We start from the raw sequence: 57,671 nt of genomic DNA, 5'->3' as shown, positions 1-57,671 counted from the left end.
TCGATCACAGTTATATTTCTGTAACCGATAAGACAAAATTTGCGATTCTGAAAGACGTCACGGTCGTCGAAAATCCAGACCGTTGCATGATCTTCTGCCGGACGAAAGAACATGTTGATTTCGTCGCCCAAGGACTGTCGGCAATGGATTATCCGGTCGAGAAGATTCACGGCGGGATGGAACAGGATGAGCGCCTTGCGGTCATGAAGGCATTCCGTGCAGGCGAATTCCGTTATTTGGTCGCGACAGATGTCGCAGCACGCGGAATTGACATCGAGAACATTACCCACGTCATCCAGTACGACATGCCGGTCGAAAAAGAAAGTTATGTGCACCGGACGGGTCGGACAGGACGTGCGGGCGCGATGGGAAAAGCAATCAGCCTCGTGACGGAAGCAGATATGCGCCGCTTGCGTGAAGTCGAACAATACCGTGGCGAAGCACTCGAAAAACGTCAAGCACCGACGGAACGGGAATTGATCCGGACGGCAGATGCATTCGAAGAGAAAATCACGACGACGGATGTGCGCACGTCAAAAACGGAACAACTGAATGCCGACATCATGAAGCTCTATTTCAATGGTGGGAAGAAAAAGAAACTTCGGGCCGTTGATTTCGTCGGAACGATTGCGAAAATCGAAGGGATGACTGCCCAAGACATCGGGATTATCACGATTCAAGATACGGTAACGTATGTCGAGATTCTGAACGGTAAAGGGCCACTCGTCTTACGCGCGATGAAGACGACGAAGGTCAAAGGGAAACAACTGAAAGTATATGAAGCGTTTAAAAAATAAGAACTGAATGAAAAACAGCCGTTTCGAGAGAAAGTTACTCTCCCGAAACGGCTGTTTTTTGCTGTAAGACTTGTCCGAGGTGGAGACCGCTCGCCGCTGCTTGCGAAAGCGAATGGGTCGCGCCGGAACAATCACCGATTGCATACAGTCCCGTGATGTCTGTTTCGAAGTCGCGGGAGGTCGCGAGGATCGGAGCATAAAACTTCCCGTCCATTCCGTAAAGCAGTGTATCATGTGAGAGCGGCGTTTCAAGCAAACGTTCGAGCCGCTCGAAAAATCCGAGTAACACGGTGATATCTGTGTGCGGGACCTCGTCGAGCAGGTTTCCTGGTGTTGCTTCGAGCGTCGGGACGACTTGATTGTGAGTGATTCCGGTTGCTGTAGAAGCTATGCCGGCAAGCAAGTCACCGAGACGTTGGACGACGATTCGGTCCGACCCTTGGTTAATTTGTCCGATGACTGAAGTCGCAAATTGATTCGCTTCGGCCAACGTATCGAAATAGCGTGGTAAAAATAGCGTGAAGTTCAAGTTTGCCGTCCCCGTCGTTTGTTCGCGGAAGTTTTGTCCGTCCGGCATGAAGAGACCTTCTTGATATTTGCGGATGATCCGACCAGTCGGATTCATGCAGTAAGTGACGGCCGTTCCAGCGTCAGATGTGTATGCCAGTTTCGTTTCGAACGTATCCTGTAATACACTCCGAAAAGGCGTTTCATCCATTTCAATCCGAATCCCTAGGTCGAGTCGTGTTTTCGTTTGCACGAGACCGAGCTGCTTTAGCTGCTGGCGCATCCAGTCCGTTCCAGAACGTCCGGTCGCAAGCACGACTCGTCGGCTCGAGAACGTCTCTGACGCTGTTTTGAGTGTGAATGTAGTATCCGCTTGCTTCTGCATCTGTTCGACTTGCGTCGAAAAGCGGAACGTGACCGTCTTCATCAACATGTCCTCCAGTCGGGCGAGCACCTGTTTCGTAAGTGAAGTTCCGAGATGACGGACGGACGTCTCGAGTGTATGTAGACCAGCATCTTCAGCACGCGCTGCAAATGACGCATTATGAGTGGAATACAAAGGGACCTCCAGTGCTCCGTACTGACACAGGACGGCATCGACTTGTTGCATTAAGCGAAGTGTCGTTTCCGGACCTAACTTTTGTTCCAGTTCGCCCCCGAACGCTGTCGAATAATTGTATTTTCCTTCTGATTTACCGAGTCCGCCAAAGCCGAGGTAAGCGTCTGTCGTGGTTCTTTCGGCTAACGGTTTTCCGGCGTCAATCACCAAGACGGATTGTCCGTCTTGCACGAGTTCGTGTGCTAGAAAAATTCCGGCGACACCTGCGCCGATAATCGTGACGTCATACACCTGCATCCGCTCCTTTTTCGTTCAGTATACAAAAGGATTGAGTGGAACTGAACTGAAATGCAGGGGAGGGGCGGGAAATGCAGCAAAAAAAGCACCCCGTAAAACGGCATGCTCCAGGCTGTAGACAACGTGCTATCGGGAGATCAAGCGTCTTTTTTCGTTGCTTTCTCCGTAGGAGTCAACGAAAACGACACTTTTTAGGCAATAGCGCAGGAAAAGACAAGTCGTACAGCCGCTTTGAAGACGGGACAGGGAAGCGCAAACTTATCGCATCTCGATATAGATTTTGTGAGGTTCAGGGTAGTAAAAGTGAGCAACGCATGCCATGCTTTTCTTTCGCGTCCGCAAAGACACGTTCGATTGTCTCTTTTTGTACACCGTTCTAGAGATGGACAGGTTTTACAGATTTTTGGATTTGATATGTACTCACGTCTTCCTTCCCGTGTAGTTGTCCGATAGACAAGCGGCTGATGATATAACAGTCGTAATACTCGTCATAATGGGAAACCCTGGTTTGTGGTGTATTTCTTTATTTTATAATATGAAGTAAAGCTAAAAAAGCCTCGATTTCCGATCTAATCGCTTCCTAGTGGAAAGCAAACAGGAGCGACCCTGCAGCGAAGCGAAGCGGCGCGATGTTTGCCACAGGAAGACGATTAGGAAGGAAAGAGAGAGCAAAAAAAAGATGGAAAATCACATTTAAGTGACCTTCCATCTAGTTTGTCTAGAGAGCACCCCGTTAAAACGAGGTGCTCTCTTCATCGTGCGGATTGCTTACTTCCAATCTGTGATGTCGTTGATTGGAAGACGGACTGATGGATATCCTGCGTCAACGGCTTTCCCGATTGAAAGGAGCATGACAGGGAGGTAACGGTCTTTATCCATACCGAATGCCTCTGCGATTTGGTCTTTTTCGTAACCACCGATTGGGTTCGTATCGTAACCATGTGCCCGAGCGACGAGCATCAATTGCATCGAAACGAGACCAGAGTCGATCAGGATGCTGTCACGAAGTGTATCTGTATCTTCTGGGCGGTAGAATCCTTTGATAGCCGGAACTTGGCGATCGCGGACTTCTTGCGGCATCAACCCTTTTTCAACAGCCATATCGTAAATTGTGTCGATGCTATCGACTGCGTTCATGTCACCGAAGACCGCGATGACAGCAGATGATGTCTCGACTTGGACTTGGTTGAATTTCGCGAGTGGCGCAAGCGTTGCTTTTCCTTCTTCGCTGTCGATGACGAGGAAACGCCACGGTTGCATGTTGACGGAAGATGGAGCAAGTGTTGCTTCTTCCAGGATTTGTGTCATTTCTTCTTTTGAAATCTTGACGTTTGTGTCGTAGTTGCGGATTGAGCGGCGGCCCTTAACGATTTCCATAAAGTCAGTAGATGTTTGAGTTGTCATAGTATTCAATCTCCCTTGTTGTGTTCTCTATTTTTTGATGAAGCGAATCGGACTTATTTCCAGTCTGCGATGTCAGCAATCGGTAAACGGACTGATGGGTAGCCTGCGTCAACGGCTTTCCCGATTGAAAGTAACATGACTGGGACATAACGGTCTTTATCCATGCCGAATGCTTCTGCGATTTGATCTTTTTCGTAACCACCGATTGGGTTCGTATCATATCCGTGAGCACGGGCGACGAGCATCAATTGCATTGAAACGAGACCAGAATCAATCAAGATGCTGTCTTTCAGTGCGCTGGCAGGGACATTTTCATACATCCCTGTGATGGCAGGAACTTGGCGGTCGCGGACTTCTTGCGGCATGAGTCCTTGTGCGACAGCTGTATCATAAATGTTTTCGAGTTGATCAATCGCCTTCATGTCACCAAAGACAGCGATGACAGCAGATGATGTCTCGACTTGGACTTGATTGAACTTCGCGAGCGGTGCAAGTGTCGCTTTACCTTCTTCACTGTCGATGACGAGGAAACGCCATGGTTGCATGTTGACGGAAGACGGTGCGAGTGTCGCTTCTTCAAGAATTTGTGTCATTTCTTCTTTAGAGATTTTTACGTCCGTGTCGTAGTTGCGGATTGAGCGACGGCCTTTTACGATTTCCATAAAATCAGTAGATGTTTGAGTTGTCATGAGTAAGTGCTCCTTTTTAGCGTGTAGTCGTTTTAGGTAATGTTGACGCATTATTTTCGATGCGTTGAATCATCTGTGCGAGTGCTGCCTGTTCTTCACCTGTGAAATCCTCTAATAGATGTTCGAGGAAATCATCTTTTTGCTGGCGCAACTGAGTGATGCGTGTAGCTCCCTCATCTGTTAATGAGACGAGGATGACACGGTTATCGGTCGCTGACCGGACACGTTGAATCATCCCGTTCGTTTCGAGATGCTTTAAATGGCGTGTCACGGCAGCGTTGTCGACATTGACCCGTTGCTGTAATTCTTTTTGACTGATGGTCTTGCCGACCTCGAGTTGGGCTAATAAGTCCATTCGGGTCTGGCTAAAACCGTCCGTACATAAATCAAATTTTTGAGCAATCGTCTTATTGACGGAGACGAGTGCATAAATCAAGCGTCCTTTTTCTGTGCATGAAATACTCAAGTCATCACATCCTTCCCTTCGTTCCAAGAAACCTTTGACGTATCAAAGATTGATATGTAAACGAATATAACGTGTATTTTTTGCAGGTGCAACTAATCTGCTTCATCCACGAAAAAAAGATACCATTTCTTTCGAAACGATATCGAGTCAGGCGGTTTAGCTGATTTTTTGTTCGTTCTGTCGAATGACGCCGGCATCGATTGCGGCAATCATCCGTCGGAAATAAACTAACCAAAATTGAAGAAACGGTCCAATTAAGAAAATCGAGAGAATCGTCCCGAAAAAGACCGGACCACCGAGTAACCAACCGAGACCACATGCCGTTATCTCCATGATCGTCCGCATCATCCGGATCGAGGTTCCGAAACGCTCCGCTAACGTCAAGGTCAGACCGTCACGTGGACCAGCACCGTATCCGACGGCGACGTACAGCCCTGCCCCCATACCGATGATGAAGATACCGAAGATGAGCCATACAGCGTTTAGCCAAACAGCTGAGAACGACGGAAGTAAATGCGAGCCAAGTACGAGGTTCATGAAGACACCGACGAAGATTGCATTGACGAGTGTCCCGATTTGCGGTCGAATCCGGTCGAGTAAGTACTTGACGAAGACGAGCAGCAGACCGACGAGAAGAATGACCGTCCCGACCGATAAGGGTGTTTTGTTTTGGAGACCGAGATGCAGGACATCCCAAGTCGAGACACCGAGGTTAGCGGTGATCATGATGGAGGAACCGACGGCGAGCAAAAAGAGACCGCTTAAAAATAAGAACCATTTCAACGTTGCGCGCAGCAACCAGGACGTATGGAGACGTTTGAACATCGTTGTGTGTCACCTCGATTCAAAAGGATAGATATTCATTAACTGTATCACGTTCATGAACGAAAGCAGAAGTAACAAATTATTGAATGTCCAACTTGAGGAGGAGGGAGTCGCGTTCCGCGTCTCGTATAATGTAAAGAAAGAAGAGGAGGGACATCGATGCGATTCATTCGCCATCTCATCCGTTTTACATATCTTGAAGCTCTCTGTTGTGTCTTTCCGGTCGCGATTTTTGCTGCACTCGCAGTATCGCGTTATCTGCCGAATGAACCGATTGCCCGTTATGATGTCTTGCTGCTTTGGTGTCTGTTCGTTCAAGTCATGTTACTGTTGACCCGTTACGAGACGAAAGAAGAGTTCAAGTTGATTCTGATTTTTCACGCCATCGGATTGGGCCTTGAGCTGTTTAAGGTCCACGTCGGGTCCTGGAGTTATCCGGAAGACGCTGTTTCGAAAGTGTTCGGCGTTCCGCTCTACGCAGGTTTCATGTATGCCAGTGTCGCAAGTTATGTCTGCCAGGCATTTCGCCGATTCAATCTTCGGTTCACCTCGTTTCCGCGCCCCGGTCTCGCGCTTACGGTCGGAAGCTTAATTTACTTAAACTTTTTCACACACCACTGGATGCTCGATTTACGGTGGTTCCTGATGGGACTAGTCATCGTCGTCTTCTTTAAATCGTGGGTCTACTTCCGGCTAGAGGATACGGTTTATCGTCTCCCACTTGTCTTATCGTTCCTTTTGATTGCCTGGTTCATCTGGCTAGCTGAAAACATCGTCACTTTTTTCAAGGGTTGGGTCTATCCGCATCAACAAGAGGGCTGGGCGCTTGTTGATTTCGGCAAATTATCGTCCTGGTTCTTACTCGTCATCATTACCGTCTTGATTGTCGTCGTCGAAAAATACCGGAGAGGTGACCCGGCCGTTCACGTCAAACCGTAACCCTTAATAAAAAAATACCGGGTTATTTTTTTGTAATGGTGAAGCATCTTGACCTTGCTATAGTTGGAAAAAATAGCAAAGGGGTTTTTAACATGATGCATCACGTAATTGAACGAGCGAAGGAATTGGTGACAAGCAAACTGAACATCGTCGAAACAGCAGACGACTGGAATTTGTTACTCGATGAAATCAACGGAATCGATGAATGGGTCCAGCTGTCGCAGTACTATGCGCCACGTCAAACAACGACGGGGTTAACGAGCTTGGAGACGGATCCGGCAGAACGCCGGGTCGCACCAGCCAGTCCGCCTGCTACAGTCATCGAGGAAGAGAAGGTAGAAGTCGAACCAACTGTCGAACTACGATATTCCTATACGTTCGAACGGCAATTAAAGGGCGGATCGTTACGGGAGTGGCCGAACAGTCATATCTCGGAAACAGAAATCCGTGACTGGAACCTGGAGCACGGGATGGAAGTCCGTGTCCAAGTCCTGCATCAAGATGAGCGCCGGACGTCGCTTGAAATCTTAGCCGTCGTCGCGACGGATCAAGTAAAACCACTCGCAGAGCGGATTGTGTTTGAAAAGTGTATCGTCAAGAACCATGGCATCATCGAAGCGACGATTGATGGTCCACTGAAAGATGAGACAGGAAAACCGTTCTACTATACGACACCACTCGAAGACATGCGGTTCTTCCAGCTGAAAGCAGGTCAACTCGTCGATCTCGTCATGTGGAAAGGTCATCCGGAGACATTGACGATTGTCTGGAAACATGCATTTCATTACGAGGTACCAATCGTGACGGAGTTACCGCAGCGCGACGTATCGAGTGGTTCGCCCGAGTCCGCCGCGACATCCCTCGCGAACAAACAAACGAAAACGGGACGTTACGATAAGATGATGCAACGGAAACCGAAGGCGAAGAAAGTCAAAAAAGAGCGCCGCCTCCGAGAAAAGAAAGCCCATCAGCTCGAACGCCTCGATACGACGATGTTACCCGGTCAACCCATCGAATTTGTTGATAAAACGGCACTCGATTTTGCTTCCTACGACGGCATGCGTCTCGTCATCGTCGGTAATGAGCAACAGCGTGCCGTCTACCGCGACTTCTTTGCTGAGACGGGTATCGAATTAATCCATCTTGGTGGGGACGCCCAAGCCGCAAAAAAAATCGCTTGTCTCGCGAAAAAGACCGACGCGATCGTTGTCGTCAAAAGTCGTGTCTCTCACGCAGCAGCGGCACATGTCCTCGTGCAAGCAAAAAAACATGATATTCCGTTTGCGATTGAACGCCTCGATGGACGACGCTCTTTGTATACGGCGTGCCAGCAACAGCTTGAAAAAGCAGCAGTTCAGAAATTAAAAAAAGACAAGCGTTAAAAATGAAACCTCCTCAAAGATATACCGTAAAGAAGGATAGAACTTATTTTTGAGGAGGATCTTTAATGTCAAAACAATTAAAATTAGCAGCGCGCGAGTCGTTGCAGGGACGTTGGGGATTTATGGCATTAATGATGCTATTGTTTCTGATCATTCAAGGTGTTCCGAATGGAGCCGGATCATCAGGTAACGATTTCGAGTTCATCGACTTGATTGGCTTACTCTTGTCGATTGTCACGCTCCCAATTGCGATTGGTTGGTCATGGCTTGCACTATCTGTCGCCCGAGACGAAGAGACGAAAATCGCCGACTTGTTTGAGCCGTACAAAATGTTTCTGAAAGCCGTTGGTCTTGCAATCGTTCAAACGATTTTCTTAGGGCTATGGTTTTTACTGTTCATCATTCCAGGAATCATCAAGTCATTTTCGTACATGCTGACGTACTACATTTTGCGCGACGAACCGTCAATCGGCATCCTTGATGCGATTACGCGTTCACGTCAAATGATGGATGGACATAAAAAAGAGGCATTCTTCCTCGTCCTCTCGTTCATCGGTTGGTTCTTGCTCGGAATTGTTACGATCGGAATTGGTTTCCTTTGGATTGGACCATACTTCAGCGTCACGCTCGCGAAGTTCTACGATCGCGTGCGTGGGGAAGAAGTTTCAACGACTGATCGCCGGACAGTCATGATGGATGAAAATCATGGTGACTCCCCATTCGTCTCACCATAATGAGTTGATTTTGAATCTCACCATACAAAGCAGGGATTGCCATCTTAAACCGATGTGCAATTCCTGTTTTTAGCTTCTAGACAAAGAAGTATCAAGAAACAGAGTGATTTCCCAAAGATTTTTTAATTCCGATGGGAAAAGAAGGTTTAAAGGTTGCTTTACTCTGCTAAAAGATGTACGCTAATTTCAATCATTCTTATCACGAGAAGTCGAGGGACTGGCCCGACGACACTTCAGCAACCCCGCATGAGCGGAAGGTGCTACTTCCAAAAGGAATTCATTCCTTTGAAGATAAGAGCCGACAGTAGACATTCGTCGCTCTTTTCTAAACGAAAAGAGCGATTTTTTTATACAAAAAGGGGGCACGGGGGATGGAATATGGATTTTGGTTACCAATCTTCGGAGGTTGGTTACGGAACGTCGAGGATGAACAAATGCCGGCGACATTCGATTATGCGAAACAAGTCGCACAGACGGCAGAACGGATCGGGTTTTCGACGACACTGATTGCGGAACTGAACTTAAACGACATCAAAGGAATAGCCGAACCGAGTCTTGAGGCGTGGACGACAGCAGCAGCCATCGCGGCGACGACGGAACGGTTGGAAATCATGACAGCCGTCCGGCCCGGTTTTCATAATCCGGCGACGACAGCGAAGATGGCGGCGAACATCGATCAATTGAGTAATGGACGGTTCACGCTCAACGTCGTTTCGGCCTGGTGGGAGGAAGAAGCCCGTCAGTACAACGGAATTTTTACAGCCCATGACGAACGGTATGCCCGAACCGAAGAATTCGTGACGGTCATGAAAGGATTATGGGCGGACGCATCGCCATACAGTTTTGACGGGAGCTACTACCAGCTCGAACGGGCAGAGCTACACCCGAAACCCGTTCAGCGTCCCGGAATTAAGTTGTATGCCGGTGGTGAGAGCGAGACGGGGAAACAGACGATCGTCAATCACTGTGATGCCTATGTCATGCACGGAGGAACGGTCGATGAAGTCGCGACGAAGATTACGGATATGAAAACCCGCCGCGCGGCGACAGGGAAGCAGCCGCTTGCGAGTTTCGGACTGGCGGCCTATATCATCTGTCGCGAGACGGAAGCAGCAGCGCTCGAAGAATGGCGCCGCATTACGGACGTGAAGGAAGACGGTGCCGGATACGCCGGATATGACGACTTCGTCAGTAAATCGCAACTCGAACAACAGGTCAAACGAAATGACTATTCCGTCTCAAACCGGGGGCTACGTCCGAACTTGATTGGGACGCCGGATCAAATCGCAGAACGGATTCTTGAATTTGAAGCGGTTGGCGTGACATTGCTCTTGCTTCAATTTTCTCCACAACTCGAAGAAATGGAACGCTTTGCCCGCGAGGTCATGCCACGTGTCGAAGCGAAACGAAAGGTAGGTCAACTAAAATGACGAAAATTCATATCTTACACGAAAATCAGGAATGGACGGATCATTTAATCAAGCGACTCGAGGAACTCAACTTACCGTATGAACAGTGGCACCTCAACGAAGGCATCGTTCCACTTGATGAAACACCACCGGAGGGCGTTTTTTACAGCCGGATGAGTGCCTCGTCTCACACACGGGGGCATCGATATGCACCAGAATTGACGGAAGCGGTCCTCGCTTGGCTCGAAGAACATGATCGGACTGTTTTCAACGGAAGCCGTGCGTTACGACTCGAGGTCAGTAAGGTCAACCAGTACACCGCCTTACGCAAAGCAGGTATCCGTGTTCCGAAAACGACGGCAGCCGTCGGGCGGGATCAAATCGTCCAAGCTGCTCAAAATATCGGAGTATCGTCGTTCATCACGAAACACAATCGTGCCGGCAAAGGACTCGGCGTTCAGTTGTTCCACTCGATTGAAGCGCTTGAGACGTATCTTGACGGACCGACATTCGATGAGCCGGTCGACGGCATCACATTGATTCAAGAGTACATTCAAGCACCTGAACCGTACATTACGCGTTGTGAATTCGTCGGTGGTAAGTTCGTCTATGCGGTTCGTGTCGATACGTCGGAAGGATTTGAGCTCTGCCCTGCCGATGCATGTGTCATCGATGATTTGTTCTGCCCCGTCGGAGAAGAGGCGGCAGAGACACCGATGAAATTCCAAGTCGTTGACGGGTTCGATGACCCGATCATCGCTCAATACGAGGCATTTTTGAAGGCGAACCAAATCGCGGTCGCTGGGATTGAGTTCATCAAGGATGCAGACGGGACGATTTATACGTACGACGTCAATACGAATACGAATTACAATTCAGACGCTGAAGCGGCGGCTGGGAAGTTCGGGATGCTGGAACTCGCAACATTCCTCGGTCATGCGTTAGAACGTCAAACCGTGAAGTGAACCTCAAAAACCACTTAAAGTAAGAAAAATACCCGGATTGTGCCGTAGTCGAGCGTTAGAACGACGGACATCGGGGTATTTTTAAACTAAAAGGAGGTGGTGTCATGGTGACGTGGCGCGAAGAAAAGGTACTCCCGATTCCGATTGAACAAGCGTGGCATCTGTTTGACCATGATCGACTGCAACGACTCATTCCGGGTGTCGTCCAGCATGAGGTGATTGAACGTAAACCGGGTGTCGTCGGATCGACGTACCGCCAAACCTATATGCAAGGGAACCGGCTTGAAACCTACATCGTGACCGATCTTGCCTATACGAATGAACCGGACTATAAACAAAATACGATTGGTTTTACGTTAGCAAAGATGTTTCGCCTCGAGATGTCGTTTGCGCTGAAGCGGATTGATGCGACGACCTGTCGTTTGATTTACACGGGGAAAAATGAAGGTGTCAACTTCGTCGGTCGCAGTCTCTTATCGTTAGGCGGAGAACGCGAGAACGAGAAAATCGTCAATGGATTTCTCGAGCGGCTCGAAGCAGAAGTCAGACAGATCCAAAATTAAAAACAGGTGTCTTCCCTTCCGCTCAAGACGGAAATGGGAGACACCTGTTTTAGTGAAGAACGACGCAGTCGTTCGTTGTTCTACTTAATGGTGGTGCGAGTACGATTTAGTGTTGCCTGTCGGAAGACCGGAGAGGTAGCCGACACCACCTGTTTTTTGGATGCCGATGCCATCTTGCATCGCTTGTTCAAGCTCTTTCGGGTCAACTGCTGTGATCTGTTTGCCGTCAAGACCTTCACCTGGATGTTGGTAGTTGCTGAGCAAGTAGCTATAGCCACCGACACGGTCGAGCGAACGGAGTCCTGTTGCTTCTGCACCGACGGGAACCGATAAAATACGTGAAAGTTTCTTCGTCTTCAAGTCGTATGCCCAGACGAAGTTGTTCGTGTGCAGTGAGCTGTCCTCACCGATGAACAACGTATTCGAGGCAGCAGAGTAAGCAAGGTTATCCGGGTTTGCGACGAGGTTTGGATTCGCCGTATTTCCGTAAGCATCCGGTTTCGCTAAATCTTCACCAATCACAAGGGCCTTCATCCGTGTTGGGACATAAGAACTGTCGATTTTTTTAGCACGACCGAGATCGAGTTCATACGTCACGCCAGATTCACGTTTTTCGAACTGGATGTCGTCTTGGACGGCACCGGCTTGTTTTTCTGTGCTACCTGACACGTAGGACAGCGCGATGTATGCTTTTTTGTCTTTTTCGTTGACCGTGATGCCTTCCATCTTGTTGAACTCAGATGTCGCACCGAGTGTCGCGCCATAACGACGTGATTCGAGGAAAGCAGCTGCTTTCTCCATGCCTGGTTTTACTTTCAAGTACTCGACGTTTTTGCTTGCTGCCGTTTTGACTGCTGTGAAACCGGGTGTTGGTTCAGTCGCCGTTTCGAAGATGTCGCTGAACGTCGTTCCGTTATCGATGATCTTTTTGACAGCAGCATCTGACGAGTGACCAAGTTTAATCCATTCGAGTTTACCGGCACCGCCTTCAGTCGCTTTCGTTTGGTTGAACTTCGCTGCGTAAAGTGTTCCTTTTGAGAAGTCTTTTTTCTTATCGGCGACGTACATGAACATCATCGTGTTATTGCCGTCATCTCCGAAGATTGCCGTTTTTTGGTCAGGCAAGACTTGCATCATCTCGTGTGAGAAACGACCTGTACTGTAGTGCTTGACGACAGACGATTGTCCTTTACGGTCGACTGAGATTTCAGGTGTATAACCGTAGAAGTACGGATTGGCTTTACTTGCGTCACCGAAGTAACGTTCTGCGAATGCAGCGACCTCTTTATAAGCGGATGAATTTGAATCGGCTTCGAACGCACGCGCATCCGGCTCGTATTCTTCCGAACCGAGGTGTGTTCCCCATGGCGTCGTTGATCCGTTACATGGTGTCCACAGTCCATTGACGTTTTTGAAGTCGATTTTACTTGATTTTTTGACCGCCAGTTTACCGGTCTTTTTATCCTGTGTGACTTCTGTCAATGTCATCGATGCCGGGAGTCCGCGGACGGAGTTGCCTGCATTGTCGATCGAGTCGTATTCGAAGTGGGAGACCAAGTACTTTTTGCCGTGGACTTCAAGCAAGCTGTTCGAGTCCGGTGCATCCGATACGAATGCTTCCGGCTTATCGGGAACACTGCGGTCGATGATTGGGTCACCATTAACATCGATTGGTGTACCGGCTGCGATTTTTTGTCCTTTGTTGTCGACGATTTTATCTTGCGACAAGAATAATTGGTTGTAATCGAGTGCTTTTACTTCTGTTTTACCGTTCTTATATGTGATTTTAACTTTAGCATCTGTATATGTTTTAACCATTTGATCGATCGTTTTTGGTGCATCCATCGATAAAAATTCAATGTGTTTGATGGCTTTATTCGAATGATGTTCGTTTGATTTAGCATCTGCGAGTGTTGGAATCAGACTAGATGATAAAAGTACTGCCGATAGGCCGACCATAAGTGTACGTTTCATATTTGTTTCCCCCCATGTTGTTTTAAACTCGTGTTGTGGCTACGTTCTTAATTAAAACAAGCGATTGTGTAGGCGGTGTAAAGAAAGCGAGACAGTCTGGTGTCGGAAGGTTAAGAATGGATTTACAAAAAAAGGCTGCCCTTTATGTAAAGGACAGCCGACGGATCAATGTGCGTATAACGCAGTTAACTGTTGTTGGATGGATTCGTTGTTGAGGTACTCATCGTACGTCGTTTCTTTATCGACGATTCCGTTTGGTGTGAGTTCGATGATGCGGTTCGCAATCGTTTCGACGAACTGATGGTCATGCGAGCTGAAGAGCATCGCACCTTTGTAAGCAATCAAGCCATCGTTGAGTGCCGTGATCGATTCGAGGTCTAAGTGATTCGTCGGATCGTCGAGGACGAGGACGTTTGAACCGCTGAGCATCGCTTTCGATAACATACAACGGACTTTTTCTCCCCCAGAGAGGACGGACGCTTTTTTCATGACTTCTTCACCGGAGAAGAGCATCCGACCGAGGAAACCGCGAAGGAACGTGTCACTTTCATCAGCTGGCGAGTATTGGCGCAGCCAATCAAGAATCGTTTTGTCAGACCCTTCGAAGAACTCCGAGTTGTCTTTTGGCAAGTATGATTGTGACGTCGTAACGCCCCATTTGAATGTTCCGCTGTCTGCTTCCATCTCACCCATCAAAATTTTGAACAGTGTCGTGATGGCGATATCGCTTTGGCTGATGAACGCCACTTTGTCTGTTTTATTTAATGAAAAACGGACATTGTCGAGGACTTTGACGCCATCAATCGTCTTCGAAAGACCTTCGACCGTCAATAAATCATTTCCGATTTCACGTTCTGGTGAGAAACCGACGAACGGATAGCGGCGTGATGACGGACGGATGTCGTCAAGTGTGATTTTATCGAGCAACTTCTTCCGTGACGTCGCTTGTTTCGCTTTTGAAGCGTTTGAGCTAAAACGCGCGATGAAGGCTTGAAGTTCTTTGATTTTTTCTTCTTTTTTCTTGTTTTGATCGCCAGCCATCCGCGAAGCGAGTTGGCTTGACTCATACCAGAAATCATAGTTCCCGATATAGAGTTGAATTTTACCGTAGTCGAGATCGGCCATGTGCGTACAGACGTTGTTGAGGAAGTGACGGTCGTGGGAAATGACGATGACCGTGTTCTCAAAACCGATCAAGAATTCTTCGAGCCATTTGACGGCTTTTAGGTCGAGACCGTTGGTCGGCTCATCGAGTAACAGGATATCCGGCTTACCGAATAATGCTTGCGCGAGCAAGACTTTAACTTTTTCTCCACCTGTTAATTCAGCCATTGTTTTCGTATGCAGGCTTTCTTTGATTCCAAGACCTTGAAGGAGCATCGCGGCTTCCGATTCAGCTTCCCAACCATTCATTTCCGCGAATTCCCCTTCGAGTTCAGCGGCACGCATGCCGTCTTCATCCGAGAAGTTTTCTTTCATATAAATCGCATCTTTTTCTTTCATGACTTCATACAGGCGTTTGTGTCCCATCATGACCGTTTCGATGACTTGGAACTCTTCATATTCATAATGGTTCTGACGAAGTACGCCAAGACGCTCACCCGGTGTGATGATGACGTCCCCTTGTTGTGCTTCGATGTCTCCTGCAAGAATTTTGAGGAAAGTCGATTTACCGGCGCCGTTCGCACCAATCAGACCGTAACAGTTACCAGGTGTGAACTTGATGTTGACGTCTTCGAATAATTTGCGGTCCGCAAAGCGGAGGCCGACGTTTTGTACTGTAATCATATAGAGATGAACCCTCGTTTCTAGTGTGTGATGTGCTGTTACGAGTGTACCACAAAATGATACCGCTCGTTTCAAGGACAAAGTTCTTTACATCTTAGACCGGATTGCAAAAATTAGCAACCATAGTCATGAAACATTTTTTGAAATCAACCGTATAAGGTAGAGAGCGAAACAAAGGAAGGATGAGGAACTATGGCAGCACTCTTTACATTATTGTTTTTCGCACTCATCGCCTTGCTGGGAATCGAACTGTATAAATACATCCAAAACAAAATCGATAAAGGGGACTCATAATGAGAGAAATCAAACCGAAGAAAAGAATTAATCCGGCGATGATCATCGCGGGTGTTATCGTCGTCGCACTCATTGCCATGACACCGTTCATCGTCGAACAGATTGAGCCGGGACAAGTCGGGGTCGTCTATAAACCGTCAAGTGGTGTCCAGGACGAAACGCTTTCGCAAGGCTGGCACGTCGTTTCGCCGATCACACGTGTAACCGAGTATCCGATTCGGACACAAACGAAGTCGCTCGATAACATGACACTCGCGACGAAAGACGGGAAAAACATCGTCGTCGACTTTACGTACAGCTTTTCCGTCTCGCCTGATCAAGTCACGAAAGTATTCAATAAGTTTGGTCCGATTGAAATTGATGAAATTGCGGACGGTTATTTAAAACAACGCTTGTACGATGCGTCACGTGAACAAATCTCGAAAGTGACGGTTCTTGAATTGTTCGGGGAAGAGTCAGGGAATGTTTCGACGAGCATCCAAAACCAGTTCGCAGAAGACGTTAAAAAAATCGGATTCATCATCGAGGACGTTGCACTTGGTGCACCAAAACCGGATGAAAAAACACAAGAAGCCATCGATGCACGTGTCAAAGCCTCACAAGAACTTGATAAGAAAAAGACGGACCTCGCGATTGCGAAGGCTGAAGCAGAGCGACTTCGGGTCGAAGCGAAGGGTGCGGCAGATGCGCGGTTGATTGAAGCACAAGGTTTAGCGAAAGCACAAAAAGAACTTCAAAAAACGTTGACGACGGAAATGATTCAATATGAAGCCGTCAAGAAATGGGACGGAAAATCACCACTCGTGAGTGGATCAGGAAGCATGGTGCAATTGCCGATTCCGGATTCAGAGACAGAAAAGAAATAAGCAAAATAGGACCTTGCTGAATCAGCAAGGTCCTATTTGTCATACGTTCATTTTTGTTCTGCGAACCCATTGGCGATGGCAACGATGACTTCTGTCGCCTTCACCATGTTATCGACAGAAATGAACTCGAACTTCCCGTGATAATTTTCGCCACCTGTGAAGATGTTTGGTGTCGGCAGTCCCATATAAGAAAGCTGCGAACCATCCGTGCCACCACGAATCGGCTTGATGACTGGTGTGATGCCACGTGACTCCATCGCGGCGTGCGCGATGTCGACGATCTGCATATGCGGTTCGATTTTTTCACGCATGTTGTAGTATTGATCATTTAATTCCATTTCGACGCTACCGGCACCATACTTTTTGTTCCATTCTTCGACGAGCGCCGTCAAAAACTGTTTACGTGCCTCGAATTTTTGACGGTCGAAGTCACGGACGATATAGTGGACGGTCGTCTTTTCGACGGATCCATCAAAGGAAATGAGATGATAGAATCCTTCAAATCCTTCCGTGAATTCCGGCGCTTCGTCACCCGGCAAACGGTTTTGGAAGGCCATCGCATGTTTTTGCGAATTGACCATTTTGTCTTTTGCTGTACCCGGATGGACGTTTGTACCATGGAACGTGATTTTGGCACCTGCCGCGTTAAAACTCTCATATTCGAGTTCACCGAGCGGACCACCATCGACGGTATACGCAAACTCGGCATCGAATGCTTCGACATCAAAATGGTGTGGTCCACGACCGATTTCTTCATCCGGTGTGAAAGCGACACGAATCCGACCGTGTTTTACTTCCGGATGGGCAATCAAATAGGCCATCGCCGTCATGATTTCAGCAATCCCTGCTTTATTGTCGGCACCGAGCAGTGTCGTCCCGTCCGTCGTCATCAGTGTGTGACCAACGTAATTTTTCAAAGACGGGAAATCGTTCGGTGACAATACGACGGGAATCGTTTCATTTAAGACGACTGCTTCGCCGTCATACGAATCGACGAGCTGTGGATTGACGTTCGTTCCTGTGAAATCCGTTGCCGTATCCAGATGGGCGAGGAAACCGATCGTCGGAACGTCGGCGTCTGTGTTCGCGGGAAGTGTTGCCATGACATAACCGTTGTCGTCGACCGAGACATCCGTCATACCGATTTCTGTTAATTCTTCGACAAGAAGACGAGCGAGTGTCCACTGTCCTTCCGTTGTCGGGACGGTCGTGCTTTCATAGCTGGATTGTGTGTCGACTTTTGCATATGTAGTCAATCGACGAATCAAATCTTGTTTCAATGAAAAAACGTCCTTTCTGAGTTGAGGTACTTCCATCATATCATGAAGCGATAATATTCGAGTATTCTGAACCATGCTAAAATGAGTAGGACAACTAAGGGGGGATTGAAGATGAAAGCATTTGTTGTGGATCAATATGGACCAGACGCTACGTTAACAGAAAAAGACGTCACACTCGCTGAAACGGGGAAAAACGAATTACGTGTACGTGTTACGGGGACGAGCTTGAATCCACTTGATACGAAAATGTTTTTCGGTCATGTGGCGGCAGCTCCGACAACTGGAATTCTCCAGGGCGATGTAACGGGGAAAATCGTTGAAATCGGATCGAGTGTGACGACTTTTTCTGTCGGCGACCACGTCATCGCCTTTGGGGGCGGATTAGGGGGGAGGTCCGGTGCACTTGCGGAAGAGATGCTTGTCCCGGAAAGTATGGCCGTCCTCAAACCAGCGGCACTAAGTTCAGAAATTGCCGGATGCCTGCCCGTGATCGGTTTGACGGCGATGGAGGCCTTAAAAGAACGGGCCATGGTTCAACCCGGGATGTGCCTGTATGTCGTCGGTGGGACGGGTGGAGTCGGTCACCTCGTCGCGCAGCTCGCCACACATTACGGGTGCAACGTGACAGCAAGTGCCGCGAACGCTGAAAAAGCAAACTGGTTAGAAGCCCGTGGCATCCATGTTCACCGGTACCGGGAAGAGACGGTGGAAGCACTCCTTGAACGTGTCGCACCTGACGGGTTTGATGTCGTCATCGACACGGTCGGGGGCGACCATCTGCAAGAGTCGTTCGTCTTGGCGAAGGAACGCGGGAAAATCATCTCGATTGCAACACGGACGACACAAGACTTGACGCCGATGCATAGTAAAGCATTGACGCTTGAAGCCTTATTCGTCGCCTTGCCGTTGTTAAAAGGAAAAACTGAGGAGATGCGTCGTCAACAAGAACATCTAGCAGAAGTCGCCGGTTTAATCGCAGACGGGACGATTGAACTTCGCATTGATTCGCGCGTCCCGCGCCAAACAGAAGCGCTAAATGCCGCATATAAAACGTTCGATCAGCACTCGCATTTCGGAAAAGTCAGTGTGTATGACGCGAATGCGGATTTTGATGAGAGTGGCGACTAACCTAAAAGATTCGTCGTTTGGTTTATTTTTCCTTTTAATACAAAAAATAATTCTGCTAATCGAAAGAAGATTAGCAGAATTATTTGTTTTGAGCTTATTTACGGCGGACAAGAACGGCTTTCTGTTCCGCTTCTTTCATCGAAGGATGCTCGGGGAAGTCTTCTAACCCTGCACTTTCCCAAACGATTTCATACGTTTGACGCAACTTTTTGAAGGCTTGATCGACCATTTTCATGAAACGTGCTTGATCGAATAACGGACAATCCGTCACGACCAACAACATTCCACCACGATGTGTCATATGAATCGTTTGTTGGATCAAGGCCGGTAAATCAACTTCAGCACGGAAGTGACGGGCCTGCGTTTTGACGAGAATCGGTGGGTGGACAATGACGAAATCAAAGCGCGTTTTCTTATCGGCTTGATCGATGTAGTCAAACGCATCTTGAACGAGAATCGTTTGCGTCGCTGGGTCAAGCTGATGCAGTTCAAGTTGTTCGATCGTTTTGTTTCGGCTCCGGGTCGAGAAATCGACGCTCGTCGTTTCAAGTGCCCCACCAAGTAGCGCAGCGGCGGTTAATGTCCCCGTATCGGAAAACAGGTTCAAGACCGTTCGCCCGGTCGCATGTTGTTTGACGATCGCGCGCAGTTCGCGTTGGTTGATGTCGAGACCCGTCCGCATCCCGGCGTCCAGGTGATAGAGCAAAGGGAGACCATTCTCTTGAAGAACTTCCGGGAAGTCGCCCCGTTCACCGGCTAAGAAATCATCACCTTTGACGGGCTGCCCATCGATTTGGAAGGCACGTTTTTCGTAAATACTCTTAAAGTGGATTAGCGACTCGAGGGCAGAGACAATCTCCTGCTTAAACGAATAGATGCCTTCGTTTTCGAACGTGATCAAGTAGTGGTGATCAAAACAATCGATCGTCAAGCCACCGATGCCGTCACCTGAACCATTGAAGACGCGGAACGTATCGATTAATTCATTCTCGAAAAAGGCATCGCGTCGGTCGAGGGCAGTCTCAATTTTTTCTTTAAAAAAGACGTCGTCGATTTCTTGAATTTCGTCCGTCGAGAGCAACCAACCGAGTCCTTTTTCTTGCTTGCCAAAATAGCCGGTCGCAAGGTATTCTTTATCTTCTGTAGTCAGCCGAAGTAACGCACCGGCTTCTTTTAGATGGTTACTTTTTTGGAACAGTTCTTTATAAAGTAAAGGCTGACCATTTTTGATTTGTTCGACAGCCGTCGCTTTGACGACGACAGGATAGATTTCGCGTGGCACATGAGTTCCTCATTTCTGGTTGTGGATAAGTAGTCAAATTATAGCATAGGAAAAGTTGTCCACATGTGGATAATTCAAATTGATAGATATTTAGCATGTCCTTCGTTGCTTTCTGTGGATAAGTTAAGATGATGTTGCCGGGCATCTTCAAAGGAACACTCTTCAATCGAACCTTCTCTTTCCACTCGCTTTCCATGGGCGAGCAACAAGCCGCGCCTCGGTCCAATACTTGTCCCGATTCGGGTCTTGTTCAGCTCTGACGAAAACATGACCGTTCATGTTTTCTTTTCCCATAGGAGTCGAGTGGAAACGAAGCTTCTGCTTTAAAAAAAAGACCACCTTCGTAATTACGAGGGTGATCTTCTTTTAACTCATGTATAAAATAAATTGTCTTCTATACTTATATTTAATGCTGTAGACAAGATTTAAAGAAGGGGTGGACGTTATTTTGAAAAAAACAATCCAAGTTGTCGGTGCTGTAATAATTAACTCAAGTAATCAAGTACTCTGTGCCTTACGAAGTGAAGCAATGTCGTTACCGAACTTGTGGGAGTTTCCTGGTGGGAAAATCGAACAAGGAGAACGACCGGAACAGTCACTATCCCGTGAAATCAACGAAGAATTAAATTGTACGATTCAAGTGAAAGAACACATTGAAACAACACTTTATGAATACGAAAAAATCATTGTTGAGCTGTCGACATATTATGCGGAAATTGTTGCAGGTATACCTAAAGCGTTGGAACACGCAGAACTTAGATGGGTAAGCGTTCAAAATTTACAACAGTTAGAGTGGGCTCCGGCAGATATCCCGGCTGTTGAAAAAATTATGAGAGCTTTTTCCACGAAATAAATTCTTCTGCCGTCAAAGGTTCTTTTAAGATCCACTCGACATTGATCGGTTTAGAACCTTGACTACTTTTATGAATCAGCTCACCAAAGTACGTAAAAGGTAAGGAACGGCCCTGCTCTTTTTCTGCTTTACGAATAAATAAGTGAATCTTAATACCGCGTTCCTGATGGTGACGATAGAGTTCTCCTGCTTTTCCATGTGCGGTCGCAATGCTTTGGGATTGCCAATGGAAATGCTTTTTATCAATGAAGTAATCTTGATAGTTGAGTTGGTCCTCAATCGATTCGTTTTTGTGCAGATTAACAAACAGTACATAATCTTCCCCTGCTTGTGCGACACCTTCTCGCCAGGAACCTTCTTGGTGCGGTGACTCGAGTAAACGTTGGATGACAGAGCGATTATACGTCATCCGCGAAATCAATGATTGATTACTTGCTAACCAGACTTCACCTCCCGATAGTTGTTCAAAAGCATGCAGTCCAGCCTGAATCAATTCACTTAAGTATGAAGCTAAGTGTTCATTGGATGATAAAGCTTCTGTCATTTGCGTTGAAAACTGGAAGCGTCCATCGTTTAATACAACAAGTAGCGGTAGCCGGTCATTTTTTAGTGGTGTCGACCATCGTTTGAACAAATGCTGAATAAGAGACGAGCGATGGGATATCGCAGAAGTTGGAATCGCAAAGCGGTTTGCAGCTGCCTGAATGACATCATCGACCGAAATCGTTTCTTGATTTAAAAGTAACTGCACCATCAATAAACTAAAGGGCTCACGGATTGGGAACCAACTCTCGATATGTTCAATGACTTTTCGTGCATCCGGATTGAGTAAAAGGGAGAGTTCTTCATCCGTTGCGACTTTCTCAAGTTGTTTTAATCGTAGTACACTTTTCCATTGTTGAATGATTGCTTCAATGGCCGGAGCATCACGATGCGTCACTAAGTCATTGAGTGACGGTGTATCACCAATCATTGTCGTCAGGCGTTGGTAACTTTCACGTAGCTGTTTACTTGTAGAAAACTCAATTTTCTTCATTTGCTCGATAATAAAGTTTTCGGTTACACGATCGAGAATTGCGAGTGATCCTTCTGGTAGGATCGGGAAGTGATTTTGGACAGCGTTTGCCACGTGATAACGATCGATGGAATGGAACGATTGTTGTCCGGATAAAACGAGTGGGGCCACAAAAGCACGTTGACTGTTACCGATAAAGTCTAAAATCGTTACATATTCTTTCGAATCATGCTTCCGTAATCCACGCCCAAGCTGTTGAATGAAAATTGTTGGTGATTCCGTCGGACGTAAGAAAAGCATCAAGTTAATTTTAGGAATATCGACCCCCTCATTAAATAAATCGACTGTGAAAATGAAGGACAGTGGATCATGTTCATCTTCTAATCGCTGAATAGCTTGTTCTCGCTCTACTTCACTTTGATTACTTGTGATTGCCAATGCTTCGATGTGGTGCTTATTGAATTCAGCAGCCATAAATTCAGCGTGATTAATATTGACACAAAATCCAAGACCAACTTGGGTAGAACCGCTGTTGCCGAACTTATTGATCATCTCGAGGATATATTCCGTTCGGGAAGACCGTTCAAGTGCTTCAACTAAATCTTTTTCGATATAAAGTCCGTTTTTTTGAGGAATCATTTCATAGTCGATTTCTTCATCATCTTGAATCCCGAAGTAATGGAATGGCGTTAATAAATCTTGAGCCAGTGCATCATAGAGGCGAATTTCATAAGCAATGTTATGATCGACTAATTTAAAGATATTTAGTCCGTCCATTCGTTCTGGAGTTGCTGTGATGCCGAGTAAAAACTGCGGTGTAAAGTGATTCAGAACCTTTTGATACGATTCTGATGCTGCGTGATGAAATTCATCAATAATAATATAGTCGAATGTAGAACGATCGAATTGTTCCAAATGAACTTCTTTTGAAAATGTTTGAATGGTAGCAAAGGTAAATTGTTTGTCTGTTTCTTTTTGATTTGCCTGATAGCGTCCGAAAGTAGCTGTTGAATCGGTAAATATTTTTTTAAAAGTCTGTTCTGCCTGAGCGAGTAATTTTCCGCGGTGCGCAATAAAGAGTACACGTTTAGCTTCAAATTGTTTTACATCAAAAGCAGCTAAATAGGTTTTTCCTGTTCCTGTTGCAGCGATTACCATGGCTTTAGTTTGCTTTTTTAAGCGCAGCCGGTGGAGTTGTTCCAAGGCCGGTATCTGCATCTCATTAGGGTGGATCGTGCCATAATCTACGGGTTCTTCAGCAACACGGTCGTTTACAACAAACTGTTTAATCTTTGGCGTATCTAAATGATGTTGCTCATACTGTTCCAAAATTTCTGTTGTACATGTGATTGCTTCGTTGCTCGTCCATAAATTAGTAAACAACGTTTGTGCTTGAGAGACGAGAGAAGTAAGCGGAGAATGCGGAATTCGGACATTCCACTCAAGGCCATTTGTAAGTGCTGATTTTGATAAATTAGACGAACCGATAATGGCACTATGTAAATCAGTTTCTCGCGTAAATAAATAGGCTTTTGGATGGAATGCTTGATTCTTTTTGATTGGTTCATAAATTTTAATTTCAACATTACTGAACTGCATCAGTGTACGAAGTGCTTTTGCTTCAGTGATGTTCATATAAAACGAAGTGAGAACACGAATTGGCTTATTTAATCGTTCCGCTTCTTGAAGGGCGGGGACTAACGCTTGAATACCAGAATGACGAGTGAAACTCACCATCCAGTCCGCCGATTGAGCAGTAGTCAACTCATCAATCAAATGATGTAGTAACTTTTCTTGATTTTCCTGGCCTGGTGCGATTAAATCCCAGGCTCTTAATGATTTTTCATATTGGAGCGGGAGCGTTGTTGAAGATGCTGTTAACTGTCGCTGTAATGGGACCGTCAAACTCGGTTCATTTAATGCAGTTAGCCAACGGTTCGTCGTTTCAATCATTTCTTTAGTCAGCTGATTTTGTTGAAGATCGACAATCGATTTATAAAAAAGTTCATTTAAATGAGTTAAGAGCTCTGTTGTGTAATCTGCTGTTTGAATAGGTGCGCTTTTTGTAGAGGGGTCTGTTGTAGAGTGTTGATTCTGTAATTGTTCCTGAAATGAAGACATCTGATTACCTCCAATAAATTCCAAACTAAATTCAGTATACGAAGTAATTGGAAATCGTGCAGCAAGAATCTAATTCCAAATGAAAATTATTCGCCCTTTATTCAAAACGATTGAGGATATTTTATTTTTTTCATTGAAAAGATGATGCAAAAAAAGATTTCCTTTTCGTCAGAATAAGGAGCCTCGGCTTGCGCCTCGTCCGAGGAAAGCACGAAAAAAGGAAGAATCTTTTTTAGACAGGTTCAGACTGTTCTTTATGTAGAGAAAGATTTTCTAATTAAAAAGGCAACATGAATCCTGAAGGAAAGCACGTTGCCGAAAATGAGTGAAGTATGAAAATCTATTAAGATGGAGAAAGCGATGCATTAATCCTGAAGCTCAATCACCGCTTCAAGCGAGACTTTTACATTTCCTGCAAGCGCACGGGTGATCATGCACGAACCTTCCGCTTTTTCCGCGAGGCGACGTGCCATCTTGACCATCGCCTCCGTCGTATCGGCAGGTAAAATCAACGTGGGCCGATGAATGATTTGGTCATACGTAAAGACACCGTTCGTCACATCGACGATGCCTTCAGACTCCATCGTCAGTGATACTTTTTTGATGTTGCTTCGCTCGAGCATCGCGGCAAGCGTGATGATGTAGCAGGTCGCGGCTGCGCCAAGTAACATTTCGTCCGGATTCGTCCCGACGCCAGGACCATCCATCGCCTCAGGAATCGAAATCTTCGTTTTTAAGTCACCGGTCTCGATGTCGCCGATGTCGTTTCGGTTTCCCGGCCAGTCTGCTGTTAAATGAAAATGATGTTTCATGAATAATCCCTCCCCTCTATTCATCATACGAGTCATGCGTCCGATTTTCGCTTAATCTGCTCAAACAAAACCACGCCATCTAACTTGGCGTGGTTTTGTTGTGTCAGCTAAAGATTTGATCGATTTTTTGGATATCGGCATCCGTCAACTCGACTTCGAGTGTCCGGAGCGTATCCGTTACTTGGTCAGCACGCTTCGCACCGGGGATGATGGCATCGATGCCATCTTGCGCCAGGTACCAAGCGAGGACGACGTGCGCGACGTCGACATCTTTTTCTTGTGCAATCGGACGAAGTAACTCCACTTTTGCCAAGTTGTCCTTAAAGACATCGTCTTGGAAGAGGGGATCTTTCGCACGTAAATCGTCAAATTTCGTGTTCTCGTCATATTTTCCGGCAAGTAATCCGGCAGCGAGCGGGAAGTACGGTACAAATGAAATCCCGTGTTCGCGGATGTAAGGCAGGATTTCTTTTTCTGCATCCCGCTTGAATAAGTTGTACTCACCTTGATAGACGTCGACATGTCCGTCTTTGTTGGCTTCTTTTAATTGTTCGAGTGAGAAGTTCGAGACACCAATCGCCCGGATTTTTCCTTGTTCCTTTAATTCGGCAAGTGCAGCGACCGCTTGATCTTTTGGTGTCGCTTCATCCGGGAAGTGAATGTAAAACAAGTCGATGTAATCGGTTTTCAACCGTTTCAGGCTCTCTTCGACCGACTGCTTTAAAAACTCGGGTGAGTTATCGATGACGACCTTGTCGTCGACGATTTTGTGCGCGCCTTTCGTTGCGAGGATGACGTCTTTGCGTTCGACCGTATCGCTCCACGTCTCACCGACAAGTTCTTCTGAACGTTCTGGTCCGTAAATGAAGGCCGTATCTAAAAAGTTAATGCCGTTCATCAAAGCGACACGGACCAAATCACGTCCTGCCTGTTCATCGAGATTCGGGTAAAGGTTATGACCTCCGACGGCATTTGTTCCGAGACCAATCGGGTGGACCATGAGATCTGATTTTCCAAGTTTAACTTTCGTATCCATAGACAAATTCCTCCTTAGACGATATCGAGCGGTTCTTTTTTAGTTGGGGCAGGGAAGGCTTCATCAAGTGCCGCAAATTCTTCATCAGTCAGTTGCAAGAGTGCGGCGCGCCCGTTGTCCTCGACGTGTTTCGCTTGTCCGGCTTTCGGGATGGCGATGACATCGCCGCTCCGGATGACGAAGGCGAGTAAGATTTGTGCCGGATCGACACCGTGTGTTTCGGCGAGACGTTCAACGGTCGGATCATCGAGTAGCTTCTCGCGGAGACTCCCGCCTTCTGCGAGTGGGCAATACGCCATGACTGGAATCCCGTGTTCTTTTAAAAGCGGCATCAACTCATATTCAATTCCGCGTGAACCGAGATGGTACAGTACCTGGTTGACGGCACATTGCTCGCCGTTTTCTAAAGCAAGTAATTCTTTCATATCTGCAACGTCAAAGTTCGAGACGCCCCAGCGGCGAATTTTTCCTTCTGCCTTCAATTGTTCGAGCCCGTTCACTGTCTCCTGCAGAGGAATGTCACCACGCCAGTGGAGTAAGTAAAGATCAAGATAATCCGTCTTCAGGTTACGTAATGAACGTTCGCACGCTTCACGCAACTTGTCTCCACCCGCATTGTGGGGATAGACTTTTGAGACGAGAAACACTTCTTCACGGCGTCCTTCGATTGCTTCACCGATCAATTGTTCCGACGCACCTTCACCGTACATTTCTGCCGTATCAATCAATTCCATTCCACTGTCGAGTCCGACGTTCAAAGCTTCGATTTCAGCTTCGCGTTTTGCGGGTTCTTCGCCCATATGCCACGTTCCTTGACCGAGTGCCCGAACGTGCGTTGAATCGGGGAATGTCACCGTCTGTTGTTTTAAGGCGGCGAGTAGAATCGTTCGTTCTGTCTCATTCATTTCGTTTCCTCCTCCAAAATTCACAATAATAGGCTTTACCACGGATGGATGAGAAAAAAACGTCAGCCGTTTGCTCACCAGTGCTCAAACAACGGACCGGTCTGACCATAAACGGGGTCGGTCGATGGACGCCCGACACGTTCAATCCGTTCGAGATTACACGGTCGTTCGCACGTTTTCCCTGTCAGCGTGTCATAGTCTTGACCGTTCGGATAGGCACCGATGACTTTGAAACGGCGACTCGTATCAAGCGCTTTATGTCCGGTTCCGGCAGGTAAGACGATGACGTCCCCAGCAGTCAGCGTAAACGTCTTTCCGAGCGGTCCTCCGAGCTGAACGGTGGCATGTCCTTCAAGGATGCCAATCACTTCATGGGCAACGCTATGGTAATGATGAAAATCAAAAATTCCGTCGACCCAGCTATTTTGCCAATTATTCGCGTGAAATGTCGTCTCGATGGCGGACGGGTCCTCGAAAACATGACGGTAAATCAGGACCGGATAACGCGGGTTATTTGGAATCACGCCATCATCCTCAAAATGAAAAAGCTCGACACTCATCATGTACACTCCTCTCTGATGTCAAAAACATACCATTTTTTACCCAAAATCAGACTGACGTAATCGTCTAGGCATCTTTGTAGCACTTGCATAATCGAGGTGCTAAACTAGCTAAGTTAACGAAAATTGAAGGAGGATTTCACATGATCGCAATCGAAGCAAAATTAGAAGTACAATCAGCAAAACGTGCTGAATTTTTGGAGGCAACTAAAGCATTAGTCGAAGGTTCACGCTTAGAAGCAGGCAACGTTAGCTATGACCTATTCCAAAGCACGGAGGACGAAAACGTCTTCATGATGATCGAGAAATGGGAAGATCAAGCAGCAGTCGAAACACACAACACAAGCGCGCATTTCGGACAGTTCGTCGCATTCGCACAAACTGCACTCGCTAAGCCACTTGACGTGCAAACGTTCACTGTATAAGTAGTAAAAAAGTCTGGCGATTGCCAGGCTTTCAGCGTGTAGACAAACTCTTATGAAGCATGAGCATGCGATATCGAGAAGCAATCCGTTCGCGCTTCCCTGTCTCGTCTCGTCTTTAAAGCGGCAATCTTCCGCGCCGCTACAGCAAAGCTGCAGGGTCGCAATCGATTGCTTTTCGCGGTTCTAAGCGATTCAAGACGGATTGCGCTCTAAACCGTCTGCATGACAGGATTTCCCTCACGGTATTACCTAAAAAAGCGTCGCGTTTCGTTGACTCCTGCGGGAAAAAGCGCGTTTTTGCGCGCTGTCAAGAGGCAGGCAAGACCCTGCTCGTTGTCCGTCAGGATCAAGGAGCAACGGCTTGCGCCTCGCCCGAGGAAAGCAACGAAAAAAGACGCTGTATCTCCCGATAGCACTTTGTCTAGAGTCTGAAAGTCTGGCGATTGCCAGGCTTTTTTTTGGGGGTTTAAAACGAACGAAAGTTCTCTTTTTTATTACAAACAGATTAAAATAGATAGAACATCTGTTATTTTTTCCAAAAATAGGGCATTATCTTAAGAGAAGCTAGAAAGCAGACTTAAGAGGAGGCAACTAAATGAACGAACGTAAAGTCCAGGAACAGACGTCTTCACGCTCTTTCTTTAAAATGCCTCATACATATGCCATTATCATGGGGATTTTATTGATAGCAGTCATCTTGACGTACACACTGCCATCCGGTCAGTTCGATCGGGAAAAGCAAGACGGGCAAACGGTCGTCATTGATGGTACATATCGGGCGGTCGAGTCGGCACCCGTTAATTTTTTTGGGTTATTTGAAGCGATTCCAAAAGGCATGGAAGCGGGCGCGGCCATCATCTTCTACATCTTTCTTGTCGGTGGTGTCTTCGGCATCATCCGTGAGACGGGAGCAATCGAGTCCGGTATCAATCAATTGATCAATCGGTTCGGTCAAAAAGGTCATATCATGATTCCGATGACGATGTTCGTCTTTTCGGTTGCCGGAGCGACAATCGGTATGGCGGAAGAAACGATTATTTTCGTCCCGATCGGTATCATGCTCGCCCGGGCACTAGGCTATGATGCGATGACAGGTGCTGCCATCGTCAGTCTCGGGGCAGTGGTCGGATTTGCCGGCGGAATGCTTAATCCGTTTACGGTCGGGGTCGCGCAATCGATCGCCGAGGTCCCATTGTTCAGTGGGATTGGTTACCGGACTGCAATCTACTTAGCCTTTTTACTCGTGACGATTTTATACGTCATGAACTATGCGCAAAAGGTTAAAAAAAATCCGGAGCGCAGCTTAGTCTATGACTTAGAGAAACATCGGAAAGAAGAAGCGACGACAACCTTTTCTCGATTTTCGAAGAAACATGCGTTTGTTCTCATCGTTTTGATTGGTGGCATCACCTTGAACGTCATCGGAATCTTTGAGTGGGGTTGGTACTTAACGGAGTTGACGGCATCGTTCCTCATCATCGGAATGCTCGCCGGAATCGCGACACTCGGTGTCAACCGGACGTTCGAAAGTTTGATTGACGGGGCGAAAGCCGTGACGTTCGGCGCCTTGATCGTCGGGTTCGCCCGTGCGATCGTCGTCATTTTAGAAGACGGTCGTGTCATCGACACGGTCATCTACGGTTTATCAAATGCGGTCGGGCACTTACCGACATCGCTTGCCGTCATCGGCATGTACATCGTCCAGTTGATTACAAACTTTTTCATTCCGTCCGGGAGTGGACAAGCAGCAACGACGATGCCAATCATGGCACCGCTCGCTGACCTATTAGGGATTGAGCGACAGGTCGCAGTCCTCGCCTTCCAGTACGGTGACGGATTGACGAATATGATTTTCCCGACGAGTGCCCATTTGATGGCGTTCCTCGCGATTGCGGGAATCCCATATGAAAAATGGTTACGTTTTGTTTGGAAGTTATTTGCGATTTGGGTGACACTTGCCTGCGTCGCCTTGCTCCTTGCCGTCACTTTAGGGATTCAATGAACATCGACCTTCCGTGCAAGGGGCGCGGAAGGTTTTTCTCGTGCAGGAATCGGGAACTTCTAAGACGAACGGTAGTTATAAGTTCATAAGGGGGATTTCAACATGACATATTCAATCGTCGGATATTGTGAAAAAGAACAAGCGTGGGGAGTCGCTGTTCAATCGAAGTTTCTTGCGGTCGGTAGCGCCGTCCCATTTGCGAAAGCGGGTGTCGGGGCAATCGCGACCCAATCATTCGCGAATACGACATACGGCCCTGAAGGATTACGGATGATTTCTGAAGGAAAGTCGGCAGAGGAAGTCTTAAAATTGTTGACGGACGCGGACGAAGGACGGGCAGAGCGGCAAGTCGGGATTGTTGACGCAACTGGTCGAAGCGCAACCTTCACGGGAGACGCCTGCAACGACTGGGCAGGTGGGATCGCCGGCAAACACTTTGCCGCACAAGGGAATATTTTAGTCGACGGCAACACGGTCAAAGAGATGGCCCGTGTGTTCGAAGCGACGGACGGACCGCTCGGTGAACGGCTGTTACGTGCACTTGCTGCCGGACAAGCAGCAGGTGGTGATTCTCGCGGAATGCAGTCGGCTGCGCTCCTCGTCGTCAAGGAAAACGGTGGATATGGTGGTTTTAATGACCGCTACATCGATTTGCGTGTCGACGATCATCCGAGTCCGATTCAAGAGCTCGAACGGATTTATCAACTGCACACCCTTTACCTGCAACCAAGTAAACCGGAAGAAATCAAGCCGATCGATGATGCACTCGAATCGGAAGTGATGGATAAATTACTCGAACTCGGTTACCGGGGATCGTTCGAAGAAGCTTTCCGGACGTACCTGCACACGGAAAATTTCGAGATGCGTGAGCATCAGGACCGTACAATCGACACACGTGTCCTCGCGTATCTTCGCGCCCAATGAGAAAAAGCTCTGCACTGACTGCGGTCAGGCAGAGCTTTTTTTATGCGGACGGATGGGTCCGGACAGGTACTTGATAACCGGTTGCGATGAAGCGTTCGAGTTCCGGTTCGGATTTAGCATTCAAGCCGACCGTCCCGTCTCCTTTGATGGCGACGTTCGTCAGACGGACGCGTTCAATGTGGGGGCCAATCGTAATCCCGTGGCGTGCGGAATCTTCAACCCGGACATCGATGAGCCGGACGTCATCTGCACCGTTTTCACCGCCGAAGACTTGAATATCCGTTTTAGCCTGGCGGAAGCCCGTCATCTTAACTTGGCTCAAGGTGACGTTTTTCGCTTTGTACTGAATTCCGATCACCGGCTGTTCCTGGTAATCATAGTTCGGGTCACCGAGGACGGTGAAGTCATGAATGACGACGTTCCGATATGCCGAGACGACGAGTGCCCGCGGTTTTGAGTTTGCATAAAGCGGTGTATATTGAGGCGTCTGCGCGACAAGCCGTGTCGCGATGATGTTATAGGCAGTTTGTGATGTCGGGTCCGTTGCTTGATGGTGACCGATATGGCGGAAATTGAACGAACGATGGTCATCGATTGAGAGATGCCCGACGATTTTGACGGTCGAAGCAGCGGACGATGTCGCATGTGCCTTGATTTCTAGCCCGCCGAAACAACGGGACGTCGCATTGTTGAACAACCAGACATCACGTGAGCCATCATCGATTTCAATGCCGTTCGAGTTCGAAAATCCGGCGGCGTGGGCTCGCCCACTCGGGTCATGCATGAAACAGTTCGAGATGAATAAGTGATCGCTATGATGCGTCGTGATGCCATCATCACCGAAACCGGATCCGGTCAAGCCGTCAAACCAAATGAAGGAACTACTTAAATTCGCCCGTGCGCCGTCCCCGTTGTAATTGTAGTAAGGCGTCGAAATGTCAAAACAATGAAGCCCGGGATCGACTGCCTCGACATCGAAGACCCAGCCGTACGTGACATGGGCGTAGGTCAGACAACTTGAATGGTTGCCCCACGTACTGCTCTTTTTAGCAGCGCCGATCCGCTCGATGTTCCAGTCGAGCGTCATTTTTTCGACGAGCAGATGATGATTGCCGAGTAAGTAATTTTGGTTCGTGATTAACCGACGTCCTTTCGGGGCATCATCATGTAATTTTATAATCGTCCGGCCTTTCCCGTCGCCCGTCAAAATCGTAAAGTTCGGGAGCCGAATGCCGCGGACGATGTATGTGCCGGCAGGGACGTGGACTTGGCGATGTCCGTCAGCAAGTGCTTCCTTGAAGGCAAGCGTATCATCGGTCTTTCCGTCACCGACAGCCCCGTACGTCCGGACATCGACTTTTTCGACCTGACAGGCCAGTTGTTCGAATTCATAGGTGAGTCGACCGAACCAGCTCGGCCGGACTTCATCCTGTTCACTGACGAATGCTTTTGTCAGAGGCAAGATATGTTTAGCGCGGTCCGTTAAAAAAAGCGGTGAAATCAACGACCGTAAGTAGCGGCTCGGATGCGGCGCGCGCCGCGGCGCGACGAACGGACTTTCGTTCATCAATTGTTCCGCACGGGTGACGGCCGCAAGATTCGTGTTACTTTCCGTATATTCTGCAATCAATCGCCCGTTTTGATAGGGATTGTGTGTATTTTCTAATATGACCATGATTGAACTCCTCTCTAAAAATCACTCCATTTCTTTTCCCATCCTGTCTGTTGTTCAAGCTCTTTTTAATTAAAATCAAAAAATTCCGTTAATTAGGTTGGGAACGTTATATAATGGATAAAAATGACATTAAAGAGGTGGGAGCATGCGATTGCGAAGTCGATTACTTTTAATGATGGGCATAGTTTTGCTGGCGCTTGGAATCATGAAACCGTTAGTCGAGACGGGCTATCAAGCACTGCGTGACATCGAGACTTTTCCAGCGACAGCGGCGGCGCAGGAAGCGGCGAAGGACTGTCATACGGATTGTGGAAGCAAACCGCTCGACTGGTGGTGGCTGAAGTTACTTCGGAAGAAAGAACCGGAACCTAAGGGTGTAGTTTATGGTTACGAGACGGATGAAAAAGTTGAAGTAAGAGGAGAACCTAAAGATAAATTTAAGTTCATCTCACTTGGATTTAAACATGATGAAAAAGGTGGTGTGGGAATTGAAGAGACAGAAGGATTTCCCTATTTCTTGATTGGACTGGGTCTGGCGGCCGTCCTGTTGCTTGTCCTGCTTGTCCGTCGTCTTCGAAAACGCCGTCGTCGCTTAAAAGGTGCACCCGAAGACGAAGTGACGCCACCGCAGCAATACCGACAGACTGAGCTGGTGTCAGAGGAAGTGTTTCCTCCGTTGCCTGTATCGACCGTCCGACAACAGGTCGTTTTGTTCAATCGTCAGTTGCCGGTGCGGCTGAAACGCCGAGAGACGGAGTCGTTCAGCGAGTGGTTCAAACGAATTGGATTTCATCCGTCAACCGAACTGCAGCATCTATATGAGGTAATCCGGTATGATTCAAAACAATCAATTCAAGTACCACCGACTGCGCTGACAGACATCGAACATGATTTTTCAAATTATCTCAACCGATTCCGATGAAACCTTTCAGAAAGTCCCGACGTATCATGGAACAGAAGGTCAGGAGACGGGGGACTGAAGAATGTACTTAGCAGACGCAGTGAAACTAAAAAGTATCTTACGGAAACAATTGGAGCAACTAGTCGAAGAGATGGAGCGTATTGCATTCATCGACCTTGAAAAAGGGGAGGCCCTACCGACTGGTCAAGAACGGACGTTACTCGATGTCGAGTCGGCGATGGATGAAGTCCGGCGTGATATGCGGACACTTGATCGACTGGTCTATGCAGCAAACTTGTCAACGACCATCGAGACGACAGAAGGAGCAATTCCGCTCGTCGAAGCGATTGAACTGGCGACTCAATTACGGGCAAAAGCGACACAGTTCCAAGAACTCGCCGCACGTCCGAAACGCGAATTCCAGTATGGATTTGAAGGAACGACGGTCATCCGGCATGCTTTGTACGATCCTGAGGCATACCGTATTAAAGCACAAGAGATAGAGCGGACCGCACATCGCATCTCAAATGCGATCAATGCCGCGAATTACCGAACGGAAATTGATTTTGACGGTCACCGTTATATGTAAGCCTTAATCAGGTGAGACTCCTGATTAAGGATGGCATTTCTGACTCTCAAACGCTTCCACAAGGGAATCACAACGGCCACGGCACACCTATGACCACGGACCGATGACATGTTTACCTGTCACTTTTGACTACCTGCGGAAATGACTTTTTCCGTCAGATGCCAAAAAACCGCGATTGCTTCGGCATCGCGGTTTTTTATGCGTGAAGTGTTATTCCATAAAAAAAGGTAGACCGTCGCTTTGGTTCGGGTATAGGCTAGGGAAATAGTAAGTACTGTAAGGAGGAATTAATATGAAAAATTCATTTAAAGCATTCGTCGTACGTGAGGAAGAAGGGCAATTTGTCGGGACACTCGAACAAAAACAAGTCGACGACCTACCGGCAGGTGATGTGTTGATTCGTGTCGCCTACTCGTGTATCAACTACAAAGATGCGTTATCCGTCACGGGAAATCGCGGGGTGACGAAAAATTATCCACATACACCAGGCGTCGATGCGGCAGGTCATGTCGTGACGTCATCTGATGAACGTTTCATCGAAGGACAAGCAGTCGTCGTCAACGGGTTTGACTTCGGAATGAATACATCGGGCGGTTTTCAAGAATATGTCCGCGTGCCGGCGGACTGGGTCACGCCGTTACCGAATGGCATCACGACGCTTGAAGCGATGAGTTACGGTACAGCGGGTCTCACAGCTGCCCAGTCAATCGATGAACTCGTTCAGCGTGTAGAGCCGCAAGACGGCCCGGTCCTCGTGACGGGAGCGACAGGCGGTGTCGGCAGTGTCGCGGTCGCACTTCTCGTGAAACTCGGGTTTACAGTTCATGCCGTAACCGGGAAAGAAGCTGAACATGACCGTTTGAAGCAAGCAGGTGTCGCGGAAGTCATCTCACGGCAATCGCTCCTAGAAGAAACGACACGACCTTTGAAAAAAGGGACGTATGCTGGTATCATCGACACGGTCGGCGGTCCGTTACTTGCCTCGGTCATTCGTTCCTTACAATATGGTGGACTCGTCACGACATGCGGTAACGTCGGCGGCGCCGAGCTGACGATGACCGTCTATCCGTTCATCTTACGTGGTGTCCGTTTGATTGGAATCGATGCTGTTCAGTTACCGGTCGCAGAGCGTGAGCGTTTATGGCATCACCTCGCGAACGACTGGCATGTATCGATTGCCGAGATGGTGCAAATGAAAGCGTTGAGTGATGTTCCGGAAGTCGTCAAGTCGTTGCTTGAAGGAACACATCAAGGCAGAACTGTCATCGAAATTTAAACAATTTGCTTCTGGATTAGATGGTATAGTGAATGAAACATCACTCGGTCAATTCAGGAGGAACCAAATATGAGTCAACAGGAACAAGAGCACGATCAGGCACGGCAATCGCGCCAAACACGTCGGAAACAAAAGCGCAACCGGCGCGGGATTGCGTTCGGCGGTCTATTGGCGACGGCTTTAATCGTCGGCGGTTGGGGATACATGGTCTCGCATAACGATGCTTCCCAAGCGACGTCGACGGTCGAAACACCGAAAACAGACGCTTCTGCAAAAGGAGAACCAAAGAAGAAAGAAACAGCTGCAACCGATCAAAAGAAGAAAAAAGAGAAGAAGAAAACCAAAAAAGAAGCAGCACCCGAAATCAGTTCAGCGGCATGGATCAAACGACCGTTCGCTGACGTCTATCAAGATGCGGGGCGAAGCAGTGTCATCTATAAGGCGGACTTAGGGGATGTCTATGAAGTCCTCGACGCAAAAGACGGCATGGTCCATCTGAAGTTAAGTGATGCGGTCGAAGGCTACATCCCGGAAACGGATGTTCAGATGGAGGCACCGTCTGGTCTGAAGGATGAGGAGCTTCTCGCTTCACTTGGACAAGTCGTCGCGAACCAACCAATCGACAAACCGGAGCAATATCTCGGGAAACCGCTTGAAACGTTTGAGGCGAAGTATGGCAAGCTTGGCAACACACAAAAAGATGCCGTCAACACGTATCATTTCTCGAACGCCGGATACTTGCTCGTCGTATCGGATGGAATCGTCGAAGCAATCGACTGGATGAATGTCTCGGCGTCAGGCTTATCGACGCTTGGCGACCCGGTCGTCAAAACGGATTACGGCACATGGTATGAAGGTGAAAAACTGCAGCTCAAGGCCTTCCCGGACAACGGGTCGACGCGCTTGCGTCTCGCACGTGATCTTGGGAAGTAAATCGATTGAGACTGAGTGTATCAAGTGCTCGTTTTAAACTATCAGAACACAACTAACTGCATTTGAACTGAAACGATAAGAAAGACGGGGTTGCCATCTAACAGGGATGGGCAGTCCCGTCTTTTTTTTAGGAAGACAATCTAGTAATCGGTAAGAAAAGCTTTTTCCTTGTTCGTTGTTTTCTTCGGGATTGCCGCTTTGCAGACGAGTAGAGGTGGGGAAGCGCAACACCACAGGATACCCATTTGAACTACCTCCACCTACGCTTCGCTTAGAGGTGGAGGATTCCTGAGTGATCCGACCTAACGGTCGAAACCTGATCAGGCTACCCCCGTCGTCCCGACGACTCCTGGGGAATCAGCGGGTAAGACGAGACCCAGCAGCGACGACGTCGCGATGCGGCTCGTTGCCCGCCCCTAGGAAAGCGGTGTGCCGGAAAGGGGGATGCGAAGAGTGATGAGAGGAGCGTCATCTTTTTCTGAGCACCACTTCTCTGTTCAAAATTATTTGAAGTTTTTCAGTATCCTACTTTTGAGTCAGCCCCTTTTTTCTTTGGATGGAATCCCTATGTTAATGAAAAACCTCCCGAGTCAAAGACTCGGGAGGAAAGAGAAAATCCTTGGGAGGAATTTTTCTTAGTAGACACCAACAGCGTCAAACGATTTCGCAGCAGCTGTTGCTTCTGCACTTGTAGAACCGTAAAGATCTTTCGCCGATTGAACGACTGCTGCACGAAGTGAGCTGAAGTTCGAGTTCGGAGTCAAGTACACGTTGAGTGCACGGTAGTAGATGGCACCAAGTTTTGGTACGCCGACGCCTGTTACTGTAACGCCAGTATGTGTCCCACCGTTACCTAAGAGGTAAGCGGCTTTATTGACGATACCTGAGTTCGTGTGGACACCACCGTTATCCGCTGTACCTGTGTAGCGTTTTGAGTAGTGATCTGGGTCACCGTAAGCAGCCGGGTTAGACATTGAGCGAAGCGCATCTCCACTTACACCAGGTGTGTAGATGTCTTCACCGACGAGCCAGTCGAAGTTCGACCCGACTGAGTACTCAGCGACGGTTCCCATGATATCTGAAACGGCTTCATTGATGGCACCAGATTCATTTTGATAGACGAGTCCAGCTGTATATTCCGTGACAGCGTGCGTCAATTCGTGTGCAACGACGTCAAGTGCACCAGAGAGGTACGTGAATGTCGAACCGTCTCCGTCACCGTAGACCATTTTTGATCCATCCCAGAAGGCATTGTTATAGCGCGAAGAATAGTGGACAGATGAGTTAAGTGCAGCGCCCGCATTGTCGTAACTGTTGCGACCGTAAGTGTTCTTGTAGAAATCGTATGTTTTCACTGCGTTGACTTGTGCGCTGACAGCGGCACGGTCATAAGTAGCATTGAGAACGTTGTCGACATCTGCCCAAAGTGTTCCCGGGAGTGATGTCCGGTTTTTGGCATCATACGTCGAGATCCCTTTACCGCGTGTTGAGTCTTGAAGGTAGTAGTAAGAACCACTCTTCGTCGTATTGAATGTAGCACTCGTTCCAAGAACCGTCGTACCTGAACCGACTGTTGTTGTTCCAGTGATTGCTGTTACTGGTTTTGCATGAGCCAATTGGTCGAATTTATTGACGACCTTACCAGAGTTCGCATCGATGAAGTACGTCCAGCGTGATGGTTCACCGCCAGCTAAGACAGTCGAGGTGATTTTATAAGCATAGACAGCATCGTCTTTGACTGGGTAGACGACGAGCTCAGCTGTCGGAGCCACTTCGAATTCTGTTGCTTTGATTGATTTTTTATACAGTTTTAATGCTTTCTTTTCAGAGATTGCAATTTTCTTAGCAAGACCAGGCTTACCTTTGACGTTGACTGCATCATTGACGACTGCTTTCAAAGTACCGTCTTTCGCAACATTACCGACGACGACACTACCGAAGACCGGGACGCCATCCACTTCTTGTTGGAGACGTACGATGTGAGATGATCCGTCTTTCTTAACGTCTTGTACCGAGAAGTCACCTTTACTTTCGACATACTCTTTGACGATTGATGCAGCTGGCTCGGACGAAGCTTTCGTCAATTTACCAGATTGAAGACCTTCTGCTCCTACGACCGTAGGCACGACAAGTACACTTGCGACAAGCGATGTAGCGAGAAACTTTTTCAAAATAAATCGCCTCCTTGTTTGGGTTGAGTCTAACTATGCCAAACAAAATGACGAACGAGAATAAGGCATTCGAATTAAATAGAATTTTCTGAAAATAGGTATTTAGTACCCGTACTGAACAATTCAGTCATTAAGACGCTCTCAAAGTAAAAGGACTGCTCGCGTGAGCAGTCCTTAAAGAATCCGTTGATACAAATGATGTGTACCTTCCCGCGTCTCATCGATTTTAAAATCGAGCGGGTCAAGTTCGATTCCTTGTTTGTGTGCGAAACGCTGAATCTTGTCGAAGGACTTCCAAATTTCGATGTCCGGGCCTTCGTGTTTCCAAAAGATATAACGTGCAGCTGGAACATGATAGCCTTTCATTCCTTTTGGAATCCGCTCTAGTGTAGGAACAGGTAGTCCGACGCACTGTGTATATTTGGTTCCTCGATGTTCAAGTGAGACATCTAACGGAAAACTTTCGGGTAGTGCAGGAATTTCATGTGACCGACGTGAAAACTCACGCCAAAGTTCAGGCATCAAGGTATGGAGCTCATTTTCTTCGCATGTCATGCTGAGTCCGATGACATACAGTTCATGACGTTCAACGATTTTGGGGTGCATCCTGAAGCTCCTTTCGTCAGAAATCAAGAAGCGGTAGTGATGTTTTGTCGTTTCAGGTCTAAGAAGAGTTGCGTGAAATGGGCATCCCATTGCGTTCCGCGGCCTTCTTCAAGGATAGATAAAGCTTTTTCGACAGGCATTCCCTTGCGATACGGACGATCAGAAGTCATGGCGTCATAGGCATCAGCGATTGCCATGATCCGGCCGAAAAGTGGAATCGCGTCACCGGCTAGTCCTTCCGGATACCCTTTTCCATCATAACGCTCGTGGTGATACTTTACCCCGGGAAGAATCGGTTGTAACGTCTCGGGGAGATGAACTTGCGACAAAATATGAACGCCGATGACCGGATGTTGCTTGATTTTATCAAATTCCTCGTCTGTCAGCCGTCCTTCCTTCAATAAGACATCGTCACGAATCCCGATTTTACCGATGTCATGCAGGAGGGCAGATTTACGTAGCAACTCGACTTGTTCTTCAGGTAAATCGGCAGCACGTGCGATTTCGACCGAATATTCAGCGACACGTAAAGAATGACCGGCAGTATAGGGGTCACGTGCGTCAAGCGTCGCGGCGAATAACGTAAACAAACTATTTAAGAGGCGTTCATTTTCTAAATCACGGCCTTCGATTCCTTCGACCATCAAATTAAATCCACCGATTAATTGTGAAAACTCATCCGAATAAGGATTCGGAATCGTATTTAGCTGACCGGATTCGATTTGAGCGACACCTGCTTGTAAGGCAAGAATCGGTTTTTTGATGTTTTCATACAGAAGTAGGCTACAGAATGTCGCGAGGCAAAGAATTACGATGAGAATCAAGGTCGACCAATTCCAATACGACCGTAAACTTTCGTTTTCTGTCAGCTGGACGGCAGAGGCGAGAACAAATAACAGAATCGGAAACACACCGATGATCAGTGTGCTGATCAACATCTTTTGGCGAAGGCTGACGACGTCTTGCACTTTCAATTCAAGGTCCCCGTATCCGAATGACCGTGAGAGTTCCGTCAAATCGAGCAGCATCGACTCTGTCACACGATAGGTCAGGAAAAACTCAATCAATGCATGGAGAATCGCGACGAGAACCGCACCAAAACAAGCAAGACCAATCAAATAATAAGGCATATCGAGCCACCCTTGAGAGATGGCGAAAGCAGTCAAACCAGATGATGGAACCGAGAGACCAAGAAAATGAGGCCCGAGAATCCGTTTGATCGTCAAAACAGGAAAGCGGTGGGTCGTCCGGAACGCATCTGTCAATTGCGTTAAAGTAGGTTGCTTTGATAAAAAAACTTCATTAAGAGGACGGATATGTTTTTTATAGACGAAATATTCTAGGCTGAACATGATGATGACAGATACCGTCATGATGGCGAGTAATAATGTTCGTTCTCGTGAACTGAACGTTAATGTTTCAAAGATAAACAGACTTCCGACGCCAAACACGGCGACGAATGAACCGATTAAGTAGTTGGTTAAGATTTGACGTTCAAAACGTCGTAACGGTTGCATACAAATCCTCCTATTCAGAAATAATCTCGTAGTTAAAATAAGGTTCATCTTATTAATATCGGCTGCTTGTAAGGAATTTAAACTAAATACCAAAAATAGGTATAGTTATAAAGTCCTAATTATATAAAAACTAATTGATTAACGAACTAAAATAACATATGATTTGAATATTCAGAAAAGTATATTAAAAGTATGCTTTTCACTACTACATAGGGGGTAAGTTCACGTGGGGAAAAAGAAACAGCTTAGCTTAGCCGTCTTGTCTGGTATCACGGCAGCAGCGTTCGCAGTCGGTCCGGTTTTACCTGGTGGGAAGGTAACAACTGTTGAGGCTTCTGAAAAAGCAGCCGTAGGCGCACCGATGGACTTGAACACAGTCGATCAAGACCGTCTCTTAGAAGTATTGCAAGATCGTGGGGTCGTCTCAAAAGCAGCGTCTGCAGCTGAGAAACAAAAGGCTGTCCAAAAGTATTTGGACAAAAAGTCGAACGGTAAACCAGCAGCAGAACATGAATCAAAAAAAGCAAAAGAATTCGACAAAAAAACGAAAGACTTTTTGACGAAACAAAAAAATCAACTCGCAAAACAGTTGAATAAGAAGCACGGTAACTATAAAAAAGGTAAAAAAGATGGGTTTGTCAAAGTCGACAAAGCTAAACAAGCACCTTATAACGGGGATACACGTACAGATAAAGTATTGGTCCTTCTAGTTGAGTATAGTGACTTCAAACATAACAATGTCGTGCAAGAAGAAGGGTACATGTATTCAAAAGATTTCAACCAAAAACATTATCAAGACTTAATGTTTGGCGATAAAGAGTTCGAACTCTTTAACGGGGACAAAGTAAAAACGTTTAAACAATACTACGAAGAACAATCGGGCGGTAGTTACTCTGTTGATGGAACAGTCTCGAATTGGTTAACCGTTCCGGGCACAGCAAAAGATTATGGTTCAGATAATCCGGCAGGTGGAAATGATAACCTCCCAGGAGCAAAAGGTCCACGTGGTCTCGTCAAAGATTCATTAAACGCAGCAGTCAAATCGGGTGTCAATTTGGCAGATTACGATCAGTTTGACCAGTACGATATGGATGGGGACGGCGACTTGAACGAGCCGGACGGCCTCGTCGATCACTTGATGATCATCCACGCAGGTACTGGACAAGAAGCTGGCGGCGGAACGCTCGGAGACGACGCAATCTGGTCACACCGCTGGACACTCGGCGGCGTATATCCTGTTGCTGATTCAGTAGCGAAAGTAAACTATTGGGGCGGTAAAATGGCTGCCTACGACTATACAGTTCAACCTGAAGATGGCGCAGTCGGTGTTTTCGCACACGAATTCGGTCATGACTTAGGTCTTCCAGATGAGTACGATACACAGTACACAGGTCAAGGTGAGCCGGTCGCATCATGGTCAATCATGAGTGGCGGTAGCTGGAACGGAAACGTTGCCGGAACAGAACCAACAAGTTTCTCACCACAAAATAAAGAGTTCTTCCAAAACGTGATGGGTGGAAACTGGGCGAATATCGAGACAATTGACTTTGATTCGTTATCAAAAGCAGGTACTGCTTCGTACATCGACCAAAGTGTCACAAAATCGAAAAACCCGGGAATCATCAAAGTAGACTTACCGAAAAAACCGGTTAAAGGCATTGCACCGGCTTATGGTAAAAAATACTACTACAGCACAAAAGGAAATGATCTTCATACGTCAATGACATCACCAGAGTTTGATTTGACGGCTGCAAAAGCTGCTAAATTCGACTACAAAGCGTACTTTGATGTCGAGTATGATTATGACTTCTTGACAGTTACAGCGACGGCTGACGGAGTAGAAAAAGTCATCGACGTGATTGGTGACGAAGATACAGATGGCGACCAACGCGCTGAGTCTTCAAAAGGTGCATGGGTCGACAAATCATACGATCTCAGCGAATTTGCTGGTAAAAAAGTAACGCTTAAGTTCGACTACACAGGTGATGCTGGTCTCGCACTTGACGGTTTCGCACTCGATAACGCGAAATTGACTGTCGATGGTAAAGTCGTCTTCGAAGACGATGCAGAAGGTACACCGAAATTTAAACTCGACGGATTTGTCGCATCTGACGGTTTCAGCTATGCAGATAACGCGTACTACCTCGAATGGCGGAACTACGCAGGCTCGGATAAAGCACTCGAGCATGCACGTGGTGTGAAATACAACACAGGTCTCGTCGTTTGGTATGCAGATTCTAGCTTCACAGATAACTGGGTCGGTGTTCACCCGGGTGAAGGATTCCTCGGTGTCGTCGATTCACACCCTGAAGCGATCGTAGGTACGCTCAAAGGCAAACCAGTCGTATCAGGAAGCACACGTTACCAAATCGCAGATGCTGCGTTTAGCTACGACAAAGCACCAGCTTGGTTGATCGACTCACCATCACGTGGTCTTTATGACTATAAAGGTCTCGCAGGTGTAACGAAATTCGATGATTCTAAATCGTATATCAATCAATTGATTCCGGATGCAGGGAAACTTCTTCCGAACAACGGTCTTAAAATTCAAGTCATCGGTGAAGCGAAAGATAACTCTGCTGGAGCAGTCTGGATCCACCGTTAAAAAAGAAAGCAGATCTGGGAAACCAGGTCTGTTTTTCTTTTGAAAAGTGGAATCAATTGGAAAAATATTGGTCAGACAACTTGACTTTTAAAGCGCATCCATACTATACTGACGTTAGCTTAATATTGTTATTGTCACTACTGATTCACATTGCGTCACGAACAATCTTTTCGTCGCTCCATGTATTTCGGGACAATAATGAATTTCTTTCATATGCATCGTCATATGTATTAAGTAATTTATTTTTGGAGGTTGTTCCCATGAACACAGGTAAAGTAAAATGGTTTAACGCAGAAAAAGGTTTCGGTTTCATCGAAGTTGAAGGCGGAGAAGACGTATTCGTACATTTCTCAGCAATCACTGGTGAAGGTTTCAAATCACTTGACGAAGGTCAAGAAGTTGAATTCGAAATCACTGAAGGCGCACGTGGAGCACAAGCTGCTAACGTCGTAAAACTTTAATTTCAACTATTCAATCGCTCTTCTTCGGAAGAGCGGTTTTTTTATAAGTAAATATCTTGAATTAAAGATATTTATGCGCTATGCTTTGAATAAGAACAAATTCAAAAGGAGTGACAGACATGGAATTACTTGGTATTCATCACGTTTCGATTTTAACCGGAATGGCCGAACGGAACTATCAGTTTTACACACAAATCCTTGGTATGCGCTTAATTAAGAAAACAGTGAATCAAGACGATACGACGTCGTATCATTTATTTTATGGGGACGCAGAGGGAAATCCCGGAACCGATTTAACTTTCTTCGACATTCCGCATCTCGGAACAGGTGTCCCTGGTGCATCGAGTATTTCTTCGACATCACTTCGCGTTAAGACAACGGCAGCGCTCGAGTTTTGGCAAGAACGCTTTGAGCAAAAAGAGGTTGAACACGATTCAATCATCGAACGAGCCGGACGACAGACGCTTGCCTTTCGTGACCAGGAGGGGACACGTCTGATTCTTGTCGCAGAAGATGGCGAACAGGGAGTCCCGGGTGGCGTGCCGTGGAAACACGACGAGATTCCGGCAGAATATGCAATCGTCGGCTTAGGTGCCGTGACATTGACCGTTAACGATCCGGAACCAACAGCGCTCGTTTTAACAGAAGTCCTTGGCTTTAAAAAAATCGGTAGTTACCCGTCACTCGCCGGTGACTTTGCGGACATCGAAGTTTATTCGACGGGTCAAGGTGGCATCGGAGCCGAAGTGCATCTCGAAGCGCGGCCGGATCTCGACCGCGAACGATTAGGTCGTGGCGGTGTTCATCACGTTGCGTTCCGTGTTCCGAACAGTGCCGAGTACGATTTGTGGGTCGAGCGTTTAAATCAATACCGCTTACCGAACTCGGGAAAAGTTGACCGACATTATTTCCAAGCGCTCTACTTCCGGGAACCGAACCATATTCTGTTTGAGTTATCGACGGATACGCCGGGATTCGCAACCGATGAATCAGTTGAAACACTCGGAGAGACGCTGGCTTTACCGCCGTTCCTTGAACCAAAACGGCAAGAAATCGAAGCCCGTCTTCGCCCTCTTGAAATCTGACAATCCTGTGACACAGGTCACAGACTGACGGACGTCCCGTATACTAAAGACAGGAACCAGGAAAAAGGAGTGACGGGATGTTAGGAACTACGTTAGGTCAATTTCGATTGATTGCGATTTTAGAAGGTATTTCATTTTTAGTCTTACTGTTGATTGCCATGCCGTTAAAGTATATGGCAGGTGTTCCGGAAGCGGTTTCCGTCGTCGGGGCCATGCACGGTGTTTTGTTCGTCATGTATGCGTTATGGCTTGCCGTCGTTAAATTTAAATACCGCTGGTCGTTTGTCAAAGCAGGGATCGCCTTTATCGCTTCGTTCATTCCGTTCGGGACATTTGTACTCGATCGAAAGTTAAAACAGGAAGCAACAAACGCGTAAATTGTGTATACTAGAAAAAGCACGGCTGTGGATAACTGTTTTTGTCGATTCGAAGCAGGTTATCCACAGCTTTTTTCTGTGGATAATTTTTAGGAGGATACTATGTCAACATTTGAAGCACTACACATTCAAGAACAATGGGTCAAGAAATTACAAAAACAAGGCATCAAACAACCAACGCCGATTCAGGAGCAGGCGATTCCGCATTTGCTCGCCGGTCGTGATTTAATAGGAAAAGCGCAGACCGGTACAGGGAAGACACTTGCGTTCCTCTTGCCGATTCTCGAACAAATCGATTTAGAAAGCAAAACGGTCCAAGCATTGATCGTCGCACCGACACGTGAACTCGCGCGTCAGATTGCAGACGAAACACACAAGTTAATCCGAAACATGGAAGATATCCGTGCGCTGGCTGTATACGGCGGACAAGATGTCTTCAAACAAATTCAACGTCTCGGGCGGATGCCACAAATCATCATCGGGACACCGGGCCGGATTTTAGATCACGTCGGTCGGGGAACACTCGATTTGAGCGCGCTAAAGACACTCGTCTTGGATGAAGCCGATCAAATGCTTCAAATCGGTTTTCTACCGGAAATCGAGGATATCATCGCGGCAGCACCGGTCGATCGTCAATTCGTCATGTTATCAGCGACGATGCCACCAAAAGTCGAGCAGCTCGCGAAAACGTATCTGCGTGACCCGATCGAAGTTCAGGTCGAAGCTGAAAAGGTGACGGTCGATGCCATCGAACAATTCGTCGTCGAGACGACAGACCGTCGCAAACAAGCGACGCTTCGGACGATGCTTGATGAAATGCGCCCTTATGCAGCAATCATCTTCTGCCGGACACAGCGCCGCGTGACAAAATTGAACGAAGAACTACAAATGCAAGGTTATCCGACGGACGAGTTACACGGTGGATTGACGCAAGGAAAACGTGAAAAGGCGATGTCGAAGTTCTATCAAGGGAAAACACCATTCTTGATTGCAACCGATGTTGCGTCACGTGGACTAGATGTCACAGGTGTCACACACGTCTTCAACTATGACTTACCGGACGATGCGGAAAGTTATGTTCACCGGATTGGCCGGACGGGGCGTGCTGGAAACGACGGCGTCGCCATCTCAATCGTTACACCGAAAGATGGGCGGAGCTTCCGTGACATGGAGCGTGAGCTTGGTGTCGAAGTCACTCCAATCGTCGTCGAGTTATCAGATGAGATGATTCGGGCGCAGCATGACCAAAGTAAAGGGACAAAAGCACCAGCTGAAGGACGTGGTAATACACGTCGTTCGAATAATCGTCGCCCCGGGCGAGCGCACCGTAAGTAAATGGAATGCGTATGATGTGTCATCAATCTAAAAAAATCCCGTTTCCATTCATCGGAAACGGGATTTTTTATCGTTGAAGAGGCGCTTTACGGGTCTGTGTTATTTATAGACCATCTGTCCACCAAGGTGACCGGCATAAGCAAGTAACCCACTACCAATCACAGCGACGACCAGGCTGAGAATCACCATCAATTTTTTATTCGACCGGTAACCGAGCAGCAGGAGTACGAAAGCAATACCGAAAGCAATCAGGCTGAATAAAGCAAAACTCTCATGGTTCTCAATTGCCGCGTGACTCGCATTCAAGGTCGAACGCGCATAATCCTTTGTTTCATCGCCCGACAGGTAAGCGGCGACTCCCGCGAGGAGACCGACAAATAAGGTAATCAAGGCAAATAATTTGAGTTGGACCCATTTTAAACTAAACAGTAATAACAGCGTAGCAAAGAGTAAGAGACCGATTGGCGCATGGACAAGTAACGGGTGAAGCGGGACACCAGCAATCATATGAAACCCTCCTAAAGTATGGACTATGCAACTACCCTTACCTTACCCTCGCTATCTGATAGTTAGCTGACGGTTTTTGTTAATGTGGGAAATGAATTGTAAAGCGCGTTCCTTCATTTAGTGCCGAATCCAGCTCAATCTTTGCACCATGAGCATCAGCGATTGAGCTGGCAATCGCGAGACCGAGACCTGTCCCGGTTCCGTGGCGAGCATGGTCCCCGCGATAGAAGCGTTCGAAGATTTTGGACTGATCACTTTTCGGGATACCGATTCCCTCATCAGCGATTGTCAGCTGAACTTCGCCAGGTGCTTTTAACAAGCGGACCTCGATTGCGCCATCACTGTAGACAGAAGCATTCTCTAAAAAGACCATTAATAAGCGCGTCAATTGGTTAGTATCACCTTTAATTGATAGGTTCGACTCGATTTCGATTCGTAGTGTCCGATTGGGTAGTGTATGGGCGAACCGTTCAGCGGTCTTTGAGACAAGTGCACTGAAATCAACAGATTGCAGGGTGACGGATTGCCCCCCGCGGGCAAGCAACAGCAAGTCCGCGACGAGCAATTGCATCGAAGTCGTTTCGGCTTTTAAATCGGCAAGAATCGTTTGGCCTTCACGACTGAGTGGTTCGGATTCAAGTAACTCGATGCCACTATACAGAATCGTCAGTGGTGTTCGTAATTCATGTGAGGCATCCGACGTGAAACGACGTTGCCGGTCGAAAGCTTGTTGGACGGGCTGGACGGCTCGACCGGCGAGAACGTAACTGACGCCCATCAAAACTAACGTCGACAAGACGGCGATGCCAGATAGGATGGCGATTAATCGTTGAAGTGTATCACGTGTAGCAGAAGTTTCTTTTAGAAGCACGATGGAGCCTTCCTTCGTATTGCGTTGATACAATAAAAAATGGTGGTCTTCGACGGTCACTTTTTCAGTTTCTTGAGCGGAGGATACGAAACGCTGAACGGTTTCTTCTTTTACATCATCCGGAAGGTTCGAATACTGTTCTTCGCCCGTTTCGTCCAGCACTTGAAAATAAATCGGGTTAGGCGTCAAGCGATCTTCACCATGTTCGATTCGTTCGAAGACGTCACGGTTCGAGATGTTTTTTAATTGATTGAGCTCTGTCTGGTCGAGTAACCGTGCCGTCGTAAAATAGACACCAACGAGTATGAGGATCAATAACAGTAAAAAGGTCCCACTGAATAAAAGTGTCAGCCGCTTCCGGATCACTTCAAGCATGGTGGTCACCGAGGCGATAACCAAAACCGCGAACGGTTTTGATGAGTGCAGGTGCACCGACTGCTTCTAATTTTTTACGGACGAGACGGACCAGGGCATCGAGGGCGTTGTCCGTGACGTCGGCACCGATTCCCCAGACGACTTCGATGATCAGTTCGCGGCCCATGACTTGTTCCGGTCGGCGTAATAAGAGGGATAAAAACTCAAATTCACGACGTGTCAATTCCAGTGGATGCTGATTATAGGAAATCGTTTGGGATGAGACATCGAGTTCGAGTCCTTGGTAGGAGACGGTATCGACGAAGGCTTTCTTTTGTCGACGACTCAGTGCACGGAGACGGGCAAGCAGTTCATTCGATTGGAACGGCTTAACGAGATAATCATCGGCACCACTATCGAGACCATGGACGAGGTCGATTTCTGTATCACGAGCCGTCAACATCAAGATTCCGCCTTCAAAACGGTTTTTCCGGAGTTCAGCTGCGACCTCAATCCCGCTTTTATGAGGCATCATCCAATCGAGAACAAGCAAATCGTAACGAAACGTCTGACATTGATCGAGTGCATCAATCCCATCTATCGCGACATCGACTTGATAGCCAGCACGTTCGAGATGCAGCCTTAGCATCTTCGCGAGCCGCTGATCGTCTTCTGCAATCAATACACGCATGAATTTTCCCTCCGCGTTCATTTTTTCTTATTATCCCATAGTTGCCGTCAGCTAGTTATCAGTTTTTAGCGCTACAGTAAAGATAACAAGAAACGAGAGGGGATGAAGAAAGATGAAACCAAAGCCGTTTGCGAAATGGATGGTCGGTTTAAGTAGTACGGTTTTCATCGGTCTAGCGATTGGTCAATTGAGTGTCAGCTCAAACGGACAATCGACGACACCGGTCAGTACAGGGGATACGTATTCAAATGAAACAACTTTCCCGAGTCAACCCACACAAGGGGATTCTTATGATGACGAGGAGTCAGACGATGATGGCGGATATTATGATGATAATGATGATGAGGGATGGTCAGAGGATGACTCTTCCGGATTCAGCCAGCCGAGCGGAAACAGCGATGGACGCTCAAGCCATTCGAAATAGGAGGTCAAGTGATGGAACGTCAACTCTATTCGATGCATAATACGATTCGTTTCGTGACGGAAAACCAGATTCCTGAAGAAGAATGGCAAGAGATTGAACGATTCTTCAGCTACGTTGATCGAGAGTGGTCACGGTTTGCTGAAGCGAGTGAAGTGAACCGTTTGAATCGCCTTCGAATCGGTGAAACCTTATCGATTTCGTTACCACTCGCTCGGTTATTAAAGCGTTCGATTCGTTATTTTGAACAGACGGAGCACTATTTTTCTCCGTTTCTTCTTGAACAACAACAGGCGAACGGATACCGGGATTCATTTCCGTTTCACTATGCGACTGAGTCGGAACGGGTTGGTCCCCCGGAGATTACACCATTCATTCTCGAAGGGCTTGAAGTGACACGTGTTGGTGGAGGAGCAATTGACTTAGGTGGAATCGGGAAAGGCGCAGCCGCAATGATGGTGGCGCAACGGCTTCGGAAAGAACGACGACGCGGATTGATTGAAGCTGGCGGTGATGTCGTCGTCTGGTCGGACGAAACACCATGGAAGATTGGCATTACACATCCGCATACAGAAGAAGAAATCGCGGAAATCAGCCTTCGACAAGGGGCGGTCGCAACATCCAATCGGATTTATCGCTCCTGGCGTGTCGGTGAACGGGTCAACCATCACTTACTTGACGGCAAAACGGGGCGACCGATTGAGACACCGCTCATTCAAGTGACTGCTTCTGCTCCACAGCTGTACGAAGCGGAAGTCATGACGAAACTTGCTTTTCAGATGACAGAACAGGAACGGCAAGAGAAATTATTCAAATGGTTTCCGAATGGGCGATTATTATTACTCGATGCGTCAGGTGAAATCATATCCGAGAAGAAAGGAGAGTGCGCACTATGGACTGGTTGAAATGGATGTTTTCGACCTGGACGATGATTCGTCTAAGTGGGCTAGCGGGTCACTTTTTGATGACGTTATCCGTATTAGCGGGGTTATTAGGCTCGTTTCCGAATCTCCGAAAACAAAAAGCACGACTTCATAACATCCATCTCTACAGCGGATGGGCCGGACTACTCGCGATTGTCCTCCACGCGACGTTGATCGTCGTGGATACGTATGCACCGCTATCCATCCTCGAGATTTTGATACCGGGCAACGCCTCTTACGAACCACTGTGGAATGCCTTTGGGACAATCAGTCTTTATCTCTTCGGTTTTGTCCTGATCACGTCGGACTTCCTAAAAGAGACGCTCGGAAAAACCTTATGGAAATTAACGCACTGGCTTGTCTTACCGGCTTGGGGATTGATGACGCTCCATGGTCTCTTCATCGGGACAGATACGGGAACGTTGTTTACGACAATCTGGTATGCGGCTTCGACACTGACATTCATCGTATTGATTCTTTACCGGATGCGTCTGCGTCCTAAAACAAAAGTTCAAATAAAACCGGAATCCTCGACGTCTTAAGAGGATTCCGGTTTTATTATCGTTGCCCGAGCCAGTTCGTCCATGCGACGAAAGCATCTTCCCGATTTTCGATGTAGTTGTGATCACTGTCGACGACCAGTTCTTCGAAGTAACCGGCGTTTTGAAGGAGGTCGTGGTGGAGTGCTTTGACGGATGTTTCATCCCGTTCAGACGTGACGAGCAATGCCGAGCGGTCCTTTAGTTCTTCCTTGAGCGCAAGAAGATTCCAACTCGCATGGTTGGCCTTTAACTCATCGAGTAACGTGTCACCGTCAGTCGCTGTAAGGAAAGACGCACCGCGGCTGAGAACACCGCGTAAGGCTTCCTCATGTTCCGGATAGTCGAGGATCAGTTGACCAATCAGACCGAAGTTGAACGGTGAAATTCCGATGTAGTGTTTGATGTGCGGAACGGCGGCAAACGCGTGCAGACCAGCAAACCCACCCATGCTGTGACCGACGATCGTGATTTGGTCGGCAAGAACATCATGCTGTTCTGTAAAAGCGGGAGAAGCGACATGCTCCATGATGGCTGTCGCATCTTCCAGGACATGACGAAAACGAAACGCACCCGGACTGCCAATGGTTCCGCGGTAAGAGGTCACGAGGACATGATAGCCGATTTCTTGGAGACGGACTGCCCAGTCCATGTTCAATTGTTTCCCGGGAAACCCGTGGAAGAGGACGATTAACGGAGCAGGACCTGTACTTGCCGGAGAATACAGACGGCAGAAGAGCTCTTCGTCACCTCCGCTCGGTATGGCAATTAAAGAAAGACTGGCTTTTTTCGTGATCGTTTCCATCTCATTCGCTCCTTTAAAAAGTTTCGTATGTTTCATAGTGTGATACAAGTTAGGAAGCAAAGCAATCGTTAAGTCTATGAACAAAAAATAAAGTGGGAGAAGAACGTTTTGCGACCGCAGTTTGAGAGCCGGGATGGAGGTGTGCTTGTAATCGACTTGCTTGTAGTGTGCCGCGCTGCTCCACCTTGTCTCGTCTCCGAGCGGCGGGCGTCCACGCCGCTTCACTGTGTTGCAGGGTCGCGGACGCCCGCTTTTCGCTACGGAAGCGATTCAAGTCGGCATGCGCGCCAAGGTATTGTCGTCCTTCTTAGGGAGAGCTTAAAAAAGCTTTCTTTTTCGTTGACTCCAAGTCAGAGATGTTCCGTTTCGAATGGAAGCGTACTGGTATAAAGAGGTGCGTAGTGTGCCGCGCTGCTCCGCCTTGTCTCGTCTCCGAGCGGCGAGCGTCCACGCCGCTTCACTGCGTTGCAGGGTCGCGGGCGCCCGCTTTTCGCTACGGAAGCGATTCAAGTCGGCATGCGCTTTAAAATATTCGCGTTACATGTCGTTCTTCTTGGGGAGAGCTTAAAAAAGCTTTCTTTTTTTTGACTCCAAGTCAGAGATGCCCCGTTTCGAATGGAAGCGTACTGGTATAAAAAGGTGCGTAGTGTGCCGCGCTGCTCCATCTTGTCTCGTCTCCGAGCGGCGGGCGTCCACGCCGCTTCACTGCGTTGCAGGGTCGCGGACGCCCGCTTTTCGCTACGGAAGCGATTCAAGCCGGTATGCGCTTTAAAATATTCGCGTTACATGTCGTTCTTCTTGGGGAGAGCTTAAAAAAGCTTTCTTTTTTTTGACTCCAAGTCAGAGATGCTCCGTTTCGAATGGAAGCGTACTGGTATAAAAAGGTGCGTAGTGTGCCGCGCTGCTCCATCTTGTCTCGTCTCCGAGCGGCGGGCGTCCACGCCGCTTCACTGTGTTGCAGGGTCGCGGGCGCCCGCTTTTCGCTACGGAAGCGATTCAAGCCGGTATGCGCTTTAAAATATTCGCGTTACATGTCGTTCTTCTTGGGGAGAGCTTAAAAAAGCTTCGCTTTTCCGTTGACTCCTACGGGATAAGGCGCGTTTTAACGCGCTGTCAGAGGCAGGCGAGACCCTGCTTCTTGTCCTTACGGGACAAGGAGCAACGGCTTGCGCCTCGCCTGAGGAAAGCAACGGAAAGGAAGAAGCTTTGAATCACATATGATTGCGCCGTTCATCCAAAGGACCTGACAAGTCATGGCTTGAGGAAAGCAACGGAAAGGAAGAAGCTTTGAATCACATACCACTGCACCGTTCATCCAAAGGACCTGACAAGTCATGCGCTTGAGAAAAGCAACGGAAAGGAAGAAGCTTTGCATCCCGTACGACTGCGCCGTTCATCTAAAGGACCTGACAAATCATGCGCCCGAGGAAAGCAACGGAAAGGAGGAAGCTTTGAATCCCGTACGACTGCGCCGTTCATCCAAAGGACCTGGCAAAATCCGCATTACCGCCATTCTCTTTTTTGATACAAAACAAAAAGAGCCGCCCCGATCAACAGGGCGGCTCCAATCATCGTTCTTAAAACAGTAAGAGACAATCAATCAAAAGACTTTCGTCGTCCATGATTCACAGTTCCATAAGTCAGTTGCGACTGCTTCATAAAATTCAGGTTCGTGCGAAATCAAGAGGACCGTTCCTTTATATTCTTGCAAGGCCCGTTTCAATTCCTCTTTCGCTTCGACGTCCAAGTGGTTCGTCGGCTCATCGAGAACCAGAATGTTTGATTCCGTGTTCATCAGCTTACAGAGACGGACTTTCGCCTTTTCTCCACCGCTGAGCACTTCGATTTTAGATTCGATGTGTTTTGTCATCAAACCACATTTCGCGAGCATCGCCCGGACTTGTTGTTGCGTCAAGGATGGGAACGTTCCCCAGATTTCTTCGATACACGTGTTCGAATTTTTCTCTTTGATTTCTTGTTCGAAATAGCCGATGTGCAAGTTTTCACCACGATCGACCATCCCTGAGACAGCGGGAATCTCACCGAGTAAACTTTTCAGTAATGTCGACTTCCCGATTCCGTTCGCACCATGCAAGGCAATCTTTTGCCCCCGTTCGATCGTTAAATCAAGCGGACGCGAGAGTGGTTCGTCGTAGCCGATGACAAGACCTTTTGCTTCGAACATCAGCTTGCTTGGTGTCCGAGCCGTCTGGAAATGGAATTCCGGTTGCGGACGTTCTTGTGCAAGCTCGATGACATCCATCTTGTCGAGTTTTTTCTGACGAGACATCGCCATGTTTCGTGTCGAGACACGCGCCTTGTTACGGGCGACAAAATCTTTAAGTTCAGAAATTTCTTGTTGTTGCCGCTTAAAGGCAGACTCCAATTGTTTCTTTTTCGCTTCATGAACCGTCAAGAAATTATCATAGTCACCCACGTAACGGCTCAAACCTTGATTTTCCATATGATAAATCAAGTTGATGACGCTATTTAAGAATGGGATATCATGCGAAATCAAGATGAACGCGTTCTCGTAATCGTTGAGGTACCGTTTCAACCATTCGATGTGTTGCACATCAAGATAGTTGGTCGGCTCATCGAGTAACAAGATATCTGGTTTTTCAAGTAAGAGCTTCGCAAGTAAGATTTTTGTACGCTGACCGCCACTTAGTTCGTGGACATCACGGTCTAAGCCGATTTCATCGAGACCAAGACCACGGGCGATTTCTTCGACTTTTGCGTCGATCGTATAAAAATCATTATTCGTTAGAATGTCTTGTAAGACACCGACTTCCTCAAGCATCTTTTCGAGTTCTTCGGGCTCGACTTCACCCATCTTCGCATACAGGTCATTGATTTCCTGTTCGATATCGAACAAGTATTGGAATGCCCCTTTTAGCGCATCACGAATCGTTAATCCTTTTGCGAGGACGGCATGCTGGTCGAGATAACCGACACGGACATGTTTCGCCCACTCGACTTTTCCTTCGTCCGGTTCGAGCTGAGAAGTGATGATGTTCATGAAGGTCGATTTCCCTTCACCGTTTGCTCCGACGAGGCCGATGTGTTCACCCTTTAACAGGCGGAACGAGACATCTTCGAAAATCGCACGATCACCAAAGCCATGGCTTAAGTTTGATACCGTTAAAATACTCATAACTACTCCCTTATTTCATGAATTCAATGTTGTGATTAGACACCTGTACGTTTTTTCTGGTTGTTCGTCTTTTTCGTCTTCTGGCTCGTCATCTGTTTCGTTTCCGTTCCACGAAGACCAGTCGGACGTTTTGTCTGTGATTGTTTTTTTGCTTTTAATTGTTCAATCATCGCTTCTTGAAGTGATAATTTTTTTGGTTGTTCGCTCATGTGTGTTCACCTCGATTAATTCGTTCTTATCTTATAGTATGCCAAAAAAAACGCTTTTTGAAAACGAACTCTACTTAATTCATCCTTTTAACGGACATCTTGACCGAGATAAATGACATAACAATTCCGGTCAAGGTCGATTTCGCAGCTGTCGCGCTCAAACGTTCCATGCTCCGGCACGATGATTTTATCTTTGATTAAATAGCGCATCGCTTGGACATGGTTCGGGACGGTCATCGTTTTGAGGAGCGGGGATGAACCGCTCGGCATGTACCGGCGAAATTCAAGATGGATCTGGTGTGGGGGATAAATCCGGTCCTCCGCATCGAGCGGGGAAGCTTCGATATGATCGACAATCAGTTGATCGTACTCGCCATCCATTTCGTTGGAGCGTAATTCATACAGTTGACCTTCAATGATATGAAATTCACATAATTGATGGGCGATGATTTCATCCGGTTCGATCGCGAAACGACTGTATTGATAAATCGACTTAAACTCATCTTGATCTTCGACATAATAAGCAAGTGACATCGTGATTCCTCCTTGTAACGGCATGATATGTTCTACTCGGGCGATCAGAAAAAAGTTCCGGTACGACAAGGAAACTTTTTGAGGAGAAAAAGCGTATACTTAGAATAACAAATTGTTAGGAAAGGGGTATGAATTGTGAGATGGATGAAACAAGCATCACTTGCGGCGACACTTTTGATTGGAACGACACTCAGTGGTTGTGGTGCTGACGATGCACAAGCTGAGCGTCCGGATGATCCGGACTGCGACAATTATGAATACGATAATGAAGAAGGCGTCTGGTATTGTGATGATAAGACATCGACGCATTCTGGTTTTTATTACTGGGGAGGCAGTTATTTTGCATCCCGTGCCCTGATGCATAGCGCGATGCGGACGAAAGGATATACACCGAAGTCAAAAGCCGTCAAAAGTTATAATGCGAAGACAAAAGGTTTTGGGACGGGCTCGTCGTCTGGTTTCTTTGGCGGATGAGTGAACGACAGGATATATATGGCGATATTGAAGCATTTTGGGATGTGTTAGATGGCGAAGTCTATGCGTTGACAGATGTGCTGACGGTTTCGATACAGACGATAGAACGTCTACGAACGGCTGCCCGAGACGTGTATCTGATTTTCGAAAAGATTGCTCCGATTTTGCGGACGATGGAGGACGAAGCATTACTCGAGCTCGGGTACCCGGAACAATCCCTGCCGTTTCTTCGTTTAGAGACGATGCGTCCCTTGTCGATCATCAGCCGATTTGACTTCATCGTGACGGACGAACGGATTTCCGTCATGGAGTGGAATGCGGATACGCCGACGTTTATTAAAGAATCGTTTGACGTGAATGACCGTGTTGCGAAAAAACGTCACTGGATGCCAGTCAATGCAGGCGAGTCAGCCGAATTGGGTAGAAGTATCCGTCGGGCAATCGAAGCTGCGACACACCGGACGGGTGAACGACCACACATCGTCTTTACGTCGCACGGGGACAATATCGAAGACCGTTTGACGACAGAATATCTACAAGGGTTTGTTGACGGCGCCTCCTATTGTCCGCTCGACGAACTGGAGATTCGGGCGGAAGACGGACTGTACGACCAACATGGGAAGCGGATTGATATTTTATATCGGCAAACGTTCCCGGTTGAGATGGCATTACTGGACCGAGACGAGGAAGGGCATGATCTCGGCGTCTTACTGCTCCAACTCGTCGAACAGGGATTACTTGAAATCATCAATCCGCCAGCTGCCTTCTTGATGCAGGCGAAGTCCGTTCTTGCAGTCATCTGGACACTACACGAAACGGGACATCCTTACTTAACGGCACGAGATCATCAAATCATTGCGCGTTATTTTTTGCCGACTTACTTAGAGCCGGATGTATTTCTTGAGCGACGCTGTCGATTCGTCGAAAAACCGATTTTCGGAAGAGAAGGCGACACAGTGACAATCTATCAAGGGGACGGAAAAGTCCTGTTGTCGAACGAACAGCGTTCCTTTAGCGAGCAAGCATCGGTTTATCAAGAGTATCGAGCATTGCCAACTTATGAACTTCGTGATGGGGCAGAAGTTGCTTACATGTACGGCGTATTTGTTCTCGGTGGACGGGCAAGTGCAATCGGTGTCCGGGCAGGTGAGCGAATCACCGGAAATCGTTCATATTTTTTACCGATTGGACGATTGCAAGAGGGAGAGGAGGAGACAAGATGAAAGCAGCAATTTTAGGGGCAAGTGGTTTAGTCGGACAAGAGTTAGTCGATCAATTGCTAGCAAACGATGCTTATGAGGAGGTGCACGTCCTCGTCCGTCGACCGATGAATCGGTTTCATCAAAAACTTGAGGAATGGGTGATTGATTTTGATCGGGTGACGGAAATCGAATTGCCAACAGTCGATCATGTCTACTGTGCACTCGGGACGACGATTAAGCAGGCAGGATCGCAAGAGGCATTCCGTCAAGTCGATTACACGTACCCAATCGAAGTCGGGCGGGAGCTGCTTGATTTAGGTGCGACACGCTTCGCGCTCATTTCAGCACTCGGTGCACATCCGAATGCGAAGACATTCTACAACCGTGTCAAAGGGGACACGGAGAATGGATTGCGGGTTCTTGGCTACGACGCCTTATTGATCTTCCGTCCATCACTCTTGCTCGGCGAGCGGGATGAGTTTCGGTTTGGTGAACAGGCAGCAGCACGCGTTTCGACCGTTCTTCGTCCGTTGTTGAAACGAAGTCCTTATGCACCAATTGAAGCGAGTAAAGTCGCGAAAGCGATGATGGAGCAAACACTCCATGCACCCCCGGGTATTACGATTGTTGAATCAAAAGACATGCAAAAATG

Annotated in this window: 53 protein-coding genes, 1 pseudogene and 1 riboswitch (2 of these 55 cut by a window edge); of the genes and pseudogenes, 28 read left to right on the top strand and 26 right to left on the bottom strand. The window is 47.5% G+C overall.

Annotation, left to right across the window (positions count from 1 at the left end):
- Positions 1–797, top strand: the 3' portion of a protein-coding gene (locus KNQ04_RS06870) for a DEAD/DEAH box helicase (RefSeq protein WP_214848438.1). The gene continues 649 nt to the left of window position 1, outside the view; only the last 797 of its 1,446 coding nucleotides appear in the window; the start codon falls outside the window, past its left edge; its stop codon occupies positions 795–797.
- 34 nt (positions 798–831) lie between these two features.
- On the opposite strand, the gene KNQ04_RS06865 is transcribed toward KNQ04_RS06870, so the two are convergent.
- The 6 genes and pseudogenes from KNQ04_RS06865 to KNQ04_RS06840 form a co-directional block, all read right to left on the bottom strand.
- Positions 832–2,154 carry an NAD(P)/FAD-dependent oxidoreductase gene (locus KNQ04_RS06865; RefSeq protein ID WP_214848436.1) on the bottom strand — a complete coding sequence of 441 codons (1,323 nt, stop codon included), beginning with the start codon at positions 2,152–2,154 and terminating at the stop codon, positions 832–834.
- A gap of 304 nt (positions 2,155–2,458) precedes the next feature.
- Positions 2,459–2,653 (bottom strand): annotated as a pseudogene (locus tag KNQ04_RS06860) (IS5/IS1182 family transposase); the annotation flags it as partial.
- A 275-nt stretch (positions 2,654–2,928) separates the two neighbouring features.
- The gene (locus KNQ04_RS06855) at positions 2,929–3,564 is read right to left on the bottom strand and encodes a nitroreductase family protein (protein ID WP_214848434.1); all 636 of its coding nucleotides are present in this window, start codon (positions 3,562–3,564) and stop codon (positions 2,929–2,931) included.
- 53 nt (positions 3,565–3,617) lie between these two features.
- Entirely contained in the window at positions 3,618–4,253 is a 636-nt protein-coding gene (locus tag KNQ04_RS06850; RefSeq protein ID WP_214848432.1) for a nitroreductase family protein, read from the bottom strand.
- 16 nt (positions 4,254–4,269) lie between these two features.
- Positions 4,270–4,719 carry a MarR family winged helix-turn-helix transcriptional regulator gene (locus tag KNQ04_RS06845; protein ID WP_029332096.1) on the bottom strand — a complete coding sequence of 150 codons (450 nt, stop codon included), beginning with the start codon at positions 4,717–4,719 and terminating at the stop codon, positions 4,270–4,272.
- A 156-nt stretch (positions 4,720–4,875) separates the two neighbouring features.
- Positions 4,876–5,544: a YczE/YyaS/YitT family protein gene (locus KNQ04_RS06840; RefSeq protein ID WP_214848430.1), complete on the bottom strand. Its 669-nt coding sequence runs from the start codon at positions 5,542–5,544 to the stop codon at positions 4,876–4,878.
- 159 nt (positions 5,545–5,703) lie between these two features.
- Here KNQ04_RS06840 and KNQ04_RS06835 point away from each other — a divergent pair, with 159 nt between their 5' ends.
- The 6 genes from KNQ04_RS06835 to KNQ04_RS06810 all read left to right on the top strand — a co-directional run bounded on the left by KNQ04_RS06835 (position 5,704) and on the right by KNQ04_RS06810 (position 11,536).
- Entirely contained in the window at positions 5,704–6,483 is a 780-nt protein-coding gene (locus KNQ04_RS06835; RefSeq protein WP_214848428.1) for a DUF817 domain-containing protein, read from the top strand.
- Between the two features lie 92 nt (positions 6,484–6,575).
- Entirely contained in the window at positions 6,576–7,865 is a 1,290-nt protein-coding gene (locus KNQ04_RS06830; protein ID WP_214848425.1) for a DUF2325 domain-containing protein, read from the top strand.
- A gap of 65 nt (positions 7,866–7,930) precedes the next feature.
- Positions 7,931–8,599, top strand: coding sequence for a DUF975 family protein (locus KNQ04_RS06825; protein WP_214848421.1), 669 nt, complete (start codon positions 7,931–7,933; stop codon positions 8,597–8,599).
- Positions 8,600–8,792: 193 nt separating this feature from the next.
- A riboswitch (SAM riboswitch) is annotated at positions 8,793–8,897 on the top strand.
- 73 nt (positions 8,898–8,970) lie between these two features.
- Complete coding sequence (locus KNQ04_RS06820) at positions 8,971–10,029, top strand: LLM class flavin-dependent oxidoreductase (protein WP_214848418.1); 1,059 nt, start codon at positions 8,971–8,973, stop codon at positions 10,027–10,029.
- Positions 10,026–10,973 (top strand): ATP-grasp domain-containing protein, encoded by a 948-nt coding sequence (locus KNQ04_RS06815; RefSeq protein ID WP_214848415.1) that lies wholly within the window; start codon positions 10,026–10,028, stop codon positions 10,971–10,973. The genes KNQ04_RS06820 and KNQ04_RS06815 overlap by 4 nt, the downstream gene beginning before the upstream one ends.
- Positions 10,974–11,077: 104 nt before the next feature.
- The gene (locus tag KNQ04_RS06810) at positions 11,078–11,536 is read left to right on the top strand and encodes an SRPBCC family protein (RefSeq protein ID WP_214848412.1); all 459 of its coding nucleotides are present in this window, start codon (positions 11,078–11,080) and stop codon (positions 11,534–11,536) included.
- An 84-nt stretch (positions 11,537–11,620) separates the two neighbouring features.
- On the opposite strand, the gene KNQ04_RS06805 is transcribed toward KNQ04_RS06810, so the two are convergent.
- Positions 11,621–13,510, bottom strand: coding sequence for a PhoX family protein (locus tag KNQ04_RS06805; protein ID WP_214848409.1), 1,890 nt, complete (start codon positions 13,508–13,510; stop codon positions 11,621–11,623).
- A gap of 165 nt (positions 13,511–13,675) precedes the next feature.
- Complete coding sequence (locus KNQ04_RS06800) at positions 13,676–15,298, bottom strand: ABC-F family ATP-binding cassette domain-containing protein (protein WP_029332087.1); 1,623 nt, start codon at positions 15,296–15,298, stop codon at positions 13,676–13,678.
- Positions 15,299–15,591: 293 nt separating this feature from the next.
- Here KNQ04_RS06800 and KNQ04_RS06795 point away from each other — a divergent pair, with 293 nt between their 5' ends.
- On the top strand, positions 15,592–16,458 hold the full coding sequence (locus KNQ04_RS06795) for a prohibitin family protein (protein WP_214848406.1): 867 nt from the start codon (positions 15,592–15,594) through the stop codon (positions 16,456–16,458).
- 47 nt (positions 16,459–16,505) lie between these two features.
- Here the strand turns inward: KNQ04_RS06795 and pepT are convergent, their stop codons facing one another.
- A complete protein-coding gene (gene pepT / locus KNQ04_RS06790) occupies positions 16,506–17,738 on the bottom strand; it encodes a peptidase T (RefSeq protein ID WP_214848403.1) in 1,233 nt (410 codons plus the stop codon).
- Between the two features lie 111 nt (positions 17,739–17,849).
- Here pepT and KNQ04_RS06785 point away from each other — a divergent pair, with 111 nt between their 5' ends.
- Complete coding sequence (locus KNQ04_RS06785; RefSeq protein WP_214848401.1) at positions 17,850–18,866, top strand: zinc-binding dehydrogenase; 1,017 nt, start codon at positions 17,850–17,852, stop codon at positions 18,864–18,866.
- A gap of 94 nt (positions 18,867–18,960) precedes the next feature.
- Here KNQ04_RS06785 and KNQ04_RS06780 read toward each other — a convergent pair whose 3' ends face one another.
- Entirely contained in the window at positions 18,961–20,148 is a 1,188-nt protein-coding gene (locus KNQ04_RS06780) for a class I SAM-dependent rRNA methyltransferase (RefSeq protein ID WP_214848399.1), read from the bottom strand.
- A gap of 448 nt (positions 20,149–20,596) precedes the next feature.
- Between KNQ04_RS06780 and KNQ04_RS06775 the strand changes: the two genes are divergently transcribed.
- Positions 20,597–21,001 carry a (deoxy)nucleoside triphosphate pyrophosphohydrolase gene (locus KNQ04_RS06775; protein ID WP_214848396.1) on the top strand — a complete coding sequence of 135 codons (405 nt, stop codon included), beginning with the start codon at positions 20,597–20,599 and terminating at the stop codon, positions 20,999–21,001.
- On the opposite strand, the gene KNQ04_RS06770 is transcribed toward KNQ04_RS06775, so the two are convergent.
- The 5 genes from KNQ04_RS06770 to KNQ04_RS06750 all read right to left on the bottom strand — a co-directional run bounded on the left by KNQ04_RS06770 (position 20,976) and on the right by KNQ04_RS06750 (position 27,450).
- Entirely contained in the window at positions 20,976–24,137 is a 3,162-nt protein-coding gene (locus KNQ04_RS06770) for a DUF3427 domain-containing protein (protein WP_214848393.1), read from the bottom strand. The two genes, KNQ04_RS06775 and KNQ04_RS06770, sit on opposite strands and share 26 nt — an antisense overlap.
- Before the next feature lie 365 nt (positions 24,138–24,502).
- On the bottom strand, positions 24,503–24,949 hold the full coding sequence (locus KNQ04_RS06765) for an OsmC family protein (RefSeq protein WP_214848390.1): 447 nt from the start codon (positions 24,947–24,949) through the stop codon (positions 24,503–24,505).
- A 103-nt stretch (positions 24,950–25,052) separates the two neighbouring features.
- Positions 25,053–25,985, bottom strand: coding sequence for an aldo/keto reductase (locus KNQ04_RS06760; protein WP_214848387.1), 933 nt, complete (start codon positions 25,983–25,985; stop codon positions 25,053–25,055).
- Positions 25,986–25,999: 14 nt separating this feature from the next.
- Complete coding sequence (locus tag KNQ04_RS06755) at positions 26,000–26,890, bottom strand: aldo/keto reductase (RefSeq protein ID WP_214848384.1); 891 nt, start codon at positions 26,888–26,890, stop codon at positions 26,000–26,002.
- A gap of 74 nt (positions 26,891–26,964) precedes the next feature.
- Positions 26,965–27,450 (bottom strand): cupin domain-containing protein, encoded by a 486-nt coding sequence (locus tag KNQ04_RS06750; protein ID WP_214848381.1) that lies wholly within the window; start codon positions 27,448–27,450, stop codon positions 26,965–26,967.
- A 143-nt stretch (positions 27,451–27,593) separates the two neighbouring features.
- Between KNQ04_RS06750 and KNQ04_RS06745 the strand changes: the two genes are divergently transcribed.
- The 3 genes from KNQ04_RS06745 to KNQ04_RS06735 all read left to right on the top strand — a co-directional run bounded on the left by KNQ04_RS06745 (position 27,594) and on the right by KNQ04_RS06735 (position 30,801).
- Complete coding sequence (locus KNQ04_RS06745; RefSeq protein WP_214848378.1) at positions 27,594–27,875, top strand: putative quinol monooxygenase; 282 nt, start codon at positions 27,594–27,596, stop codon at positions 27,873–27,875.
- A gap of 595 nt (positions 27,876–28,470) precedes the next feature.
- The gene (locus KNQ04_RS06740) at positions 28,471–29,877 is read left to right on the top strand and encodes a YfcC family protein (RefSeq protein WP_214848375.1); all 1,407 of its coding nucleotides are present in this window, start codon (positions 28,471–28,473) and stop codon (positions 29,875–29,877) included.
- Between the two features lie 102 nt (positions 29,878–29,979).
- On the top strand, positions 29,980–30,801 hold the full coding sequence (locus KNQ04_RS06735) for a DUF1028 domain-containing protein (RefSeq protein ID WP_214770202.1): 822 nt from the start codon (positions 29,980–29,982) through the stop codon (positions 30,799–30,801).
- A 40-nt stretch (positions 30,802–30,841) separates the two neighbouring features.
- Here the strand turns inward: KNQ04_RS06735 and KNQ04_RS06730 are convergent, their stop codons facing one another.
- Positions 30,842–32,476, bottom strand: a complete 1,635-nt coding sequence (locus tag KNQ04_RS06730) for a glycoside hydrolase family 55 protein (protein ID WP_214848372.1) — start codon at positions 32,474–32,476, stop codon at positions 30,842–30,844.
- Between the two features lie 145 nt (positions 32,477–32,621).
- Here KNQ04_RS06730 and KNQ04_RS06725 point away from each other — a divergent pair, with 145 nt between their 5' ends.
- The 4 genes from KNQ04_RS06725 to KNQ04_RS06710 all read left to right on the top strand — a co-directional run bounded on the left by KNQ04_RS06725 (position 32,622) and on the right by KNQ04_RS06710 (position 36,175).
- On the top strand, positions 32,622–33,398 hold the full coding sequence (locus KNQ04_RS06725; protein ID WP_214848369.1) for a hypothetical protein: 777 nt from the start codon (positions 32,622–32,624) through the stop codon (positions 33,396–33,398).
- Positions 33,399–33,459: 61 nt separating this feature from the next.
- Positions 33,460–33,966 carry a hypothetical protein gene (locus KNQ04_RS06720; RefSeq protein WP_214848366.1) on the top strand — a complete coding sequence of 169 codons (507 nt, stop codon included), beginning with the start codon at positions 33,460–33,462 and terminating at the stop codon, positions 33,964–33,966.
- 292 nt (positions 33,967–34,258) lie between these two features.
- Positions 34,259–35,242, top strand: a complete 984-nt coding sequence (locus KNQ04_RS06715; RefSeq protein ID WP_214848364.1) for a YhdH/YhfP family quinone oxidoreductase — start codon at positions 34,259–34,261, stop codon at positions 35,240–35,242.
- Positions 35,243–35,311: 69 nt separating this feature from the next.
- On the top strand, positions 35,312–36,175 hold the full coding sequence (locus KNQ04_RS06710) for a hypothetical protein (RefSeq protein WP_214848362.1): 864 nt from the start codon (positions 35,312–35,314) through the stop codon (positions 36,173–36,175).
- Positions 36,176–36,810: 635 nt separating this feature from the next.
- Here KNQ04_RS06710 and KNQ04_RS06705 read toward each other — a convergent pair.
- The 3 genes from KNQ04_RS06705 to KNQ04_RS06695 all read right to left on the bottom strand — a co-directional run bounded on the left by KNQ04_RS06705 (position 36,811) and on the right by KNQ04_RS06695 (position 40,469).
- Positions 36,811–38,346, bottom strand: a complete 1,536-nt coding sequence (locus KNQ04_RS06705) for a M4 family metallopeptidase (RefSeq protein ID WP_214848360.1) — start codon at positions 38,344–38,346, stop codon at positions 36,811–36,813.
- 174 nt (positions 38,347–38,520) lie between these two features.
- The gene (locus tag KNQ04_RS06700; RefSeq protein ID WP_214848358.1) at positions 38,521–38,952 is read right to left on the bottom strand and encodes a GyrI-like domain-containing protein; all 432 of its coding nucleotides are present in this window, start codon (positions 38,950–38,952) and stop codon (positions 38,521–38,523) included.
- 23 nt (positions 38,953–38,975) lie between these two features.
- Positions 38,976–40,469 carry an HD-GYP domain-containing protein gene (locus tag KNQ04_RS06695; RefSeq protein ID WP_214848357.1) on the bottom strand — a complete coding sequence of 498 codons (1,494 nt, stop codon included), beginning with the start codon at positions 40,467–40,469 and terminating at the stop codon, positions 38,976–38,978.
- Between the two features lie 226 nt (positions 40,470–40,695).
- On the opposite strand from KNQ04_RS06695, the gene KNQ04_RS06690 reads away from it, so the two are divergent.
- From KNQ04_RS06690 to KNQ04_RS06670, 5 genes are all read left to right on the top strand, one after another.
- Positions 40,696–43,074, top strand: a complete 2,379-nt coding sequence (locus tag KNQ04_RS06690; RefSeq protein ID WP_214848355.1) for an immune inhibitor A domain-containing protein — start codon at positions 40,696–40,698, stop codon at positions 43,072–43,074.
- A 260-nt stretch (positions 43,075–43,334) separates the two neighbouring features.
- On the top strand, positions 43,335–43,535 hold the full coding sequence (locus KNQ04_RS06685) for a cold-shock protein (RefSeq protein ID WP_012371797.1): 201 nt from the start codon (positions 43,335–43,337) through the stop codon (positions 43,533–43,535).
- Positions 43,536–43,654: 119 nt separating this feature from the next.
- Positions 43,655–44,620 carry a ring-cleaving dioxygenase gene (locus KNQ04_RS06680; protein ID WP_214848352.1) on the top strand — a complete coding sequence of 322 codons (966 nt, stop codon included), beginning with the start codon at positions 43,655–43,657 and terminating at the stop codon, positions 44,618–44,620.
- Positions 44,621–44,697: 77 nt separating this feature from the next.
- A complete protein-coding gene (locus KNQ04_RS06675; RefSeq protein WP_026827128.1) occupies positions 44,698–44,997 on the top strand; it encodes a DUF3817 domain-containing protein in 300 nt (99 codons plus the stop codon).
- Positions 44,998–45,099: 102 nt separating this feature from the next.
- Positions 45,100–46,332 carry a DEAD/DEAH box helicase gene (locus KNQ04_RS06670; protein ID WP_214848348.1) on the top strand — a complete coding sequence of 411 codons (1,233 nt, stop codon included), beginning with the start codon at positions 45,100–45,102 and terminating at the stop codon, positions 46,330–46,332.
- Between the two features lie 99 nt (positions 46,333–46,431).
- On the opposite strand, the gene KNQ04_RS06665 is transcribed toward KNQ04_RS06670, so the two are convergent.
- From KNQ04_RS06665 to KNQ04_RS06655, 3 genes are all read right to left on the bottom strand, one after another.
- On the bottom strand, positions 46,432–46,839 hold the full coding sequence (locus KNQ04_RS06665) for a DUF2231 domain-containing protein (RefSeq protein ID WP_214848345.1): 408 nt from the start codon (positions 46,837–46,839) through the stop codon (positions 46,432–46,434).
- A 79-nt stretch (positions 46,840–46,918) separates the two neighbouring features.
- The gene (locus KNQ04_RS06660) at positions 46,919–48,085 is read right to left on the bottom strand and encodes a sensor histidine kinase (protein WP_214848342.1); all 1,167 of its coding nucleotides are present in this window, start codon (positions 48,083–48,085) and stop codon (positions 46,919–46,921) included.
- Positions 48,078–48,755 (bottom strand): response regulator transcription factor, encoded by a 678-nt coding sequence (locus KNQ04_RS06655; RefSeq protein ID WP_214848339.1) that lies wholly within the window; start codon positions 48,753–48,755, stop codon positions 48,078–48,080. Before KNQ04_RS06655 ends, KNQ04_RS06660 begins: the two co-directional genes overlap by 8 nt.
- A 112-nt stretch (positions 48,756–48,867) precedes the next feature.
- On the opposite strand from KNQ04_RS06655, the gene KNQ04_RS06650 reads away from it, so the two are divergent.
- From KNQ04_RS06650 to KNQ04_RS06640, 3 genes are read left to right on the top strand one after another with little or no spacing between them, the layout of a single operon-like run.
- A complete protein-coding gene (locus tag KNQ04_RS06650) occupies positions 48,868–49,179 on the top strand; it encodes a hypothetical protein (RefSeq protein WP_214848336.1) in 312 nt (103 codons plus the stop codon).
- A gap of 11 nt (positions 49,180–49,190) precedes the next feature.
- Positions 49,191–50,081, top strand: a complete 891-nt coding sequence (locus tag KNQ04_RS06645; protein ID WP_214848333.1) for an FAD:protein FMN transferase — start codon at positions 49,191–49,193, stop codon at positions 50,079–50,081.
- Positions 50,069–50,641, top strand: coding sequence for a ferric reductase-like transmembrane domain-containing protein (locus KNQ04_RS06640; RefSeq protein WP_214848329.1), 573 nt, complete (start codon positions 50,069–50,071; stop codon positions 50,639–50,641). The genes KNQ04_RS06645 and KNQ04_RS06640 overlap by 13 nt, the downstream gene beginning before the upstream one ends.
- A 16-nt stretch (positions 50,642–50,657) precedes the next feature.
- Here KNQ04_RS06640 and KNQ04_RS06635 read toward each other — a convergent pair whose 3' ends face one another.
- The 4 genes from KNQ04_RS06635 to KNQ04_RS06620 form a co-directional block, all read right to left on the bottom strand.
- Positions 50,658–51,443, bottom strand: coding sequence for an alpha/beta hydrolase family protein (locus tag KNQ04_RS06635; protein WP_214848325.1), 786 nt, complete (start codon positions 51,441–51,443; stop codon positions 50,658–50,660).
- Positions 51,444–53,043: 1,600 nt separating this feature from the next.
- Positions 53,044–54,600 (bottom strand): ABC-F family ATP-binding cassette domain-containing protein, encoded by a 1,557-nt coding sequence (locus KNQ04_RS06630; protein WP_214848323.1) that lies wholly within the window; start codon positions 54,598–54,600, stop codon positions 53,044–53,046.
- 35 nt (positions 54,601–54,635) lie between these two features.
- Positions 54,636–54,809 (bottom strand): hypothetical protein, encoded by a 174-nt coding sequence (locus KNQ04_RS06625; protein WP_012371785.1) that lies wholly within the window; start codon positions 54,807–54,809, stop codon positions 54,636–54,638.
- An 87-nt stretch (positions 54,810–54,896) separates the two neighbouring features.
- A complete protein-coding gene (locus KNQ04_RS06620) occupies positions 54,897–55,343 on the bottom strand; it encodes a hypothetical protein (protein WP_214848321.1) in 447 nt (148 codons plus the stop codon).
- A gap of 144 nt (positions 55,344–55,487) precedes the next feature.
- On the opposite strand from KNQ04_RS06620, the gene KNQ04_RS06615 reads away from it, so the two are divergent.
- The 3 genes in view from KNQ04_RS06615 to KNQ04_RS06605 are tightly spaced (each overlapping or abutting the next) and all read left to right on the top strand, a layout consistent with a single transcriptional unit that may run on beyond the window.
- The gene (locus KNQ04_RS06615) at positions 55,488–55,817 is read left to right on the top strand and encodes a hypothetical protein (RefSeq protein WP_214848727.1); all 330 of its coding nucleotides are present in this window, start codon (positions 55,488–55,490) and stop codon (positions 55,815–55,817) included.
- Positions 55,814–57,040 (top strand): glutathionylspermidine synthase family protein, encoded by a 1,227-nt coding sequence (locus KNQ04_RS06610; RefSeq protein ID WP_214848319.1) that lies wholly within the window; start codon positions 55,814–55,816, stop codon positions 57,038–57,040. Before KNQ04_RS06615 ends, KNQ04_RS06610 begins: the two co-directional genes overlap by 4 nt.
- On the top strand, positions 57,037–57,671 hold the 5' portion of the coding sequence (locus tag KNQ04_RS06605) for an NAD-dependent epimerase/dehydratase family protein (protein ID WP_214848317.1). It continues 1 nt past the right edge of the window; 635 of the gene's 636 nt are visible here — the first part of the coding sequence; the start codon lies at positions 57,037–57,039; the stop codon is cut by the window's right edge — 2 of its three bases fall inside, at positions 57,670–57,671. Before KNQ04_RS06610 ends, KNQ04_RS06605 begins: the two co-directional genes overlap by 4 nt.

It is taken from the genome of Exiguobacterium sp. s193 (genome assembly GCF_018618755.1).
Taxonomy (GTDB): domain Bacteria; phylum Bacillota; class Bacilli; order Exiguobacteriales; family Exiguobacteriaceae; genus Exiguobacterium_A.
Note: the sequence above shows the minus strand (reverse complement) of the source record. Positions and strands in the feature narration are given on the sequence as shown.

Coding starts and splice junctions, on each gene's coding strand:
- KNQ04_RS06665 (WP_214848345.1), bottom strand. CDS start 46,839: ATGATTGCTGGTGTCCCGCTTCACCCGTTACTTGTCCATGCGCCAATC.
- KNQ04_RS06740 (WP_214848375.1), top strand. CDS start 28,471: ATGAACGAACGTAAAGTCCAGGAACAGACGTCTTCACGCTCTTTCTTT.
- KNQ04_RS06785 (WP_214848401.1), top strand. CDS start 17,850: ATGAAAGCATTTGTTGTGGATCAATATGGACCAGACGCTACGTTAACA.
- KNQ04_RS06855 (WP_214848434.1), bottom strand. CDS start 3,564: ATGACAACTCAAACATCTACTGACTTTATGGAAATCGTTAAGGGCCGC.
- KNQ04_RS06820 (WP_214848418.1), top strand. CDS start 8,971: ATGGAATATGGATTTTGGTTACCAATCTTCGGAGGTTGGTTACGGAAC.
- KNQ04_RS06670 (WP_214848348.1), top strand. CDS start 45,100: ATGTCAACATTTGAAGCACTACACATTCAAGAACAATGGGTCAAGAAA.
- KNQ04_RS06830 (WP_214848425.1), top strand. CDS start 6,576: ATGATGCATCACGTAATTGAACGAGCGAAGGAATTGGTGACAAGCAAA.
- KNQ04_RS06610 (WP_214848319.1), top strand. CDS start 55,814: ATGAGTGAACGACAGGATATATATGGCGATATTGAAGCATTTTGGGAT.
- KNQ04_RS06825 (WP_214848421.1), top strand. CDS start 7,931: ATGTCAAAACAATTAAAATTAGCAGCGCGCGAGTCGTTGCAGGGACGT.
- KNQ04_RS06765 (WP_214848390.1), bottom strand. CDS start 24,949: ATGAAACATCATTTTCATTTAACAGCAGACTGGCCGGGAAACCGAAAC.
- KNQ04_RS06800 (WP_029332087.1), bottom strand. CDS start 15,298: ATGATTACAGTACAAAACGTCGGCCTCCGCTTTGCGGACCGCAAATTA.
- KNQ04_RS06710 (WP_214848362.1), top strand. CDS start 35,312: ATGAGTCAACAGGAACAAGAGCACGATCAGGCACGGCAATCGCGCCAA.
- KNQ04_RS06620 (WP_214848321.1), bottom strand. CDS start 55,343: ATGTCACTTGCTTATTATGTCGAAGATCAAGATGAGTTTAAGTCGATT.
- KNQ04_RS06630 (WP_214848323.1), bottom strand. CDS start 54,600: ATGAGTATTTTAACGGTATCAAACTTAAGCCATGGCTTTGGTGATCGT.
- KNQ04_RS06735 (WP_214770202.1), top strand. CDS start 29,980: ATGACATATTCAATCGTCGGATATTGTGAAAAAGAACAAGCGTGGGGA.
- KNQ04_RS06725 (WP_214848369.1), top strand. CDS start 32,622: ATGCGATTGCGAAGTCGATTACTTTTAATGATGGGCATAGTTTTGCTG.
- KNQ04_RS06755 (WP_214848384.1), bottom strand. CDS start 26,890: ATGAATGAGACAGAACGAACGATTCTACTCGCCGCCTTAAAACAACAG.
- KNQ04_RS06655 (WP_214848339.1), bottom strand. CDS start 48,755: ATGCGTGTATTGATTGCAGAAGACGATCAGCGGCTCGCGAAGATGCTA.
- KNQ04_RS06695 (WP_214848357.1), bottom strand. CDS start 40,469: ATGCAACCGTTACGACGTTTTGAACGTCAAATCTTAACCAACTACTTA.
- KNQ04_RS06840 (WP_214848430.1), bottom strand. CDS start 5,544: ATGTTCAAACGTCTCCATACGTCCTGGTTGCTGCGCGCAACGTTGAAA.
- KNQ04_RS06850 (WP_214848432.1), bottom strand. CDS start 4,253: ATGACAACTCAAACATCTACTGATTTTATGGAAATCGTAAAAGGCCGT.
- KNQ04_RS06795 (WP_214848406.1), top strand. CDS start 15,592: ATGAGAGAAATCAAACCGAAGAAAAGAATTAATCCGGCGATGATCATC.
- KNQ04_RS06810 (WP_214848412.1), top strand. CDS start 11,078: ATGGTGACGTGGCGCGAAGAAAAGGTACTCCCGATTCCGATTGAACAA.
- KNQ04_RS06645 (WP_214848333.1), top strand. CDS start 49,191: ATGGAACGTCAACTCTATTCGATGCATAATACGATTCGTTTCGTGACG.
- KNQ04_RS06700 (WP_214848358.1), bottom strand. CDS start 38,952: ATGCACCCCAAAATCGTTGAACGTCATGAACTGTATGTCATCGGACTC.
- KNQ04_RS06835 (WP_214848428.1), top strand. CDS start 5,704: ATGCGATTCATTCGCCATCTCATCCGTTTTACATATCTTGAAGCTCTC.
- KNQ04_RS06720 (WP_214848366.1), top strand. CDS start 33,460: ATGTACTTAGCAGACGCAGTGAAACTAAAAAGTATCTTACGGAAACAA.
- KNQ04_RS06745 (WP_214848378.1), top strand. CDS start 27,594: ATGATCGCAATCGAAGCAAAATTAGAAGTACAATCAGCAAAACGTGCT.
- KNQ04_RS06750 (WP_214848381.1), bottom strand. CDS start 27,450: ATGAGTGTCGAGCTTTTTCATTTTGAGGATGATGGCGTGATTCCAAAT.
- KNQ04_RS06635 (WP_214848325.1), bottom strand. CDS start 51,443: ATGGAAACGATCACGAAAAAAGCCAGTCTTTCTTTAATTGCCATACCG.
- KNQ04_RS06660 (WP_214848342.1), bottom strand. CDS start 48,085: ATGCTTGAAGTGATCCGGAAGCGGCTGACACTTTTATTCAGTGGGACC.
- KNQ04_RS06675 (WP_026827128.1), top strand. CDS start 44,698: ATGTTAGGAACTACGTTAGGTCAATTTCGATTGATTGCGATTTTAGAA.
- KNQ04_RS06730 (WP_214848372.1), bottom strand. CDS start 32,476: ATGGTCATATTAGAAAATACACACAATCCCTATCAAAACGGGCGATTG.
- KNQ04_RS06770 (WP_214848393.1), bottom strand. CDS start 24,137: ATGTCTTCATTTCAGGAACAATTACAGAATCAACACTCTACAACAGAC.
- KNQ04_RS06715 (WP_214848364.1), top strand. CDS start 34,259: ATGAAAAATTCATTTAAAGCATTCGTCGTACGTGAGGAAGAAGGGCAA.
- KNQ04_RS06760 (WP_214848387.1), bottom strand. CDS start 25,985: ATGGATACGAAAGTTAAACTTGGAAAATCAGATCTCATGGTCCACCCG.
- KNQ04_RS06625 (WP_012371785.1), bottom strand. CDS start 54,809: ATGAGCGAACAACCAAAAAAATTATCACTTCAAGAAGCGATGATTGAA.
- KNQ04_RS06680 (WP_214848352.1), top strand. CDS start 43,655: ATGGAATTACTTGGTATTCATCACGTTTCGATTTTAACCGGAATGGCC.
- KNQ04_RS06650 (WP_214848336.1), top strand. CDS start 48,868: ATGAAACCAAAGCCGTTTGCGAAATGGATGGTCGGTTTAAGTAGTACG.
- KNQ04_RS06615 (WP_214848727.1), top strand. CDS start 55,488: ATGAAACAAGCATCACTTGCGGCGACACTTTTGATTGGAACGACACTC.
- KNQ04_RS06815 (WP_214848415.1), top strand. CDS start 10,026: ATGACGAAAATTCATATCTTACACGAAAATCAGGAATGGACGGATCAT.
- KNQ04_RS06640 (WP_214848329.1), top strand. CDS start 50,069: ATGGACTGGTTGAAATGGATGTTTTCGACCTGGACGATGATTCGTCTA.
- KNQ04_RS06805 (WP_214848409.1), bottom strand. CDS start 13,510: ATGAAACGTACACTTATGGTCGGCCTATCGGCAGTACTTTTATCATCT.
- KNQ04_RS06685 (WP_012371797.1), top strand. CDS start 43,335: ATGAACACAGGTAAAGTAAAATGGTTTAACGCAGAAAAAGGTTTCGGT.